Consider the following 57671-nt stretch of genomic DNA (forward strand, 5'->3'; position numbering starts at 1 on the left):
TTCATCAATGTTTTACAGTTAAGACAGAAACTTAAAGCTGAGCTGTATGCCCAGAAACCAATATCTGATTTTTTAGCTATTTTATTAGTTAAACTCATTAATGAATCTGGATCAGAATATGATTCACCCATAAATGCATGGAAGATATGTCCACCAGGAGTTAAGCTGTGATATTGCTCTTCTATTTTTATTTTGTCAATAAGGGACACTTCCGTGTTTACTGGTACATGGGAAGAGTTAGTGTAATAATTAGCACTTCCATCACCTTGTACAATAGCTTGATCTCCAAATTGTTCTTTATCAAGGGTTGCAAATCTGTATGCTGTAGACTCTGCAGGAGTTTGAAGAACAGACCATCTAAGACCAGTTTCTTCTTTTAATTTTTCTGCTCTGTCGTTTATGTACTCAATACATTTAACACCAAATTTGTTTGAATCTGCATCGTCAATACCTGCACCAAATAATGATAATAACATTTCATTAAGACCAACAAAACCAAATGATAATGTTGAATTTTGGATTCTGTAGTAACTGTCTTCTCCAACTTTTTGTTTAAGGAATGGTAAAATATGGAAATCATTTAAACATTTTAATCCTTGTTCTCTTCTAAGCATTAATGTTTCTGTAGCTAAGTCCATATATTCATCTAAATATTCAAATACTTGAGATTCGTCTTTAGATTGATATCCGATTCTTGGGAGGTTTAAAGTTACATATGCAAGATTTCCTGTTCTTAAACAATCTTGTTCCCAGTCACCAGTCCAATTATCTTGTAAACAAGTTCTACATCCCATATAGTTTGCCATTTTACCTCTGTAATCTGGTAACATGTTAATGAAGTAGGATGATCCGTATTTTGCAGATAATTCATGGACTAAGTGTAAGTCTTCATCATAGTCTCCTTTTAATGTTTCTTCACGAAGTGTGTAAATAGTATTTGGGAAAAGATGAGGTTTTCCTTCTTGGTCTCCTGCAAGTAATGTTTCGGTAAATGCTTTTTGTATTAATCTAGTTTCTTCTTCAAAGTCTCCATAAGTTCCAACTACTTGTCCTTTTGGACCATATGCAGTTACATCTTCTAAGAATTTTGGAACTCCAAATTCTAAAACCATACTTGTAAATGGAACTTGAGAACCTCTAGCTGCGTAAGCCATGTTTAAATTATAAATAAGCATTTGAACAGATTGTTTGATTTCATCGTAGGTTCTACCTCTTGCAAATGGTGCTACAAATACATTCCATAAGGACATAGCTTGTCCGCCAGACATATTTTGTTGTGATGCAAGCATAATTTCTCCAGTATGGTTCATTAAGGTTTCCATATGATTTGGAGCACCTGCAACAGAAGTATGATCTCCAGTTCCATCTACTTTAAGTCCATATCTGATAAAGGTTCTTATGTCATGTTGCATACAGTTTAAAGGTCTTCCTGCGAAAAACTCTAAATCATGGATATGAATATCTCCAGACATGTGTGCATCAGCTAGATTTGATGGTAACATTTGTAAAAGCGCATATTGTTTTAATGCTTCATCAGCTACATGTTTATGTATGCTTTCAGGGTTGTGAATCATATTTGCATTATCTCTGTTACCATTTTCGATTAATGATGTAATATTGTATACAGGAATACCTAAACGGGTATAACGGCTTCTTAAATCTTCCAAACCATATTCAACAAGTTTGGTATTTACCATTTCCCTAATCATTGGTGCGGTTAAATAATCTACATTTAATTTTTTGAGTTCTTTCCAAACTTCTGTAGCTATTTCAAATGCAGTTTCTTGGGATGCTCCTGTTTCTTCAATTAAAGTATTTGCGATTTTAGATAAATCGAAAGTTTCAATTGTGTCTCTAGAAGTACGTACTTTTAATTGGGTATTTGCTAAATATTTATTAGCTATTTCACCATCAATATCTTCTAAACATTCATAAACTATTTTTTTAATTTCTTTAGTTTTAATTCCGTCGTAAAGTGAAGAAACAACTTGAGCTACAATTTTATCAGATTCAAAAAAAGGAGTTTCAACCATTACTAAGGATTTTAATAATTTTTCGTAGCTGAATCTTTCTTTGATACCATTATTTTTTTCAACATTGATTTTGTTGGAGTGTGCTAATTCTTTCATCATGTCTGAGTTTCTTTCCATTTTTTATACTGTCCTATGAGTGAATTATTAATTATTATGTTCTTACTAGTATATAATTTGTTCGTTCAAAGACGAACAACATCATTCTAGGTTGAACTTAATTATGATTTTTTAAATATTAATATTAAATTGCAAGAGCAATTAAAAAGTATTTTTAATGTTCTTTAGAAGAAAACATCTAAAGAACTTTGTTTAGATTTATCACTTTCAAAAAGTGAATGAATTCCAAACTCTTGAATTTCTAAACGTTGTCTTAAATAGTGAGATACAGGATATCTATTTACTAAATCTTGTGATATTTCAAGGTATTTAGTTACTGAACCTTTAGAAACTGAAAGTATTAAATTTCCGCCACATTTACATTTTCCAGTAAGTGGCATTCTTCTGTATTTTGAACCACATTTGGTACATCTTACTTTTTGTTTAGAAAATGCTCTGGAGTTTCCCATAATATCTGGTAAAAAGTGAGATGATAATACTTTTTCTACCACTCCTCTTTGATCCACTGCCCTGATATTTTCAGCAAGAGATATTTGAGCTTCTACTTTTTCTCTCATTGAAGGTAATCTTTTATAAAGACATACTGTAGGTCCTGCATGGATACTTGAAGTATGGTGAGAAAACATTAATCCTTCATATTGTTGAGGAGTTCCTAAGTGCATTTCTACATTATCAATATATTCTAAAACTTCTGCAGGTTTTAACGGTTGATAAGTTTTTTCATAAAATTCAACAGGGAATCTATCAAAAATATCTAAATTGTGGGATTCATCATCTATTTCTTCAGGATCTATTCTTGAAGATAAAACTAAAGGTGCATCCATACTTCCCCCTCTTGTATTTGGCAGATATGATTTTGAGAAATTAATTAATGCATCTAAAAGTAACATTACAGCATCTTCATCACTATCACAATTTCTACGTTTAGCAGAGTGGAAGTAAGGATGTGCATAACAGCATAATGCTTTTGTGAATCCTACAATCCTACCTAATACTCCTGCAGATGTGTGGGGAGCAAGACCAGCTACTAAATGTCCAATTAAATCAGATTTTTCTTTAACATTATAGAATCTTTCCATTCCATAATATCTTTCAAGTTCGTCATCAATAAAATTAGCTGTATTGATAAGATAATCTGCACAATTATTAGAAATAACTATGTCCTGAACTCTAAGTTCTATAATTTGATCTTCATTTTCAATTGGATTTCCATAACAATCTTTTGTATAACCCATTTCATGAAGTTTTTCAACAGAAACTCCAATTTCTTTAGGTATGAAATGAGTCAAGGGTAAATCAGTTGAATCATGACGGATGGTACCATCTTTAAAAGTAAATACTTCGTTTTTAGATCTAAGTATTCCTTTTTCAAGAGGTTCAGGTAATTTAGATTCAGAAATCATACCTACAACACCTTTCATTTCATCGACTTTTCTAACTTTTACATTATCTGATGCTTTTTTAAGCATTGCTGAAAGGTTTATGTTTTTCACACTGTGAGGACTAATTTCTGTTGGAGCTCCACAATGTGGACAAATAGATTGGAATGAACTAATTTTACATTGGGTACATTTTCTTCTAGCTAAATCTACTTTAATATTTCCTCTTTTAGCTGCAGTAGCTACTAATCTTCTACTTCCACCATAGTTACCGATTGGGAATAATCCGTGAGGTGCAGGTCTCATTAATCTTTCTTTAGATTTTTCAGGTCTACCTACACGAGTGCCGATATATGCTGGGGCTTTATTTTTAATTTCAATAGGTGAAATTTTGTTTAAAGCATCTAATGTTTGTTTTTCAAGAGGAATATTATTTACTAATGTATTTATTAATGCATAGCTATGATCTTTATCTATTGTTATTTTATCATCATTTACAGTATGTGGAATTCCCATAACTTCCAATACTCTTTTTGTGTAGTCTAAATCAATAGTAAGTCCATTTTCTGGATCATAATTTGATTTATTTTTAAGTATCACATCAATTAATGAATTTAAATCATTTATAGTTACATCATTATAACAATAAGTGTATTTTGGATGTAATGGGATGTTATATTTTTTAGATAGTTCAAAAGCTTCACTGGCTGGAATATAATCATATTCTAATCTATGTAAATCTAAATCATTATTTTCACTATCAAAATTGTCACTTTTTAGAAGTAATTCAATCCACCATTCTTCACACCAACCAGAAGGCATTAATGGTTGATTGTTTCTTAAAAATTCTCCAAATGCAACAAGCATATCTCCTAAAAATAAAATTTCAACTACTTGATTTTTAAGTTCTTTTGCTTGTTTTATTTTATCTATTTTAACAACACTTCCATTCTTAAGTTTTACAATAGGTCCTTCTATAGAATCTACTGGTACAACACAGTTACCTTTTCCAGGATATTCAATTTTAAGTTGTGTTCCAACAGCTAAAAAATCAAGTAATGTCATAGTTGCTGGATGAACTCCCATTGTTGCAAGACCTGTGTTTCTAGATCTTCCATATCTTAAACGGAATCCTCCTTTTTCTGAAGGGTAACCTAAAACAGGTCTTCCACCAATAATATCTTGAATATATTTGGGTTCAGTAACTAAATCAGCACTGTCACTATCATCTGATTTTTTATCATCAGTTTTAGGTTTTGAATATTCAGAAAGCCAACCCCAGCTATCTAATTTTAATTTTTTGGATATTTTTAAAATTTTTTTAGATTTCTGGATAACTCCCTCAACCATCGCTAAAAGTGCTCCACCTCTAATATTATTTGTTTCCACACGTTCTAAATCTCTATGGGATACTTCAACTTGGTCAGTTTGTTCTCCAGTAACTTCTACAGGTATGTGGTTAGCTGCAAATCTCACTTCTTCTGGTGTTGGGGAATATTGAAGGTTAGTAACTTCTGATTCGTAAAGTTCTACTTCTTCTACATAACGTTCAATTTCATCTTCAATTGGTTTGAAATCATCAATTCCAATAGCTTCTTTGATTTTATCTCCAAGTAGAACAGCTAATGCAGCAGCTGTTCCTCCTGCACTTCTAATAGGTCCTGCAAAGTAAACAGCAATATATTTTGTAGAATCAAAGTTCTGTTTAATTTTCACTTGTGAAATACCTTCTAGAGGTGCTGCTACTACTCCTTCTGTAAGAATAGCTAATGCAGTTCTAAGACCTTGATCGCATCTTTGTTCTTCATTATAATTTGCTTTTTCTTTGGTAAGTTCAAATTTTCCAGATGCAATTTCAGCAGCTATTTCAAAAGCTACTTCTTCCCTAGTCATATCTTGCTCTAATTCTTTGATACGTTTAGCAACACCTTCAGGACCAACAAGCCCTTCTACTCTTTCAGCTAAATCCTTTGCTAAAGGAACTTCACTTTTTGTTTCAACATCTAATCCTTTAGACCTAGCTTCATTAGCTATTTTGTATAATGCTTTAGTATCTGCTTCTAATCTGTCAAAATAGTCCATGTTTATCTCCATGTTTTTTAAAAAATTCGTTATTATATTTTATGTTTTGCTACTTATTTATAATTATTAGGTTATATATACAAAATTTTTAATGTGTACTTGATAAAGATTTAAATAATTTAAGTATAATATATTTATTTTTGTATATCTGTAGTTGAACGTAATTTTAAAAAAAGATTGTTATTGCTATTATGGTGATATAGTGTCTGAAGAAAACGTAACTGATATTGAAACACAATTGAAAGAAAAAGATCAAAAGTTAGACAATCAGTCTAGTGAACTTAATTATTTAACCAATGAAATTATTCCTAATCTTAAAAAAGAAAATGCTGAATTGAAGAAAATTAAAAAAGAATTAAGTGAAGCATTAGAAAATAGTACTAGGAAATATTATGAACAATTAGATATTAATGCAGATTTAAGTGAAAAATTAACTAAAATTGGTGCTGATGATGCAATTAATAAAGTAAGGGCTGAAAAACTTGAATCTGAAATTGAAGATATTAAAAAGGATGCAGAGGCTAAAGTTTCAGAGTTTAAAGCTAAGCTTGATGAAGTTAGTGCTGATAAAATTGAAGATATTAAAGCTGAAAATCAAAAATTACATTCTCAATTAACTGAAAAAGTTTCTGAATTAGGAAAACTTAAAGAACAAGTACCTGATCTTAAATCTGAAATTGATAATTTAAGAAAACAAGTTATTGAAATGGGTAATTATAAAGAAGAAGTTGATGCTAAAGTTAAAGGGGAATTAAATAAACTCAATGAAGAAATTAAATCACTTACGGCTGAATTGAAAGGAAAACAAAGTAGTTACGATAAATTACACAATGATTCACAAAAAACAATTGATGATTTAAAAGGACAAGTGTCCAAACTTAAAAAAACTTTAGAAAAACAAGCTAACAGAGGATTTTTAGACAGACTTTCTAATAAACAAGTTTCTCTTGATGATGATTAAATTCATCATCTTTTTTTATTATGAATAATGATACTTATTTTATAAATGAAGCTTTAAAAGAAGCTAAGAAATCTTTAGCTGAAGGGGGCATCCCAATTGGGGCTGTTTTAGTTAAAGATGATGAAATTATTTCTCGTGGTCATAATAGGTTAATTCAAAATAGGTCTGTAATTTTCCATGCAGAGATAGATGCTATTGAAAATGCAGGTCGTTTAAATCACGATGACTATATTAAATGCACTTTATATTCAACTCTTTCTCCATGTTCCATGTGTTCTGGAGCTATTGTATTATATAATATTCCAAAAGTTGTAATTGGTGAGAATAATACATTGATGGGTGCTGAAAACTTTTTAAAAAAGAATGGTGTAGAAGTAGTTGTATTAAATAATACTGATTGTAAAAATTTATTTGAAAAATATGTAAAAGAAAACCCTAAATCTTGGATAAATGAATTATCCAAAGTAGGGAATTCTACTGAAGTTGATGATTAAGCTTCTTGTCTTAATCTTTTAACAACAAAATCTTTATCAAGAGATAATAAAAATGATGCTGCTCTTGGCCCTTGTTTTTGACCTAAAACCATTTTATAAATAGCTTGGAATCCTTTTTGAGGTTTTAAGCCTTGACCTTCAAGAATTTCGTACATTGCATCATGTAAATCTTCTGCTTTGTTAAATTCTGTTGATTCCATTAGATTAGCTAAATCATTTAAGAATTGTGTTTGTTCGTCGGTTAATGGCAATTTTGGAACACTTTTTTCTTGAACTTGGAATTTTACAAATTTAGGAGCATAAGTGTCTAACCAGTTAACAACATTATCCACACGTTCTTGGAATTGTTTTAATTCAATTTCATTTAAATCTTTGAATTCTTTGTTTTCAAAGCTTTTAGTTAGTTGGGAATTATTTTTAAGAATTGTAAATATTTTTTCTAAGTTATTTCCAGCTATTTGATAAGCATTAACTAAGAATCTATAAGGAGGTCTAAATGGGAGTGGACTATTTTCATTTATTTGAGCTATTTCATAGATTTTTCTGAATTTTTTACCTTCTTTTTCAGATGGTGCTTCCTCTTCATTGTAGAATACTTTTTCTACTTTATCAAATTGATCCATGAAGTCTAAGAAAGACATTTTAGGTGAAAAATCTTTAGCTTTCATAGGTTTACTTCTAAATAAGTAATAATTAAGACTTTCTGCAGGTCCGATAGCTAACCATTGTTCTGGTGTGAAAAATACTCCATGAGATTTACTCATTGCTTCTCCATCTAATGTAATCCATTCATATGGGACAGGATATGGTGCTTCATAGTCAAATATTTCTTTTGAAATGATACTACTTACATCATATGAACCTCCACTAGCCGCATGGTCTTTTCCAAATGGTTCACAAGTAACATTGAATATTTTCCATCTTGCTGCCCATTCTACTCTCCAGGTAAGTTTACCATTTCCAGATTTAATGTCCATTTCACCTTCGTGACCACAATCACATCTGTATTTTATGATATCTCCATCAAAATCGTATGCATAAGTAGTATTTACTCTACCACATTCTTCACAAATAGGATTATATGGTAACCAATCATCAGCTAATGGTTCTCTTCTGTATTGGTTGAATATTTCTTTGATTCTGTCTACATTTTCTAATGCAGTTCTTATGTAATCGTTGTAAACTCCACTGTTATACATTTCAAATCCTGATTTGTGCTCTATTTCAATACCATATGCATCCATAACTCCTAAAAATGGTTTTTCAAAGTGTTCTACAAAATTATCACAGCATCCGTCCGGACATGGTATTGTTGAGTAAGGCATTCCAATGTATTTATCATAGTTTTCAGGTAATGGGTATGGAACTTTTCTAAGTGGGTCATGGTCATCTGCAATCCATATTGTTTGAGCTTCTTTTCCTAATTCACGTAATTTTTTCCCGATTGCATTAGCTATAAATACATCACAAGAATTTCCAATATGTATAGAACCAGATATGGATGTTCCACTTGCTATTACATGTTTATCAGTATCTCTTTTGCTTAATTCCTCAGCTATATTTTCAATCCAATGTTTCATTAAATCACCGATAATTTATAATCATAAAAAATAAGTTATACAATTAATATTTCTTGTTATTAATATAAAAAGATTGTTTTAAAAAAAGAGAAAAAAGAAAAATAGATTTTAAATCTATTTTAAAATATCTGAGTCAGATTTATCTAACCATTCGTTTACAATTTTTACTGCACAGAAGTTTCCACACATGGTACATGCATCTGTGTCTTCAGGAGGTCTTTGGTCTCTTTTTGCACGTGCTGCTTCAGGAAACATTGCACATGCGTATTGTGCTTCCCAATCGAGTTTTTTACGAGCTTCAGCCATAGCTAAATCTTGTGATCCATCGATTCTACCAGTTGCTAAGTCACCTGCATAAGCTCCAATTTTTGTTGCAATTACTCCTTCTTTTACATCTTCTGGATTTGGAAGAGCAAGGTGTTCTGCAGGAGTTACATAACAAATGAAATCTGCTCCAGCTTTTGCAGAAGATGCTGCACCAATTGCAGATACAATGTGGTCATAACCTGGTGCTACATCACATACAATAGGTCCGAGCATATAGAAAGGAGCGTTAGAACACATTTTCTTTTGAATCATAACATTTGTTGGGATTTCGTTAATTGGTATGTGTCCAGGTCCTTCGATCATACATTGTACTCCAGCTTCACGGGATCTGTCGATTAATTCTCCTAAGATAATTAATTCTTGGATTTGAGCTCTGTCTGTTGAATCAGCAATTGATCCAGCTCTCATACCATTTGCAAGTGAAAGAACAACATCATGTTCTTTAGCAATTTCTAAAACATAGTCGAAGTTTGAGTATAATGGATTTTCTTTTTCGTTTTCAACAATCCATCCTGACATAAATGATCCTCCACGGGATACAAGTCCAGTTACACGACCTTGTCTTTTGAGTCTGGTTAAAGTTTCAATGTTGATACTGGAGTGAATAGCCATAAAGTCAATACCATCTTTTGCTTGTTTTTCAATGGTTTTGAATAAATCTTCTTCTTCCATGTAAACTACAGATCCATCTTTCCTAATTCTTTCAATAGCTGCTTGATAAACTGGTACTGAACCTACTGGTAATGGGGACATGTCAAGAACTCTTCTTCTGATTACATCTAAATCTCCACCAATACTTAATTCCATTAAACAGTCTGCACCAGTATCAATTGCTATTTGTGCTTTTTTAACTTCTTCATCAAAGTCTACAATATCAGTTGAAGTTCCAACGGTTGCATTAACTTTTGTTCTAAGTCCTGCACCAATACCTGAAGCTTCAATGTCTCTGTTTACATTAGATGGTATTACAATTGTTCCGTTAGCTACAGATTTTAAAATGAATTCTTCTGAAACATTTTCTTTTGCAGCTACCTGTTTCATTTCATCGGTTAAAATACCTTTTTTCGCATCCATTATTTGTGTCATAATACATCACATTATTTAGTCAAATATTTTTTAAAAATTTCAAATAAGTTTTAAAAATTCATCATTTTGAACTGATATTAATTTATTTTAATAATAATAGTATTTAAATTAATCTGACTGACTTTAACTCAAAAAAATTTGATATATGTAAAGTTTATTTTAAAAAATAGTAAGTTGGAGCGATTAATAAAATTCGCTCATTCTGTCAAATGCATCATCAAAGCTAGGCATGTTAGTTTGACATCCTTGTTCTTCAACAATAAATGATGATACTGAAGATGCAAATTTAGCAGATTGTTCAAGTGATTCTCCATTTAAAAATCTGGATAAAAATCCTGCTCTGTAAGAATCTCCTGCTCCAGTAGGATCTACAGCTTCACGCACGATGGCATCTACTTTGATTTTTTCATCATTGGAATAAATTTCGCTGCCTTGGGATCCACAGGTTTTTACAATGATTTTAGGACCAATATCTCTTAATCCAGTTAAATCTACTTCTAATGTTTCTAATATTCTTTTAATCTCGTAATGGTTTCCAAAGAGGATGGTTGTATTGGAAATAACCTCTTTTAATTTGTCTGCATCATACATTCCAAGATCTTGACCCGGGTCAAATGAAACAAGTAATTCTTGGTTTTTTGCTTCTTCACTACATTTCCAGTTGAAATGGGGGTCTCCAGTAGCTAAATGTACAGCTTTTGTGTTGGATATTGCTTTTGTAGGTACTTTGCTTGATGCAAATTCTTTAGCAGCACCCCAATAAAAATAGCTAATTTGATCATCATTTTCATCAGTTAAAACAAATGCTGTAGGACTAGTTTCTCCAGGAACTATGATTAATGAATCAGTATCTACACCTAAACTTTCCATTAATTCATAATAACTACTTTTTTTAAAGTCTCCACCTACTGCAGAAACAAGTGAAGTTTTTAAACCTAAATTAGCTCCAACAAGAGCAACATTTGCTGCTGCACCACCATTAAATGTTTTCATGTCGTTTATAGGTGCTGAGAAATTAGCTTTGGGAAATTCTGGAACTCTAATAATATAATCTAATGCAGAATGCCCAATTGATAATAAGTCTCTGTTTTTTGTCATGTTATTTTCTCCTTTTTTAATTTATTAATTATTTATTCTATAATTTTAAAAAATTTTTTGGTTAATTTAAAAAGGTTTAATCCATTGGTATAAAACCTTGATTTTTAATTGCATTTTGACCAGTATTTAATAAATAATCGATGAATTTGTTTATTTCTTCTTTTTCATCGTTTACTTTGACTAAACTAATGATATGTCGTGTATCAAATTTTAAAATATTATTTCCATTAAAATAACTTGCATTTAAAAAACTATATAAATTTTCAGAGTTTTTAACTAATTTAAATGCATCAAATTGAGAATTTACTTTTGATTTGATGGTGTAGTCAATATCGTAGTGTTTTAATGTATTCCAGGCAAGCCTTTGTGCAGAACCTTGCACACTTACAAAATTTAAATTTTCTAAATCATGAATACTTTTAATGTTTTTAGAATTAGGGCTGGCAATTAATACAAGATAATCATATGCTATTGGAATTAATTGTAAATCTCTTTCAAAAGCTATTAATGGATCGTCTAATGCTAATAAATCTACAACTCCTCTTTTAGCTAATTTAAAAGCATCTTCATCTGTACTACTATAAATATTTGTATTAAATGGGGTATTAATACTTTCTAAAAGTCCAGAACTAATATGTCCTCCACATATATTGATTTCTGATGTTTTTTCTATTTGTATTAAATATTTTCTATATTCATCAAGTAGTGCCTGGCCATTAGGAGTTAATAATGTACCATTGCCTTTTTTTTGTGTGATTTTAAATCCTAATCTGTCTTCAGCTTTAAGTAATCTTCTATTAAAAACAGTATGTGAAATATTCAATTGTTTTGCAGATTTTCTTTGAGAACCTGTTTTAGATAATGAATTTAAAGTTTGATATAATTTATAATCGTAAATTTCACCATCAATATCTAAATTAATAATGCCTTTGCTTTTAAGTTTCATAATTAATTATATATAAAATTGTAATCATAGTTAATAATATTGATTTGATTTAATATATTTTGGGAATTAGATAAGATGGAATTGATGAAAAGTTCAATTAAAGCTATTTTAGAGAATATTGTTGCTGCTGAAGAGTATTTGGATGAAGATGTTATTAATAATTTTGAAGAAATTATAATGACTTCAAAAAATGTTTTTGTAACTGGTGCAGGAAGATCAGGACTTGCAGCTAAAGCATTTGCTATGAGATTAATGCATTTAGGAATTAGTTCCTATGTTGTGGGAGAGACTATTTCTCCAGCTATTCACGATACTGATTGTATTATAGCTATTTCTGGTTCTGGAGAAACTAATACTATTGTATCTGCAGCTAGAATTGCTAAAAATAGAGGGTCCAAAGTATTGGCTGTTACTTCATATCCTGAATCAAGTCTTGGACAATTAGCTGATGGTTATTTATTAGTTAAAGGAAGAACTAAAAAAGAAGTAGATGATCAAAATTATATGAAACGTCAAATATATGGAAATTATACTTCTTTAACTCCATTAGGAACTGCTTTTGAATTAACTACTTTGGTGTTTTTAGATGCTATTGTTTCTGAATTAATGGAAAAAATGCACCAAACAGAAAGTGATTTAAAATCAAGACACACAGTTTTAGAGTAAGTTTAACTCTAAAATATTATTCTATTTTTATTATTGTATACATTAAATCGTTTTCCTCTTAAGAATCCAACAAGAGTTATATTTCCTTTTTTTGCTGTTTCACATCCTGAATATGCTGGAGCTGCATTTGATGCAAGTATGGGTATTCCAACTCTAACTATTTTTATTACCATATCTGCAGGCATTCTTCCACTATAAATCACATAACAGTTGCTCATATCATAATTGTGCAATATTCCATATCCAATTACTTTATCTACTGCAACATGTCTGCTTACATCTTCTTTTACAATAAAATTATCGTTATAAACGATTCCTGCTACATGTGTTCCACCAGTAGCTTGCCATATTTGAGCATTGTCTTTTAATTCTTCAATTCTATTAATTAACTCGTCTGAAGTAACTTGAAAATTTGAAGTTATAGGTTTTATATCTTTTATTTTGCTTCTCCATCCGCCAGCAGAATCAGAACATAAAACAGTTTCATTTGTTTTAAGTAAAGTGTCATCAATTTCTACATTTATTTGTGTTTTATTAATATCGATTTTTTTTATATCATCTAAAGATTTTACCATATTTTCATTAAATAAATAACCCACTGTGAATTCTTCAAGAGAATCTTCAATTGCAGATAGACTACGACTAATTTCATTATTTATAGTTAATGTTATAGTTGAATCTTTGACTACATTTTCCATAACTTCGGTTATTTCTCCATTTTTGTAATTCTGGGCTTTTTCATTCATTATTTGTTTCATAAAATCACTTTTTAGCAGGAATTATTATTTTTTAAATAAATTTCAAGGAGCTCTTTCAAAAACTTGTGTGATTTGAATTTTTCATAATTTTTGGGTTTATTAAATTTTTTCATCTTATTTTTTCTTATTTTTTGATTTAAAAGTAGTAAAATTAATATATTGGGTGGAGCTTAAATATTAACATGTTTGATAAGAATATGAAAGCTCCATATTGTTATATGGAGTCAAAACAATTTAAACTTTTCGATTTTGTACATAAGTTTTCTGAATTTCGTCAATTTGATGATCTTTATCGTTTGGCTGTCAAAATATTGAGAATAATCTCATTAGATTAGAAAAACAGGTAAAATTTACTTTAAAAATAAAATTGCTATATGTTCTAGTTGTAACTCTAAAAATAAGGTTAAAAATGGTACTTATGAAAGAAAACTTATTTTTTTAAGAATTGGGGAGCAAATTTGCATTATTCAAAAGTATAAATGTAAAAAATATGGTAAATTTTTTTTATATGGATTTATCTTCACTTGTTTATTTAAATTCTAATATTACATTGCCTGTTATTGATTGTATTAATAATTTATATCAAATTTATGGTGTTGGACTTCATAAAATTCGATTTAACTTAAAACAAGAACATAATATTGAAATCTCACATCAAAGTATTGAAAATATTTTATTAAAGTCAAATTATGAATTTAACTATGAAATTGGTTTTATTCAGGATATTACTTGTTTGATAGTCTTTGGGTTAAAATTAACGGTAAATGAAAGTATATTTTAGCTTTATTTGATGTTAAATTAAATACTCTTGTTTCCATCAATTTGGTTGAATTAGAAGATTCTGAGACTATTTATCAATTTTTAGATGATTCACTAAGAAATCAAAAGAAAATTTCAATTGGAACAGATTTAAAACCTGAATATAGCAAAGCAATCGATAAATTAAAAGTTAAACACCATTTTGTAAATTTTATGTCAAACAAAGAATAAACAAAAGATTTAAAGATTATTTCAATAAAAATGAAGTTGATGAAAAGAGTATGGGTGAGTTAATTAATTTAAAACACTTAATTTTCAAATTATTGGATGCAGAAACACTTGATGAATATGAAAATATATGAGACAAACTAATTAACTTTAAATGTGAAAATAACAGGTTTGTAAAGAAATTATCATGGAAATTCATCATTCCTTACTTTAAAAAGTTAACAACACATCTTAAAAATAGATATATCCCATCCACAAACAATAAAATTGAAAATATCTTTCAAAAAGTATTTTCAAAACATATCAAAAGAACAATGAAAATAGAAAAAGGAGTTCTAAAAAGATTCATGCTAAAACTAAACCATTGGAACATAAAAAATGAAAACTAAAAAAAATCACACAAGTTTTTGAAAGAGCCTTTCAAGGTTTTAGTAAATTATTTATCTCGTTAAATAAATAAATTCATATCAATATTTATTAATTAGTTAGTGATAGTTATGGAAAATAAGAGTAAAATTATTATTTTAATTTTGGCTATTTTGGTTATATGTGGAGTTGGTGCTCATATATTTTTAACTCCTTCCACTGTAGAAACAGTAGGATCTAAGAATATAACTGATATGGCTGGAAGAACTGTGCAAATACCTGCTTCTGTAGGTAATGTAGTAGCTACTAGTCCTCCAATGACAACTGTTATTTATATGATTGCTCCGGAGAAGTTAACTGGTGTGAATTTCCAGTGGAATGATAATGAGCTTAAATATGTTCCTTATCAATATGCTAATCTTCCAGTTGTAGGTGGATGGTATGGAACACAGGATGGTAGTTATGAGGAATTTATAGCTTCTGAACCTGATATGGTTATAGAATCTATTGATGAAGGTGGAGATGGAAATTTAGCTACTGTTCAAGAACGTCAAGATAAATTTGGGGAAATTCCTGTTGTTGCAGTTAATGACACAACTGATGTTGAAAAGGTAGATGGTTCAATAACTTTCATTGGAGAAGTTTTAGGAGCTAAGGATAATGCTAAAAAGTTAACAGATTTTAATGATAAGTATTTAAATGAGGTACATCAAAAATCTGCACAAATAACTGATAAAAAAACAGTTTATTATGCTGAAGGTAATGATGGTCTTCAAACTAATCCATCAAACTCAACTCATGGCCAATTGATTGATTTGGTAGGTGGTGAAAATGTAGCTAATTCACTAGCTCAAGGAAACACGACCTCAGGTATCCAAGTATCTATGGAACAAATTATTAAATGGAATCCTGATGTTATTATTACTACTAATCCTGATTTTTATGCAAAAATATATAATGATTCAAATTGGGCAAGTATCAATGCTGTTAAAAACCATGAAGTTTATTTATCACCACAATCTCCATTTAAATGGTTTGATAGGCCAGTTGGAGCAAATATGATTATTGGTGTCCCGTGGACTGCAAAATGTATTTATCCAGATCAATATAAGGATATTGACATGGTTGCTACTACTCAGGAATTTTATAGTGATTTCTATCATGTTGATTTAAGTAATGAGGAAGCTAAACAGATGTTGCTTGATTCAGGTCTTAAAGAGTCAAATTTATAAGGGATTCGTATGAATAATGAAAATAAGGAAATATTAAGTATTGTACTTTTAATTTTCCTCCCTATAATTCTTTTTTTCATATCTTTTTTAATTGGAAGATATCCAATTGATCCGGTTGATGTGATTAAAACTATCTTAAGTCCAATATTCCCAAGTTTAGAAGTATCTCAAACAATTACTACGATAGTATTTGAAATAAGATTGCCTCGTATAATAGGTGCATTAGTTGTAGGTGCTTCATTAGCTATGGCAGGTTCTGCATTTCAAGGAATATTTAAAAATCCATTAGTGTCTTCAGATTTACTTGGGGTATCTAATGGTGCCGGTTTTGGAGCAGCTTTAGCTATATTACTTTCTGGATTAAATATTGTAACTCAGATATTTGCATTTGTATTTGGATTAATTTCAGTAGCTATAACTTATTTAATCTCAAGGTCTTATAAAGATGGAGGGATATTAGTTTTAGTTCTATCTGGAGTAGCTATATCTGCGTTTTTTGGAGCTTTAGTTTCTGCAGTTAAATTCATAGCTGATCCAAATGATAAATTACCTGAAATTGTTTATTGGTTAATGGGAAGTTTAGCATCTATTACAGTTGATAAACTAATTATGATTTCAATTCCTATGATTATTGGTGTTGTTATTTTAATGTTACTTAGATGGTGTATTAACTTGTTAGCTATGGGGGATGAGGAAGCACAAGCATTAGGTTTGCATCCTTCAAGAACTAGATTAATTGTAATTGCAGCATGTACATTACTTACTTCAGCAGCAGTTTCTATTAGTGGTATTATTGGATGGTTAGGTTTAGTTATTCCCCATATGACTAGGATGATTGTAGGTCCTGATAATAAAATTCTTATTCCTGCTTCTTTAAGTTTAGGAGCTAGTTTCTTACTTTTAATTGATAATATATCAAGAGCAGTAATTTCAATTGAAATACCTATAGGAATATTAACGGCAGTTATTGGAGTTCCAATATTTTTATACTTACTTAGAAAGGGGTATTCACAATGGTCTTAGATGAAAAAATATTAGAAGTAAACAATATTTCATTTTCATATGATGATGAATTAATATTTGAAAACATTAGTTTTTCTATAAATAAAGGAGACGTGTTATGTATTCTTGGACCTAATGGGGCTGGAAAAACAACTTTAATTAAATGTTTGAATGGATTGCATGAAATTGATTCTGGTGAAATTTTAGTTAATGGTAAAAACATTAAAACATTATCCTTTTCTCAAATTTCTAAACATATTGGTTATATTCCACAGTCACATATTCCATCTTTTCCATTTACAGTATTTGATGTTGTTTTAATGGGTAGAGCACCTTATCTTAATCTAACTCAATCTCCTAAAAAAGAAGATGAAAAAATAGCTGAAAAATCATTGAAAACACTAGGGATATATGATTTAAAAGATAAAGAGTATACTAATCTTAGTGGTGGTGAAAGACAACTGGTATTTTTGGCTAGAATACTTACTCAACAGCCAGATATTTTAATATTAGATGAACCAACATCTCATTTAGATTTTGGTAATCAGATTAAACTATTAGAAATTGTGGATATGCTTGCAAACTCAGGGTTATCTATTATAATGTCTTCACATTTTCCAGATCATGCATTTTTAAGCTCTACTAAAGTAGCTATCATGAAAAATAAGAAATTAATAGATTTTGGAACTCCTGAAGATGTTGTAACTGAAAATAACTTAAAAGAAGCATATTCAATTGATGTTAAATTAATTGAATTAGATGAAAATAGAAAAATTTGTGTACCTATGAAAACAAACTTAAAATTAGAATTATGAGGTGATAAAAAATGATGACCGAAGAAGATTATGATGAACAATTAGCAAAAGCAGGAGATTTCCATGGGGAAATCTGTGGAGGAATAGCTATTGGAACTAAATTAGCTATGTATGGTTTGGATTTAATGGGAATGGAATTAAATCAAAGACATAAAAACTTAATTGTATTTTTAGAAATTGATAGGTGTATGGCTGATGCAGTTCAAGCTGTTACAAAATGTTCTATGGGTAAACGTTCATTAAAACAAATGTATTATGGTAAATTTGCAGTAACTTTCTATAATATGGATACTGGTGAAGCTTTAAGAGTGTCTGATGCTGATGCAAATAAACAAAATAAATCTAAAGAAACAAGAGAAGAAATGATTTATCGTTTCAGAGTCACTCCTCCTGAAGAATTATTCAATGTAGAAAAAGTTAAAGTTGAATTAACACCTTCTCAAATGCCAGGTAAACCTCATACTTCTGCATGGTGTTCTGTCTGTGGTGAAAAAGTAACTGATGGACGTCATTTAGTTAGAGGTGGAAAACCAATCTGTATTTCATGTGCAGAAGGTTCTTATTATGAAATAATTGATGATGAATAATTAAACCACTTTTTAGTGGTATTTTACTATTTTTTTTTAAAATAAAAAAAGTTAGATAGTAAAGAGATACTATCTATTTTGGAATTTCACTTTCAGGTACATTATAAGTGTATATTACTGATTTTGGTCTGTCTTCTTCAAATACTGAGAATCCTTCAATAATATTATTGGTGGAATCATAGTTTTCAGTTGAAAATCCAAATGTGGCTTTTCCTTGATGAACAACAACTTTTACTACTTCTTCTTTCTCTGTTTTGTAGTTTAATACGAAATATGTTGTTAAATCAGGAAGTTTATCAGCTACACTGCCATTATTGTAGAATGTTACTTCATATTTTCCTGGGGCTATACAACTTATGTTATATGGGATTAAAGTAGTATGGATTCTAGGACAAATAGTTCCAGGTCCAGTATTGTTTTCTCCCCATGTTGTGTATTTATTTGTTCCATACCAGTTAGGTCCTAATTGTAATTTTAATGTATCATTCCATTCACCAGGGCCATAAATTCCATTAGGATTAGCACTAACTTCTCCAAGAATTATTTGACTTGGTCCTTTTGCATTATTGTATATTGCATTATTCTCTACAATGAGTGTAGCTCCTGGAGCATAGGTGTAGTTCTCATTAACAGTTAAACCTTCAATTGTACTGTTTGAAATTTCATTACTTGTAATTTTGATTCCACTACAATTTTTAGCATCAATAAATACTCCCATGTAGTTATTATTAATTCTGTTATTTGTTACAGTTATATTTACTCCAGAATGTCTTATACTTATTCCATATCCATACGGGCCTTCAATCATAGTCATAGTATTGAATCCGATGTTGTATATAATGTTGTTGTCGTTGATTAAAGTGTTTGAATCATCTTTATCAAATTCAATTCCAAAGTTATTTCTAGTTATGGTATTTTTTTGAATGGAGTTATATTTAGCACTATTTAAGTAAATTCCATTGTAATAATATTGGATGTTATTATTTTCAATAGTTGTATTTTCAGAGTTTAAAATTGCAATACCATTTCCTGGAAGTAAGGTTTTACCTGTGTTGTAGTTTGCCATATTACTTTGATTTAATAAATTATTTAAGTTATTATTTTCAATCACTGTATTTTTGGCATTATTAATTATAATTCCAGACCCATTATTTCCATTAATGTTGAGGTTTTTAACTAAAACTCCATCAGCAACAATATTTAAAACACAAGTATTTAATTTTCCATTTAATGTAGTGTTCACATCACTTGTAAGAATAATACTTTTTGAAATATTTAAGGAAATATTGTTATACTCTTTTCCTGTAAATTTAATAGCTCCATTATTACTAATTGAATTTATTATACTTTGAATCTCGCTATTAGTTGCATTTTCTTTAATAAGAATTGTATTTAATACATTAACTTTAGCACTAGTAAATGCATTACCATAATTGATAGTTGCAATGTATTCTCCTGGATTTAAATTAATGTTTAATCTAGCGGTTCCATTTTCATCAGTAGTTCTATTATAGAATACTCCGTTAATATTAAAAGTTAAATTTACATTAGCTAAAGGACTGCCTTGACCATTAACTAATTTACCTTTTAAAGAATCAGAAATTCCAAAGAATTTTGTTAAATCAGAAGTAGTTAACACTGGTAAAACTGTAATATTATTTGAAACAAAACAATCATTGTATTGGGCAGTTATTATGTATTTCCCTGGATTTAAGTTGATGTTTAGGGTAGCTATTCCTTTATCATTAGTGGTTCTAGTGTAGAATACTCCATTAATATTGAATTTGACAGTTTGGTTAGCTATGGGATTTCCTTGATTATCAAGAGTTCTTATACTATATTGGCTAGCATTTTGGAAATATTTAATTAAATCTTTATTTTGATCCATATTTGCTTTTACAACAATGGTATTGGAAATAGATTCTTCAGTCACACTATTAGTACTTGTTATAATGTATTTTCCGGGATTTAAGTTGATGTTTAGGGTAGCTATTCCTTTATTATTACTCGTTCTAGTGTAGAATACTCCATTAATGTTCATAGTTACCTTGGTGTTTTTTAATATATTTCCAGTATTGTCAACGAGTTTTGGGTTGTATTGGGTGTTATTTCTAAAGATTTTTTCTACATCTTCAGCTGTAACTGTTGGAAGTACATTTATTGTACTGGTTAATTCTGTAGGGTTGTAATCATCATCTCCAGCATAACTTGCATTTATTTTGTACTCTTTATTTGAAATTAATCTGATAGTTATAGAAGCAATTCCATCTTTATCGGTTGTTCTAGTGTAAGTTTTACCGTTAATAGTTATACTTATAGTAGTATTAACAATTGCATTTCCATCATTGTCTTTTAATATGTATTTTAAAACATTACCATAGTAAATAGTGCTATTTTCAATATTTAAATCAGTATCTTTTGCATTGTTTGATGGGATATCAAAATCTGGTATTTCTAAATATGCGCATGGTCTTGTAGAAGAATTAGTGTAATCAATTGATCCATATCCTGGTCCAAGTGCAATTATTGTATTTTTACTTTCTTTAAATGTAGCATTTTTAAAGTTTGCAGTAGCAGTTCCGTTTATCATTTGTGAAATTTGGTAGATGTCTCTAGGTTTTATTGTACTACTGGTTCCTTCTTTATTTAAGAAGAAAGTTATATTTCCTACACTTAAGCAGTCAGCTACTTCTTTGTTATCTGCTCTAACTAAACTTATTTTATATACTCCTTTTGCTACTTTAATCATTTCTCCAAATACTAAATCTCTGGAACCATCTTTAAGAACTTTTGGTTCGTAGTAAGTACTTGGACAAAGTGTTTCCATGGAATATAAGTTACTTCCAACGTATATTATTCCAGTTTCTCCTTTTTCATTTTGCTGTGCAAATAAAGCTCTAGTTTTATGGTTTACTAATACATTGAAATTAATTTCTTGTGCTTGATAATTGTTAGCAAAACTTGCTTTGGTTTTATAAGTGTCAAACACTCCGTAATTTCCATTTTCAAAAATATAATTTCCATTTATTTTTAAACTAGTTACTGCACAATCAACGTATACTCCAGCACCATTGTTTGCTCTTTCTTGTAAAGTATTGTCTCTGTTATTCATTATAATATTGCTAATAATATTTACATTGTTTGCAGATTCAACAACAACTCCTTTCCATTTATTTCCAATAATATCGTTGTTTAATATGTTAATATTTTTATTACCCGTGCCAAGGTAAATTCCAGCATTATTATTTTTTTCAATTTTATTATTTGTAATAATAATAGAAGCGCTGTTTTCTAAGAGTATTCCTTTTTGAGAATATTTAATGTTATTATTTGTAATTGTAATTTGAGTTGCTTTTTTTAAGTATATTCCAGGACCATCACTTACTTCACTAATAGTATTATTGGTTATTTGGATGTTTTTTGCACCGTTTATGTAAATTGCATATGGATCAACATTACCATTTTTTCCAGCATTATTTATAAGTGTAAATCCGGAAAGAAGTGATCCTGAAGATGTTGGTCCAAAGTAAAAGATTCCTACACCATCAGATCCTGTAGTGTGTGATGGACATGCAGACATGGTTGTTCCTACATTACTTATTATTGTTAAGTTTTTATTTACTACAAAATGACAGTGTTCATAGTTTTTACCAGTTATTTCTATGGTGTCACCGTCAACTGCTTTATCGATTGCTTCTTGTATTGTTGGGTCTGTCATCTGATTTTGTGAAGAACCATCAACAACATATTTAGTTCCCAATACTTCATGTGTATCTGCCTGATTTATTACACTAGCATCGCTAGTACTATTATCTGTAGCACTAACTCCTTGTGCGAATGCAAATAACATGAAAATACATAAAATTAATATTATTTTTTTATTCATACTATTTACTCTCTTATAAATTCTAGTCATATTCAGCGATATGATTAATATTAATTATCATATCTATTGTTATATATGTCTTATCTTTTGAAATGAGAGTAATAGGGTAATTATATAAAAGTAGTTGTTTTTATTTCTTTAAAGATTAAAGTTGTTTTTTTAAAAAAAGAAAAAAGTAAGAGGTTGTAAAAACCTCTAAGCTTTATTATTAATAGTTATGTTGTTTCCAACTTGGTATCCATTCCATTCAGAAGTTATGATGTATTTTCCAGCGTTTAAGTTAATAGATAAACTTGCAACACCGTTTGCATCAGTAGTTTTGTTGTAGAATACGCCGTTTACATTGAAAGTTACATTTTGGTTAGCTATAGCTTTACCGTTACCGTCTAAAACAGTAGCATTGAATTTGCTTCCGTCTTTGAAAGTCATGTTTAAGTCAGAAGTTTGTAAAGTAGGAATTACTTTAACAGAATTACCTACTGCGTAATCTTCGTAGATTGAAGTAATAATGTAATCTCCTGGACGTAAGTTAATAGCTAAACTTGCAGTACCGTTTGCATCAGTGGTTCTAGTGTAGAATACACCATTGATGTTGAAAGTTACATTTTTACCAGCTACAGGTTTACCTTCGATATCAACTATGGTTGCGGTAAATTTGGTACCGTTTTTGTAGTATAATTCAATATCGGTAGTGATAACATTACTTTCTACAGTTACAATTTCTGCACATTCGATAGTGTCGTTACCATCTTGGTAAGTTGCGATTACAGCGTAGTTTCCAGCTCTGAGGTTGATTTTGATAGTAGCAGTACCATTTTCATTAGTGGTTCTAGTGTAAGTTACACCATTAATGTTGATTGAAATAGTAGCGTTTTCAATTGGGTTACTATCTGCATCAAGTAAAGTGTATTCAAGAGAATCTTCTCTGTAAATGATAGTTTCTGCAATATCTAAAGTAGTTTTACCGATAACAGTTACATCAATATCTTTTTTACATGCGTTGTAAGTGTATCCGTTTACAGCAACATCTGATCCTGCGTAAGCTATACTTAAAGTCCAGTTTCCAGCGCTTAATCCTTCTATACCAAATACACCGAAGTCATCAGTTGTAGTTGTGAAAGTTTCGTTAATACCAGTGTCTTCGTTAATTGCAGTAATGGTAATGTTTGCGTTAGCAATAGCAATTCCATTTGCACTGACTAATTGCATGTTTATGATTTCTCCACTATTAATGGTAGTTTCTGGAGCTTTAATTTCAGTATTTAAGTTGATAGGAGCAATAATGTAAGTTCCATTTTCTCCACCCCATGCAGCATCCATGAAAGTTACAGGAATAATTCCGTCAGCATAAGTGTTGTTTGCAACAGTTATAGTTCCAAGAGGGAGTAATGGACCACCTTGGCTGTATATGTATACTGCAGTGATGTCTTTTGCGTCACTACCTTCAGCAGCTTGGAAATCATTGTTTGTGATAGTAATAGTTTCAATAGTACTTGGAGCACCGTGTGCAGTGTTACCTTGTTCTATGTAAATTGGAGTAGAATCTTTGTTAGTAATAAAAACGTTGTTGTTTATTACAGTTTCACCAGCAGCTTTAACAAGACCTAAGTCGTATACTTTACTGTTTTTGAAAGTGTTACCTTCAACAACAACTCCTCTTACTCCTCCACCGTAGAATACACCGTACCATACGTTTTCGAAGGTGTTGTTAATGAATTGGAAGTTGTTTTGAGCACCAGATGCTATAGATACACCATCAAGGAGGTCGTCTCCAAAGTAACAATTAGAGATAATTGTGTTGGATCCACCCATGATGTTTAATGCTTTGGTACCGGTTTCTTTTTTACCTAATCCGATAGTTTTTGCATTAGTAGCTCCTACAAATGAACAATTGTCAATAAGAACTCCATTGTTTCTACCAGAGTAAACTCCAGAGTTACTGTTTTTGAAAGTACAATTCATAACACTAATGTTTTTTGCATTTTGTACTTCAATTGCACGTCCGTTCCATAAGGAAGTTACAACTTGAGCAGTAGTTTTGTTGGTTTTTTTATCAGTAACATTTTGAGTAGTGGTTACACTTACATCAAAGTTAAAGTTTTTGAAGGTAGTTCCATCAACACTACTTTCTTTGTTGTCAGTAACAAACCCATTGTCACAGAGTATGGTAGCATTGTTACCATCAAGAATTAATTGGTGGGTTATTTTAATAGCACCGACAGCAGCTGTTTGATTTTCAGGTCCATGCCAATTGTATTTTCCGTTTTCAGCAAATTTAATTATGTCTCCAGGATTGGATTCATCAATTATTTTTTGTACTTCATCGACAGTTGCACCATCTTTTACATCGCGAACCGTTGGTTGAGAAGTACCGTTATCAGCACTTATTACTCCACTCATATCAATATCTGAAGTTTGTACAGCTTCAATTTGTTCAGAATCGGATGCTACATTAATAGATTGAGTAGCAACATCTTCTGTAGCTGAAACCACAGATAATGAAATAGCAGCAATAAGAACTATTAATAATGATACTAAAATCTTATTGTTTATTTTCATTTTTAATTTCTCTCCATAAAGTTTGTAAATTAGCTAATAACATTCAACGACACAACACTCATTTACTATCGTCAAACAATTATTAGTATTGTAAATTTATATTCTTAATTACTATATAACTATTTATCTTTTGTTTTTGTGGACTTATCAATAATAATATTTATATATTTTTTAGTTTTTATGATGAATAAATGATAATAGTTTAATTTTTTTATATTTTAATTAAATAAATTTGATTAATTTATTAAGAAATAATGTAATAATTAAATTACATACTTATATATATTAGTATTCGATATAATCAGATATATAATTACAAGTTCTACTGTAATTACATTGAGTAGTTTGAAAGGAGGTGAAAAGTTTATGGTTAAAAAAATATTTTTCATTTCGATTTTAATATTGGTTCTGTCAGTAAACATAGTTGCTGCTGAAGATACAAATAATACATCTGTAGATGGTGTGTCTCATGAAAATGTATTGGAGAACATTGAAATTGATTATGTTCAGTTAAATACATCAGATATGTCAGTATTTTCTAAAGGTGAACCTTATAATGTTACCCTTAGTTATGATGATGGAACTCCTGTTTTCAATAAAACTATTAGTTTTGAAATTAATGGTGTTAAATATGATAAATTAACTAATAATCAGGGTGTAGCTAGTTTAAATATAAGATTAAATCAAGGAACTTATGTTATTTCTACTAGTTTTACTGATGATTATGGTAGGAGTTTAACTCAGCAAAATCATGTTTATGTATCTGATATTAAAGGAACAGTAATTCCAGAAAATTTATCAAATATTGAAATCCAAAAAATTATTGATTCTGCAAAAGCAGGTGAGAATATAATTTTTGCGGGTAAAAACTATAATGATATTTCATTAACAATATCTAAAAATCCAGTAAATATTTATAGTAATGTTAAATCCATTTTAAATGGAAATTCTAAAAGCCCAGTATTTACAATTAAATCATCTAAAGCTAGTGGAACTCTCATTTATAATTTGATTATTCAAAAGGGTTCTCATGGTGTTTTAATAGATAGTGCTAATAATATTACTTTACTTAAAAATGATATTGTTCAAAATGGTTATGGCGTTAGTGTAAATAGTGCTAATAAAGTAGGTATTGTAGGTAATTTAATTTTTGATTCTACTAAATGTGCTGTTTATCTTTATGATTCCACTAATACTGATATCTACTCTAATTGTATTTCTAATAATGATGAAGGTATACATTTTGATAAATTTGTTAAGTATACTAATATTTCTAATAATCAGTTAGTATATAATAAGAATTATGCAATAAATTTTGAAGGATCAGGTCCATACACAACAGTTACTTTTAATAATATTTCATTTAATGAAAATGGAATAAGTGTCAATTGTGAAGGTGATAAGAAATTATTCATTGAAAACAATGCAATCTTAGATAATGAAGTTAATGGTGTGTATATAGGTGAAGGTTATGTTAAATCTTCTTCTTCAGAATTATCTGGAATACGTAATAATGTAGTTATGCGTAATGGTGCATTTAATATTCTTGGAAGAGACAGTGATTACAAATCAATTAAACTTGGTCCAGTTCTTGCAGATGGAAATCATTCTTCTGGAACTAAAGTTTGCTCAAAAATCCAGGCACAATTATTAGGTTTCAATGTTGATCAAATAGGTAATGATACTTTAAGTGTAAGTGTAGATGGTATTGAAGCTGATTTCAATGTAAAAATGTCTTTAGATGGTGGTTCAACTTGGATTTATCCAAAATTTAGCAATGGTAAGGCTCTTATTCATGTTAGTAATAGGGAGGGTAAGGTTGTTTTTGATTATATGAACAGCGATCAAAAAGATTATTCTTATCAATTATCTGATTATAGTCCATATGTCAAACCAACTTATCCACAGTCTCCAGTTGATCCAACAAAACCTATTAATCCACCAACTCCTAGCAGTCCTACTGATGAGGATTCAAGTAGTGGAAATGGGACTTCAACTGATGGTCGACAAGGTCAAGGTTCTGCAACAAGTTCTGTTAATGGTGGATTTAGTGATGGTTCTTTAAGTGTAGCTGGAAGTAATTCTGCTTTGGTGTCTTCTTCTTCAACTTCACAAAGTTCTACTTCTGCAAGTCAGATAGGAACAACTTCAAGTCAAACTGTTGAGTCAACTGATGATCCATCTCAATCTGTCTCAAAAGTAATTGATATTGATGAAGAAGTTGTTAGGATTGCTGGAATAAGTATATTAATATTATTGATAATTGCAGTTATCGGTTTATATTATAGAGATGATATAAAATCAATGATTGAAAAGAAAAATGGTAAATAACCAATTTTTCTACTTTTTACTTTTTTAAAAACTTTGCGACATGTTTATATATTCATGTTGTAAATATTATTACTCATAATAAAGAGTTAATGAGCTGTTGAAATGTTAAGTTTATTTGAAGGATATTTATTAATATTTGTTGCATTGTTTGCAGTTAATATGGGTCTTTTTTTAGGTAATTTTAAAATTAATAATCTAAAAGCAATATCTGTTGCAATAATATCTGGGATTTTGTTAATTGTTGTTAATTATGTGTCTAGCTATTTTAAAGTGTTGTTTTCATTTTTAACAGGTGATTTTGGATTTTTATTCTTGGTTGTCTCTGTTTTATTATTTGTTTTAACTTGGATTTATTTGAAAAAAGAGAATAGCTTGAAAAAAATTACTTGTATAACTACTATTTTATTTTATATTGTTATATTGTGCATAGATTCCCATATTTTTGCATTTTCATTGTTTAACAGCTTATTATTAACTTTATTTTTAGTTATAATAATGTTTGTAGTTTATCAACTTTCTAAATTATTACTTTATGCTAAAAGAGAGTATCTCCTTATTGTTGGGGAGTATATGATTTTAGAATCAATTTTAATTTTTATTTTAGGGTTAACTTACTGGTCTGTTAAAGAATTGGATTATAGTATGTTTAGTTCTTATTTAATTTTAACTCCAACGTATCAGGTTGTGTATGTTATTATTTTAATAATTTTTATTTTGATTTTAGGATTATATTATAATGATAAACAGTTGAAAAAAAGATAAGAGGTAATTTATGATAATTCAAGGAACTGAAACATTATCCTCATTTATTCATATAATATCTGAGAGTTTATTAACCCCAGTAATGATATTACTTGTGATTTTTTTAATTGTTGTAATATTATGTATTGGTGGACTTATTAATGAACGTATTTCAAGAAAACCAATTAGTTCTGAAGATTTAGAAAGCTTAATTCGTAATATTTCATTTTCACAGTCTCCAGGTGAAATTGAACAATATGTTAATGAAAGTAATTTATTTGAATACCAGAAAAATGTTCTTATTAAAATAGCTAATAATCATGATATTGGTTGTGAAGCTAGGAAAGCATTAGCTAGTGAATTGATTTCTGCTGAGGAAACAAAATTAATCAAAAGTACTAATAAAACTGATATTCTTGTAAGGGTTGGCCCTATTTTGGGTCTTTTAGGAACTTTAATTCCTTTAGGTCCAGGTTTAGCAGCTTTAGGTTCTGGAGATATTTTTTCATTAGCTGAGGCATTAACTGTTGCATTTGATACTACTGTTACTGGTTTAACTATTGGAGCTTTAGCTTATTTAGTATCTAAATTTAAAAAACAATGGTATGAATCAGATTTAATTAATTTGGAAACTATTGCTGAAGCTGAATTGGAAGTTTTAAATAAAAAGTGAGTATTATGATTAGGAAAAGACGTAGAATTAGTGAGTCTTTAGATGATGATCCTATGAGTGGGATATCTAATTTATCTGATGCAATGTTGGTTCTTGCACTTGGATTTTTAATTTTTGCTATCATGGCATTATCTGCAAATCCAGAGATGATATCTCAAACACCTACTACTCAGGATGTTTCAAGTGCAGATACATTTGAACAGAATTATACTGATTCTGGTGGTATGGAAAATAGTGGATATAGTGAAGTAGGTAAAGTTTATGAAGATCCAACTACTGGTAAGTTAGTAATGGTATCAGGTTAATTTTATCCTTTTCTTTTTTTATATTTTAACAGAGTATTTTGTTTTATCTATTTTTTAATGCTTTTTTTATTGTTTTAGGTTATTCAAAATTAATCAGGTATAACGAAGTTTATTATTTTGAAATTATTTTAAAAATCCTATATTAAATTTTTTATAATTATAAAAAAGACAATATATTATATTATTTTTGATAAATATTTATTTTAAATTTTTATTTGATTTTTTTAGTAATTTTAATTAATATTTTTCTAAAAAAAGTAGATTTTAACGATATGAAAACTATTTATAATGATTTATCATTATATATACATTTTGTCGGTGGATATATTTAAAGATTACTTTTTAAGGGAAATAACAAATCCTTTTTATAATAAAACATATATGTATAGTCATAATACTATGAGTTAAAATTTAAGGGAGATTTCATAGATATTATAATATTTTTTTGCAAATGAAAAAATATGATGAGGTTGATATTAATGAGTTCTTTTAAAAGTCCTGTAGATACAGCAAAAACTGTATCTTCAATAGGTGGAACAAAAAATTCCGCAAAAGTTCTTAATGTAATATTATTGTCCTTTTTAGCAGGAGCATATATTGCATTTGGTGGATTGTTGGCTGAAGTGGCTAATTCAGGAATGCTTGCAGCAGGTTGTCCTCTTGGATTATCTAAATTTGTATTTGGTGCTGTGTTCCCTGTTGGTTTAATGCTTGTTGTACTTGCTGGATCAGAATTATTCACTGGAAATGTTATGTATATGGTTATGGGTGTTTTAGATGGTAAAGCATCTGTCGGGGGTCTTTGTAAAAATTGGGTCCTCAGTTGGGTATTTAACTTTGTAGGTGCTTTATTTGTCGCTTATGTATTAGCATATATGAGTGGTATTGCTACTGATCCTGTAATTGCTGCAGGTGCTACTAAAGTCGCAACTGCAAAAGTTGGATTATCTTGGGATGTAGCACTCATTAGAGGTATTGGTTGTAATTGGCTTGTTTGTTTAGCTGTATACTTAGCATTAGCATCTGATGATATTATTGGTAAAATATTTGGTATATGGTTCCCAATCATGGCATTTGTAACTATTGGATTTGAGCACAGTGTTGCAAATATGTTCTTTATTCCATTAGGTATATTCTTAGGTGCTGATGGTGTAACTTGGGCATCTGCTCTTGGAAACATTATTCCTGTAACTATTGGAAATATTATTGGAGCAGCAATATTTGTAGGTTGTATTTATTATATAACTTACCTTAAAGATGCAAGTTAGATTGTAGAAAACTTTTAAAAAATAAGAAGCATATGCTTCTTATTAATATTTAATTTAATATAAAAGAAATAAAAAAATTTTGGAGATTATAAAATGGTTGAGATTAAATATGTCCCAACAATTTGTCCATACTGTGGTACTGGATGTGGGCTTAACTTCGTTGTAAAAGATGATAAAATTGTAGGTGTTGAGCCATATAAAAGACACCCTGTAAATGAAGGTAAAGTATGTCCAAAAGGTAACTTTGGATATGAATTTATTAATAGGGAAGATAGGTTAACATCTCCGTTAATTAAAGAAAATGGAGAGTTTAGGGAAGCGTCATGGGATGAAGCATTAGATTTAGTTGCAAATAAACTTAAAGAAGTGTCTGATGAAGATCCTAATAAAGTAGGATTTTATGCATGTGCTCGTTCACCAAATGAAAACATTTATATTACTCAAAAATTAGCTAGGGTAGCTTGTGGTACTCAAAATGTTGATCATTGTGCACGTATATGTCACGGACCTACTGTAGCAGGACTTGCTACTACATTTGGTTCAGGAGCTATGACTAATGGATTTGACAGTATTAAAGAAGCAGATTATATATTCTGTATTGGTTCAAATAGTATGGAAGCACATCCATTGTTTGGGCGTAAATTAATACAAGCTCAAAAAAATGGAGCAAAATTAGTTGTTTTGGATCCTAGATACACACCTACTGCTAAAATTGCAGATGAATATGTTCAATTTGAAACAGGTACTGATGTAGCATTAATGAATGGTATGATTAAAGTTATTATTGATAATGACTTACAAGATGATGAATTCATTAAAAACAGAACAAAAGGTTTCGATGAACTTAAAGAAACAGTACAAAAATACGACCTTGAAACTGTATCTAAAATCACTCATATTTCACCAGAAACTATTGAAGAATTAGCTATTGAATATGCTAAAGCAGATAAAGCAGCTATTGTTTATTCATTAGGTATTACTGAACATTCTCATGGAGCAGATAATGTAATGTCTACTGCTAACTTAGCTATGTTAACAGGTAATATTGGAAGACAAGGTACAGGTGTAAATCCATTAAGAGGACAAAACAATGTACAAGGTGCTTGTGATATGGGTGCATTACCTTCTGACTATGTAGGATACAGAAAAGTAGCAGATCAAGAAACTACTGACTGGTTTAATGAGTATTATGGAACAAATCTTCCTGCAAAACCTGGATTAACATTAGTGGAAATGATGAATGCAGCTCACTCAGGTGATTTAAAAGTATTATATATTCATGGAGAAGACCCAGTACTTTCTGATGCAGACATTCAACATACTAAAGAAGCATTAGGAAACTTAGAAATGTTAGTTGTTCAAGATTTATTCTTAACTGATACAGCACAATGTGCTGATGTTGTTTTACCTGCAGCAGGTTGGGGTGAACAAGAAGGAACATTTACAAATGGTGAAAGAAGAGTCCAATGTTTACATAAAGCTCAAGAACCACCTGAAGGTGCTATGTTAGATTGGAAAATCATGGAAGAAATCGCTGTTAGAATGGGAGTTCCAAGAGAAAAATTCCACTATGAATCCTCTGAAGAAATCTTTGATGAAATTAGGGAATGTGCACCAATCTTTGCAGGTATGAACCGTGAAAGATTAGATACTCCTGAAGCTCTTCACTGGCCATGTCCATCTGTTGATGATCCATGTCAACCATTAATGCACAAAGATAAATTTGCACATCCTGATGGATTAGGTGTATTCCAACCATTGGAACACAGAGGTCCTGTAGAAGTTCCTGATGAAGAATATCCATTATTATTAACTACTACAAGGGTTTTATTCCATTATCATGCAGCTATGACTAGAAGATGTAAAACTTTAGATAATGAAGTTAAAACAGGATTTATAGAAATAAACACTGAAGATGCAAAAGAATTAGGAATTATCAATAATGAAATAGTTAAAGCTAGTTCCAGAAGAGGAGAAATTGAAATTCCTGCAAGAGTAACTGATGACATTAAAAAAGGTATTGTAAATATACCTATGCACTTCACTGAATGTGCTGCTAACATGTTAACTAACTCTGATTCTTTCGATCCAAAATGTAAAATGGTAGAGTTAAAAGCTTGTGCTATTAAAGTAGAAAAAATTGAGGAGTAGATTCAAATGGCTGTAAAAAATAGTGACATGTATTATGCATATTCTAACAACGAAGCTATTAAAGAAAAAGGAGAATATGGTGGAGTAGTTACAACTATTATGAAATATCTTTTAGAAAATGATATTGTTGATGGTATTGTAGCTGTAAAAGAAGGAGTTGACTTGTATGATGCAATTCCTTGTCTTATAACTGATCCTGAAGAAGTTATTAAAACTGCAGGTTCCATTCACTGCGGTACCGTAAATTTAGCTAGTTTCATATATAAATACTTAGATGGTTGTAGAGATATGAAAATAGCGGTTACTTGCAAACCTTGTGACGCAATGTCTATAAGGGAATTGATGAAAAAGGGCAAAATCATCGAAGACAATGTCATAATGGTTGGAGTAAATTGTGGTGGAACATTACCTCCGGTTCCAACCATGCAAATGATTAGAGATGTATATGAGTTAGATCCTAAAGATGTAATTAAAGAAGAAATTGCAAAAGGTAAACTCATTATGGAAACTGCAGAAGGGGAAACAGGATTTGGTATTGAAGACTTAGAAGAACAAGGAATGGGTAGAAGAGAAAACTGCCAAAGATGTGATTTAAAAATACCAAGTAATGCAGATTTAGCATTAGGTAATTGGGGAGTAATAGGTCCTTTAGCTGGAAAAGCTACTTTTGTAGAAGTATTCTCAGATAAAGGTGCAGAAGTCCTTGATAAAGTTGTTGAATCAGAATTAATCAATGTTGAAGAACCAATTGAAAAAGGAATTGCAATAAGAGATAAAATTAATAATTTCATGCTTTCAGCATCTGCAAAGAAAAAAGAAGAAGATTATGCTGGCACTACTGGAGATATTATTGATGTATTTAAACAATATGAAGATGAATTCTCTAAATGTATGAAATGTTATGGTTGTCGTGAAGCATGTCCATTATGTTTCTGTGATGATTGTTGTCTTGAAGCTGAAGGTCCTGAATGGGTACCTGGTGGATACACTCCTGCAGCTCCATTCTTCCATTTAACTCGTATGGTACATATGGTAGATTCATGTACTAACTGTGGTCAGTGTAGTGAGGTTTGTCCTTGTGAAATACCTGTAGCTAAAGTATGGAGTACAGTAAATAATAAAATCCGTGATACTTATGGTTATCTCCCTGGATTTGATACTGGAGCCCATATTCCACTTACAGAACACAAACCAAAAAATAATTGGAAAAAATAGAGTTTTAAACTCTATTTATTTTTTTTAAATAGTATAAGGTTCTCGTTTATTAATTCCTTTTATAAAGATTTCTTTTAATTTTTCATCTGATTCATTTTTACGTATATATGAAATTAATTCTACTAGATTATCATTTCTAAGCAAACAGGGTTTTATTTTCCCATCAGGAGTTATTCTTAATCTAGTACAGTTTGCACAAAAATCGCTGTTGTCAATTGGTTTTACTATTTCGATTTCTCCACCATCAATGAAGTATTTCTTACGATTTTGCATAAAGTCACGTGTTTTAACATCATCACAGATATTAAGTAATTTTTCACTAATTGAATCTAAATTATAATGGTATTCTTTACTAAATTTTTCATCATCACAATTTTCACTGTTCATTAGTTCAATAAGTTGAAGTATTATTCTATTTTTTTTACAAAATTCGAACATGTCTTTTACTTCATTTTCGTTTATTCCTTTCATTAAAACCATATTAATTTTAACTGGATAAAGTCCAACTTCAATTGCTTTTAATACTCCTCTTTTTGCAGAATTGGCTAAATTTTTAGTAGTGATTTTTTTATAGGTTTCAGGATTTAAAGTATCTAAACTAATATTTACTCTATTTAATCCTGCATCTTTTAGATCTTTAGCATATTTTTCAAGTAATGTCCCGTTTGAAGTAATGGAGATATCTTTAAAATTAAGACTAGCTATTTTATTTACAATTTCAACTATGTCTTTTCTAAGTAAAGGTTCTCCACCTGAAAGCCTTATTTTTTGAACACCAATATTTTTAGCTATTTTGCAGATTCTATAAATTTCATCAGCATTCATTTCATCTTCTGATGTAATCATGCCGTCGTGATGACAATATAAACAATTTTCATTACATCTATTAGTTACTGTAATTCTTAAAGAAAGTATAGGTCTTTCATATTTGTCTTTAATAGCAGTTATATTCATAAAATCATTTTTTAACAGTTATATCTATATTTTTGATTTCATTGATGTCAAGTTCTCCAAGTTTTAAAGATTTAATCATGCCAAATATTGTTTCTTTTAGGATACCTTTTACAAATGTGTTTATTTCAACATTTTTATTATTTACTTCAAGATTAACTTCACTTTTTTCTAAATTATCTTGATTTATTTCTGAAATGTTGATTTTTGCAAGTTTAGCAGTTTCATCAGTATTTAAAGAATTAATCATTCCAAATACTGTATTTGCAACAAAATTGTTAGTATGATGATTTAAACTAATTTGTTTATTATTTATCAAAACATTAGCTTCAACTTTCGGGTTTAAATCAATGTTATCTTCGTTGTTTATTATTAGTTCGACTTTATTAATATTTTTTACTCCATATTCTTCGATATGCAATGTTTTTATTATTCCAAGTAGTGTTTTTTTAATAAAATCACTAACAAATTCATTTAAACCAATAACTTTGTTATCAATAGACATAAATGTATCAACTTTGTCTAAGTCGTTGGTTTTTATGTTTCCTTTTATAATTTCTTTAGCTATTGAATCACCATCACTAAATCCACATTCATCTAAGAATAATGTGTCAACAATATCATGTCCTTTTTTTTCAATAAGATCTACTAAATCAGATACTCCTTCGGGAGTTATTGAAAATGAATCTATTTCTGCTATGGTGTATTCATCAACTACATCTAGAGATGTTACGATTTTAGGATAATTATAACTTTTAAAACCTTCAATTACTACAAAATCTATATTGTCCATAAATTTGATTAAAAATAGTAGTCTATTTAAATCTAGAATGTCTTTAACATTAAAAAAAGAAGTGGATCCGATTCCAACAACAACATTTGATCCTGCTAATTTATGTCTCCATGTATCAGTATGTTCTCGATCCATTTCCATTTCATGATGGGAGTGCTTTATAGAAGCTACATTATGTCCTCTTCTGGTAAGTTCTTCAATAATTTTCACAGTTAATGATGTCTTTCCTGTATTTTTTCTACCTACTACAGATACAATTTTCATAGTAAAACCTCATTATTATATTATTTGTTTGCATCTTTATTATTAATGAGTGTGTAGTTACTACACATTTTTCCAAATTTTAGCTTTTCCTTAATTTTTTGTAAATTTTATAATAATTTTTTATATTTTATTATTACTTTTTTAAGAAAATTATCCGATATTACTTTTTTTCAAATCGTATATTGTACTTTATTTTGTTATTTAATTAATTTTAGTAATTTTTATCTTAATTTAATTGTTAGAATCGATTACTTTTTTAATTTAACTTTTTATATCTTTTATTTAATTTTTTTTGTTGTAGTATTAGCACAGTAATATATATTATTTTCGACTTGAGTCTAGTAGGCAAGTATATATTAATAATAAACAAAACTTTATATCATTACACATGGTGGTTGATATGCCAAAACATATTGCATCTGGTTTGAAATATTTAGCTGCTGTAAAGCTAAAAGAACAAGGTGAAAACCAACAAGAAATCGCTAATGAGTTAGGTATTGATAGGTCTACAGTGTCCCATTATTTAAATGGCAGTAATTTATCATGGAATTCTATAGACGTAGCTAAAACTATCACGGAATTAACTCCTGGAGATTTCTTAAGAATGACTGTTGCAATATTTGATGAACCTGAACAGTGTCGTAAAATTGTGTCTATTTGTAATGAAAGAGAATTTGATGCTGTTGTTTCAGATTCATGTATAGGTTGTGGCTTGTGTGTAAGCATGTGTTTCATGAAAGCTATTAAATTAGAATCATTAAAAGCACATGTAGACTCCATACAATGTTGCGGTTGTCAGTTTTGTAAAGATGAATGCCCAACGAATTCTATAAAAATTTTGGAGATTTAATAATGATTAAAAATAAAAAAGAAGCTATAGACAATAACTTTGCTATTACAAGGGCAGCTGAAGAAGTAAGAAAGTTGTCTTTTAATGACCAAATTTGTCTTGGATGTGGAGTTTGTGAATCTACTTGTCCAGTTGAGGCAATTACATTAAATCCAATTGCTGTAGATGCTCGTCACAGACGTTCCAATGATATTTATTTCAGTGGTCATGAAAAAATAGCACAAAATTTCCATGCTGAATTTGATGTTCAAAAAATTAGCATTGATGAAAATAAATGTGTTTTATGTGGTATGTGTAGTGGATTATGTCCAATAGATGCATTAGTTTTAACTATTGATGATGTTCCAATTAGAGAAATTGAAGCATATCCTCATTACAATTCTTATTCTAAAATCAATGATGATAAGTGTATTTACTGTAAAAGATGTGAAACTGCATGTCCTCAAGATGCAATTACTGTCATGAGAAAATTACCAGAACGCCAAAACTTAGTATCTGGTGAAATTAGTGTAAGTGATGATGATTGTGTTTACTGTGGTATCTGTCAAGAATTATGTCCTGCAGAAGCAATTGTAGTAGATAACACTACTGGTGAAGAATCTATTGTAATTGATAAAGAAAAATGTGTTTACTGTCTTGTTTGTAAAAGATCTTGTCCTACTCATGCAATTAGTGCAGTATGTAGAGCATGTTCCTATGGTGAATATGATTTCAAAGCTGAAAATGAAATTACTACTGGTAGTTCAGTTATTGATGATGAACTTTGTGTATACTGTGGATGGTGTGAAGGTGTCTGTCCAACTGATGCTATTGAAACTAATAAACCATTCCAAGGTACTTTAGAAGTTGATCAAGAGGCATGTCAAGCATGTGGTGCTTGTGTAGATACTTGTCCATGTAATGCTTTAGCATTCCCTGTTTCTAGTGGTCCAGGTCAAAGATTAAATCTTATTACTAAACATGATCAATATTGTATCCGTTGTAAAGCTTGTGCTAAAGCATGTCCAAATGGAGCTATAACTGTTACAAGGACTGAAATAGACCATACTCCTATCAAATCTGTAACATGGCTCAATGCATTCGATGCAATTAAAAATTAAGGTGATTTAATGGAACTTAAAGTTAATCAAGATAATTGTTTAGGATGTGGAATTTGTGTAATTGCATGTCCTGTTAATGCAGCTATTAGTCCTGAAAATGCAGGTGGTAATGGTGCTAAAACTGATGAAGTAGTTATTATGGTCGAAAATGGATTCATTAAAATCTTCTCACCAGATAAATGTGAATTATGTGGAACTTGTCAAATGTTCTGCCCAGTAAATGCTATATGGATTGAATAGGAGGAATAATTAATGCATTATGCTAATACTTATTTATCAAAACCTGTTGTTCCTGATGTAGAAATTGTTGGTGATGGAAAGACCAAAGTACTCAAATGTATGTTAAATACAGGGTCCGATATTTATCAAGGAGCTTGTAAAAAAAGAGGTTCTACATTAAAAGAAGAATATAAAAATGCTTCTGGAACTTGTTATATGGACCCAAGGGATATGGGTAAATTAGGTGTAAAAAATTGGGATACTGTCCTTGTTAAAACTGAATGGGGAGAAGTTGTAGTAAATGCTGCAGTATCTAGAGATGCACCTCACGAAGGAACTGTTTTCATTTGTAAAGGTCCTTGGGCAAATACTGTTGTAAGTCATGATACTTACTGTTGTTCTGACCCAACTTACAAAGGTGTTCATTGTACTGTCGAAAAAACAGACAGAAAAGTATTACTCATGGCTGATTTAATGAGATGGGTATACAAAAAATATGTTGATTCCGACGATGACGATGTTGTTGAAAATATGGAATCATTAGGAGAAAGACCAGTATATAAAGGTCGTAAATGGGAGGAGTTGATTGATCATGACATATGAGCCACCTATAACTGATTATGATTACATTGTAGAAAATTGTACTTGTGCATTCTGTGGATGTAATTGTGATGATTTAGATTACTTAGTTAAAGATAACCATGTTGTTGCTGTAAGACACGCTTGTAGATTAGGTGCAAGTAAAGTTATGGAAGATATGGATCAAAGATTAGTAGTTCCTATGATTAGGGATGAAGATGGAGAACTTATGGAAGTAGATTGGGACACTGCTTTAGATAAAGCTGCTGAATATATTGCTAATTCTATTAGACCAGTATTCTACGGTTGGTCTGAAACTTCCACTGAATGTATGAAAGAAGGATTAGAATTAGGGGAATATATTGGTGCTGTTTTAGATAATCAAGCTACTATTTGTCACGGTCCAAGTTTACAAGCTGTACAAAATGCAGGTTATCCTATTCAAACCTTAGGGGAAGTTCAAAACAGGGCAGATATGGTTGTTTACTCTGGAAGTAATGCAATGAACTCTCACCCAAGACATGCAGCTCGTTATGCTATTTTCTGTAGGGGATACTTCAGACAAAGAGGAAGATTCGACAGAACTGTTGTAACTATGGATCCAAAATTCTCTGATACTGCTAAAATTTCTGATAAATGGATTGGATTCGAACAAAATGGAGATTATGGTTTTTACAATGCAATTAGAGCAGTATTAAGAGGAAAAGAAATATATCAAGATTCTATTTCTGGAATTCCTAAAGAAGATATTTATGAATTAGTAGAAGAAATGAAAAGTGCTGAATTTGGTGTTCTTTTCTTTGGTTTAGGATTAACTCACACATTATCCAAACAAAGAAACATTGATATCGCTATTAAAATGATTCAAGACTTGAACAAATATAGTAAATGGGGTCTTACTCCGATGAGGGGACACTTTAATGTAAATGGTTTCAACATATTCATGGCTTTCGAAACTGGATTTGCATTTGGTGTTGACTTCTCTAGGGGTTACACTAGATACATGTTAGGAGAAACTAACACTATTGATTTATTAACAAGGAAAGAACCTGACTGTTTCATGGTTATTGCAGCAGACCCTGGTGCTCACTTCCCTAATGGTGCTAACCAACACTTAGCTAACATTCCTGTTATTCAAGTGGATATTCACTGGGGACCATCTACTGAACTTGCTGATGTAGTATTACCAGGTTCATTCATTGCAGTAGAATGTGCTGGTACCAGTTATCGTATGGACGGAGTTCCTATTTACATGAAAAAAGCAATTGATAAACCTGAAACATGTCGTGATGATGAATGGATTATCAGAGAACTTAAAGAAAGAGTCATGAAACTCAGAGAGGAGCCAAACGTAGCTCCAAAATATGTGCCTAATCCAAACGCACTTTAAGGTGATATAATGGAATTTATACTTAAAAATGGTATTGTTTATGACCCAGCTAATGGAATAAATGGGGAGAAAAAAGATATCATGGTTAAAGATGATATCATTGTTGAAGAAGTTTCAGCTGATGCAAAAGTCATAGATGTTACTAATAAAATAGTCATGCCTGCGGGGATAGACCCTCACTCTCACGTTGCAGGTCCAAAATTAGTTGTAGGTAGATTATACAGACCTGAAGATTCAAGAAGAGGAGTTACCCAAAAAACAAAAGTTACAAGAGCTGAATCTGGTTTCTCTATCCCAAGTTGTCCATCAACTGGTTACAGATATTCCAGATTAGGTTATGGTACTGTTGTAGAAGCAGCTATGCCTCCTCTTGAAGCAAAACACACTCACGAAGAAATTGCAACTATTCCAAACTTAGATATTCCAGCATTAGAATTATTTGGTAATAATTGGTTTGTAATGGAATATGCAAGAGAAAACAATATTGAAGACTTAGCAGCATTTGTATCTGCATGGTTAAAAGTTTCAAAAGGTTACGGAATCAAAATAGTAAACCCATGTGGTAGTGAAGCATGGGGTTGGGGTATGAACGTACATGGATATGATGATAAAGCACCTTACTTTGATGTAACTTCTAGAGAAGTTGTAACCTCTTTAGCAAAAGCTAACGAAAAATTAGGTCTTCCTCATTCCATTCACATTCACCCAAATGATTTAGGACACCCAGGTAATGTACCAACTACTCTTGAAACATTAGATTCTCTTAAAAATATTAAGAAAAGTCCTAAAGCAAGTATTAGGGATCAAGTTGTACATATTTGTCACCTTCAATTCCACTCTTACTCTGGTACTAATTGGAGAGATGCAAGTTCCGGTGCAGAAGAAGTTGCTAAATACGTAAATAGTCATGATCACATGACTTGTGATATTGGTCAAGTAACTTTAGATGAAACAACCACCATGACTGCAGATGCACCAATGGAATATGATTTATTCAAATTATCTGGATTAAAATGGGCTAACAAGGATATTGAATGTGAAACTGCAGCAGGAATTATTCCATGTATCTACTCTGGTAGAAGTCCAGTAGGAGCATTACAATGGGCTATTGGTTTAGAATTGTTCTTACACATTAAAAACCCATGGCAAGTATGTTTAACTACTGATCATCCTAATGCAGGTCCATTCATAAGATACCCAAGAATCATATCCTGGTTAATGAGTAATCAAAAAAGGATGGAAATGATTGAAAGTAAAGAAATCCATAAATGGGTAGAAAAAAGAACTACTCTTCCAACTCTTGATAGGGAATATGACTTCAATGAAATTGCAACCATTACAAGAGCAGCACCAGCTAAAATCTATGGTTTTGAAGATAGAGGTGCTCTTACTCCTGGATTTAAAGCAGATATTGCAGTATATGACATAAATCCTAATGAAATTGACCCATCTAGACAATATGAAGAAATTGAAAAAGGTTTCGGTCTTGCTGATTACACAATCAAAGATGGTCAAATCTTAGTAAAAGATAAAGAAATTGTAAAAGTTAAAGAAAGTCAAAACATATGGGTTAATGTACAAGGATATGAACGTGAAGAACAAAATGTTATTAATAAAATTATGCCGTTCTTTACTCAATATTACTCTGTAAAATGGGAAAATTACCCAGTACATGATCATTATGTATCAAATCCTATAAGGATAGATGTTAAAAGATAAAGAGGGTGTTTAATTTGAAAACAATAACATTTGATCAATTAAAAACTTCTTCAATCGCTTTAGAATTTGATGAATTAATTCCTGATGAAATTTACTCTTGGACTGAAGAAGATTTTGCAAAATATGAAGTACCTATTGGAAATTCAAGATTCCCAATCACTGATTTCTTCGATATTACTGTAGAAGGAGATGCAGAAGGACCTAGTGATGTTAAAATGATTCTTAACGGGGACTTAAACAGAGTTAAATACATCGGTTGTAAAATGAGTGCTGGTGAAATTACTTGTAATGGTAATGTTGATCTTCACGTAGGTGCAGAAATGAGTGGTGGATCTATTTACGTTCATGGTAATGCAGCTGCTCATGCAGGTAGAGAAATGTCTGGTGGATACCTTGAAATTGATGGAGATACCAAAGAGTTTACTGGAGCTTCTTACATTGGTGAATGGAGAGGTATGACTGGTGGTAAAATCGTTGTTAAAGGTAATGCTGGAAAACAATGTGGTGAATGTTTAACTGGTGGAAGAATTCACGTTTTAGGTAACTGTGATATTTTAGCTGGTATTCACATGACCAAAGGTATTATTGAAATTGATGGTGATGTAAACCGTTGGCCTGGTGGTCAAATGAAAAACGGTACTATCGTTATTCATGGCTTCCTTGGAAGACTACTTGAAGGTTTTGTTCTTGAAGGTGTCGTTGAAAACCCTGAAGTTGATGGTGAAGTATTTGAAGGTAAATACATTCAATACAAAGGAGACATTGGTCTCAATGGTAAAGGTGCTTTATACTTAGATGCTGAAGCTAACAGGGAAAAATTATCTCATTATAATGAGCTCGACGATGAATATACTTCAATTAGGGAATATAGGAATTTATAATTCCTTTTTTCTTTTTTTTTTAAAAGAATTTTAATCAATAATTATTTTTATGATTTAACGATTATTGTGCAGAGTTTATTTAATGCATAATGTTTAAATATTCTTATTAAAATATTATATAATAACCTTGTAAACTAATTATAATTATTGTATGGTTTTATGCGTGGTAATATGGTAAAAGAAATTAAGATGTCTGCTGATGAAGCTATCGAATATGTAAGAAACAATGTTCAAATAAGAGATATTTTAGAGATATCATATAATCGTATTTTTGCTCCAGGTGAAGTATTAAATATAATTTCAGAAGATGAAGAAACTGGTGAAGGACTTAGGGTTAGTTTACAATTAACTGGTGAAATTTTAAATCAGGCTGTTGATGTTGATTTTAATGAGATTAAAGATGATCTTTTAGAATTACGTCATGTTAAAGATGGTAAAATAACAATCGTTGAAGTTTACGATTAGATTTTCTATCTCTTTTTTTATACTTTTTATTTCTACAGTCTATTTTTTTCAAAAATTATTTTGTTTCATATAATACAAACAAATTTTTATATCATGTGAAATATAACTAATAATTAACAATATAACATGAGGTGTTTTCCATGAAAAAAATAAATTTATCTATTGATGAAGCTGTAGAATATTTAAAAAATAATGTAAAAATTCATGATAATTTAGAAATTTCTTATAATAGAATTTTCGGAAGTGGTGAAATTTTAAATATGGATTTTTCGGAATATTTTGGAAAACCTGGTTTTAAAATATTACTTTCTTTAGATGGTGATTCTATTAATTCAACTATTGAAATTGATGTTTATGAAATTCAAAATGATTTAATTGAATTTATTCATCATCCAGTTGAAGGTGAAGAAGTGGAAGTTACTGTAGTTTAAAATAACTACAATCTATCCATTTTTTCAAATTTCATTAATTTTGCAATAGCTTTAACTTCAACATCTATGCCTTTTTCTTTAAGTGCACCAATAAGGTTAAGTCCACTACCTGCAACAACACCGAAATTATAATTATCTACTTTAGCATTATATGTTAATTCTCTTGGTTTGCCTATTTTATAAATTGAAAATCCCATATTCTTTAAGATATTTAATAAATGTACAGCATAATCTCTTGAAATATAGGGGATTTCTTTTAAACTAGCTAATATTTTATTATATCCTATGTTTCTAGTTATTGAAGTCATGTTTTTAGCTATGAATATTTTGTGTGGGTCAACAGAAGATCCATTATATGATATTAAATCAATAAATAATGGGTTTTCACTTAATTCAAGTAATCCACCATATTTTGGATTGCTCATTATTCCGTTGTTTATTAAAAGTCCATCAATACTTAGACTACAAACTGTAGCTAATCCGATCTTACTATAATCAGTTGGGTGTTCTACAAGTTGGTAGTAAGGATTAATATATTTTGGATTTGATTCATAGGTTTCTTTCATAATGTCTATTGCCTCATCCAGATTATCTTTTTTGATATATGAAACATTTACTATGATATCTCCTTTTCGGGTTTCTACATTGAAATTTACTTTCTGAATTAGGTTCCATGATTTTGAAAGTAAAAAGGGGGTTTTTGTATGAACTTTATTATCTGCAGGTTTTAATATCTTCTTAACGTCTGCTATTGGGGATAATGTGTTAAATCCTTCAATTTCTTCAGCTATTTTTATATCAATATCATATCCAAGTTCTTGAGCTGCACAAAATGGAGTTACTCCTCCACTAATAGCTATTCCAACCATTCCTTCAGGTACTGGAATTCCAAGTATGTTTTCTCCTTCTTGGGAAATTGCCATTACTCCTCCAATTCCTATTTTTTCCAGTTTATTAATTATGTTTATACATTTTTCTCTTCCTACGCTTGGAATAAGGCGAAAATTGGCAGGTATAGTTCCAGTTCCATTATTGATTACATTTAATACAGAAGTCATTCCTGGAGCTACAAATGCATCAAGAGGAGTTACTGATGTTTTTTTATAAGAAATTAGCTCTGTAAATTTTGTTGGAACGTAATTTTCAATTTTAACTAATCCTCCATATAATGGGATTGTTGGTATTCCTTCATTTAATAAGATTCCATCTATTGTTGTTCCACAAATAGTTTTTATTTGTATTTCATTATTGTTGTTACTTGCATTTAAATTAGTGTAAGGACTAACACAAAGACCACTTTTGAAAACATCTTTAATTATATTGAACGCTTCTTCATCATAAATAGTTGAGGTGTTTACTACAACATCTCCTGTTTTGTTCATGTAGTTGAAACTAGTCAAATAAATCATTTCTTCAAATTTTGAATAAATGAAATCAACTTGGTCATAAATTAATCCTTTTTCAAGCTTTTTTCTACCTAATTCTGTGATTTGCCTACCTGAATAACCCATTCTCTTAGTATATCCTTTTTCATCAAGAATTTGCATATGATAACGAACAGCACGTTCCCCTAAGTTAAATCCTTTATTTTTTAGCTCTTCAGCTATTAGTTTAGAACCAGTAGGTTTGTTTTGGTTGTTTAATATTCTTAAAATTTCGATTATTTTGTGTTCTGATTCTGACATAAAAAGCCCCTTTTTCTTTAAATATAATCATGCCTAATTTTACTTAAGAATCATTATATTTAAAAAAATAAAAAAAGTATATTTAGATTTAAATGTCTAAATATTTGTTTTGTTCATATCCGAATACTTGTACACGGTATTCGTCCCATTCTTTATATTTAAGTTCTAAGAATTTTTCACTAATGTGATCTCCTAAAGCAGATAATATTAATGGGTCTTCTTCAAGTGCATGGTAAGCTTCCCATAAACTGGATGGTAAAACTTTAATTCCCATAGCTTCTCTTTCTTCTTCAGTTAATGAGTAAATGTTAATTTCGGTAGGTTCACCAGGGTCAATTTTATTTTGGATACCATCAATACCTGCTTCTAACATTACTGCAAATGCTAAGTATGGGTTACATGCTGGGTCTGGTGCTCTGTATTCAATACGTGTTGCTTTTCCACGAGCTGCAGGTACCCTAATTAATGCAGATCTGTTTCTTAAACCATATGCTCTGTATACTGGAGCTTCATAACCGGGTACTAAACGTTTGTATGAATTTACAATTGGGTTAGTAATTGCAGTTAATGCTGGTGCGTGTGCAAGTAATCCTCCCATGAAGTGAAGTGCATCTTTAGATAATCCAGTTTCACTATTTGGGTCGGAGAATAAGTTCCTGTCTCCTTTAAATACAGATTGGTGACAATGCATACCACTACCGTTTACACCAAAGAATGGTTTTGGCATAAATGTTACTCTGTAATCCATTTGGTCAAATGTAGCCATGTTGTCTACAATAGCTTTTATAGCTTGTTTGAAAGTAATTACTGCATCTGCAGTTTTTAATGCATCTTTAAACTTAAATGCAATTTCGTTTTGACCAGGTCCTACTTCGTGGTGGGAAGCTTCTACTTCGAAATCTAATTCTTCTAAGTTTAAGGTTAATTCTCTTCTGAAATCAGGTCCTTTGTCTAAAGGTTCTACATCAAAGTAACCTGCTTCATCATAAGGCATTGGATAACCTTCATCATCAATATCTACAATAAAGAATTCTGGTTCTGGACCGATATTATATTGTAATCCCATTTTTGCAATTTTAGCTAAAGATTTTTTCAAGACACTTCTTGGATCTCCAGCAAATGGTTTTCCGTCAGGAGTCCATACATCACAAATAAATCTACATACTGCAGATTCTTCAGGTCTCCAGGATAATCTTGAGTAAGTATGTATGTCAGGTTTAAGAACGAGGTCACTTTCATTAATTCCTACGAATCCTGCAATTGAGGATCCATCAAATAACATTCCTTCAGTAAATAAATCTTCCATTTCATCTTCTTTAAATGGAATTACAATATTTTTAGCAGTTCCATTTATATCAACAAATTGTAAACGGATAAATTTAATATTATCCTCTTTCATTTGTTTAATTACGTTTTCCATCAATTCTTCGTTAACTTTTTCAGTCATTAAATCATACTCCATAATTTTATGGATATTAGTTTCAAAAGGTTAGTCGGAAAATACCTTCCTACCTTGGCAATACATTTCCTTCTTATCTTATATAAATGTTTTGAATAAATGTACTTATACTTTTTATTTGTAATTTTTAATATTTAATTACAGTGATTATTATTTTTTGATGGTTAATTTTATAGTTATTTTAAATTTTAATAGTTGTTTGTTCAATTTTTACAGGTAAAAAATAAGAAAAAAGGGTGATTTTTTAAAGTTCATTAACATTAAATGATGTTAAATCTAACAAATCAAATGTTAAAATTTTTGGAGCTACAGTAACTTTTCCAATTTTGGTTATAATTTTAAATGCTTCCATAGCTTCAAGACAACCTATTAAATTAGGTGTAGGTCCGATAACTGGTGGAACTCCAGAAGTCACATTAGATAAATCATTTAAAACAGATTCATCTAAATTTTTACCTTTAGATGGAAGATTAAACATAGTTTCATAATTAACCTCTTCATCTGGTAAAAATACTGTGATTTGACCTAATGTTCCATGAATTGCTCCATGAATAAATGGAATTCCTTTTTTATTAGCTGCTCTAGAAACAATAACTCTTGTTTTAACATTATCCAAAGCATCAATAACAATATCACTGTCATCAATTATTTTATCAATATTATCTTGAGTTACAGTTTCATTAAAATAATTAACTTTTACATAAGGATTTATTAGTCTGACTTTTTCTTTAGCTACTTGGCTTTTATCAAGACTTACCTCTGTAAGGCTAGCTAGTGTTTGTCTATTTAAGTTTGATAGGTCAAATGCATCTTCATCAACTAAATTAAGTTGACCAACACCCATTCTAGCTAACATTTCAATAGTTTCGCCACCTATGCCTCCACAACCAATAACAGCTATTTTAGCTTCTTTAAATCTTTCTTGTTGACTTCTAGTTACAATACTCATTTGACGGCTTATTATTTCCCAATATCCGTCACCTATATATCTTGTTGGCATTTTTTTCACCTTTTTAAAAATGATTGAATTCTCTACCAAAATATTCATCAACTTTTTTAAGTTCTTCTGGAATATTTAGCATTTGAGGGCAAACAAATTCACAATTTCTACAATTAGTACAGCTATCTGCTTTACTACCATCATCAATTAATGTAAAATATTGTAATGCACTGCCTTTTGGGTTATTTAAAATTTTACCAATATTGTATTCTTTGAAACAATTAACAATATCAATGCCTTCTGGGCAAGGCATACAATATCCACAGCTAGTACATTCATTTCCAGTTAATTTCCTGTAAGTTCTGGCTACTTGTCTAATTAATTCTTTATCATGTTGGCTAATTTCTTTAACATTTGATGCAATTTGGATATTCTGTTTAACTTGTTCTAAGGAGTTCATACCACTTAAAACACAGTCAACATCATCTCTATTCCATAAATATTCTAAAGCCCATTCTACAGGAGTTCTTTTAAGTTCTGCAGTATCCCATATTTTTTGAACTTCTGGAGGAATATTTTGAACTAATCTGCCTCCACGTAATGGTTCCATAATCATGCTCCCAATATTTAATTGTTTTAATTGATCAAGACCCATTATTCCAGTTTGATAATATTCATCAAGATAATTCATTTGTGTTAAAACAACTTCCCATTTTGGATATGCATCAAGAATATTTACGAAAGTGTCAATTTCACAATGTGATGAAAATCCAACATGTTTTATTTTGCCGCTGCTTAAACAATCATCAAGAAAATCTAGCACTCTAAGTTTACGAATTTTATTCCAGTCATCTTCACTAAGAGCATGTAATAAATAAATATCAATACTGTCTGTTTGAAGTTTTTTTAGTTGTTTATCAAGATAATATTCAAAATCTCCCTTTTCTTCTATTAACCAACTTGGTGATTTTGTAGAAATTAAAACATCATCACGATAGTTATTTTCTTTTAAAAATTTTCCAATGAAAGTTTCACTATTCCCATTACCGTCTATTCCAGCACTATGGTATGGATAGGCAGTATCAATAATATTGATTCCATTAGTAATTCCATAACTAAGTATTTCATTAGCCTTAATTTCATCTATATTATCATTTGAGCCTTTGGTAGGTAGTCTCATGCCTCCAAAACCAAGAATTGAAACATTTTCTTTGGTTTTCCCAAGTTCTCTATATTGCATTTTAATAAATCCTCAAATCTTAACAATTGATATATTTTATTAATGCATTATAAAACAGTTTTGATTAAATTTATTTTAGATAAAATTAGCTTGTAAAATTGAAATTTTCTTTAAAGATAGTTTTAAAAATAATATTCCTGGGATTGAAGATGCCGGGAGCGGGATTCGAACCCGCGGCCTCACGGTATCCCAGGAATTAGTCAGAGCACTGCTTAATTACCCTATGAGCCGTGCGCTCTAACCAGCTGAGCCACCCCGGCATCAGACATTTATATATTAAATTCTCATTACATTTATACTTTTTGTTTTTCATGATTTTAATCATTTTTTATTATTTGTTGATATAATTAAATAAATTCTCTTATTTATTGGGAAGTATTTGTTAATTGTATATTAATATTAGAAATATTTGGATATTATATTATTTTTGATGTTATTTTTATAATGATAATATTTAATAACTTTCAAACAATATATTATAAATATTATTTAATTATTCAAGGGGGATATTATGAGTAAAGTTAAAGACATGTCTCTTGCTAAAGAAGGTATAAGAAAAATTGAATGGGTTCAAAGGCACATGCCTGTTCTTGAACACATTAAGAAAGAATATGAAGAAACCCAACCATTTAAAGGCATAACTATTGGTTCATGTTTGCATTTAGAACCTAAAACTATTAATTTAGGTTTAACATTACAAGCAGGTGGTGCTGAAGTAGCTATGACTGGTTGTAATCCATTATCTACTCATGATGATGCAGTAGCAGGAGCGGCTGATTTAGGTTTAAATATCTATGGTTGGAGAGATCAAGATGATGAAGAGTACTATCAAACTATTAATATGGTTCTTGATCATAAACCTGATATAATCATTGATGATGGTGCAGATATGATCATGGTTCTTCATAATGAAAGAACCGATGTTTTAAAACATATTAAAGGAGCTTGTGAAGAAACTACTACTGGAGTTCATAGATTAGAAGCTATGCATAAAGATGGTGCTTTAAAATTCCCTGTTGTAGCGGTAAATGATGCTTATACAAAATACTTATTTGATAATAGATATGGTACTGGTCAATCTAGTTTTGATGCAATTATGGGAACTACTAATATGGTAATTGCAGGTAAATCTGTTGTTGTATGTGGATATGGCTGGTGTGGTCGTGGAATCGCTATGAGGGCACAAGGTCTTGGAGCTAATGTTATTGTAACTGAAGTAGATCCTATCAGAGCACTTGAAGCTAGAATGGATGGTTACAGAGTAATGAAAATTAGAGATGCTGTAAAAGAAGCTGACTTAATAATTACTGTAACTGGAAATATCAATATTATTCATGGTGATGACTTTAAATACATGAAAGATGGATGTATGTTATGTAATTCAGGTCATTTTAATGTAGAAATTAATAGACAAGATTTAGAAGCTCAATCAACAAGTGTAAAAGAAGTAAGAGAAAGTATTGAAATGTTTGCTATGAAAGATGGTAGAAAAATTTACTTGCTTGCTGATGGAAGATTAGTAAACTTATCTGCAGCTAGAGGACAAGGACATCCAGCAGAAATTATGGATATGAGTTTTGCTGTTCAAGCTTTATCTGCTAAATACATATTAAATAATGATTTGTCTGTTGGTGTAACTAAAGCTCCAGATGAAATTGATTATGAAGTAGCTAACTTAAAATTAAAAGCTATGGATATTGAGATTGATACGTTATCTGATCGTCAAAAAGAATACATGAGTAGTTGGAAAGAAGGAACTTAAATTCCTTTATTTCTTTTTTTGGATAAAATGTCTTATTTTAGATATGTTGATAATGGTGAAGGTCCGACTAAATTATTTATAGGTGGAGTTCATGGTAATGAAGGTAAAACTTCTTTAAAATTTATCAAACGATTAGATATTGAGAAATTTTCCAGTGGACAGTTCTATTTTTATAATTTTGATAAAACACCATATATCTCTACAATTGATAAAAATTATTATAAGTCAGAAATAGGTTTAAAAATTTTAGATTTAATTGAATATTTTGAACCTGATTTTTATACAGAACTTCATTGTTATGATTTAGCACATTTTGATAGATTAACTTCAATGGAACGTTATAATAAAACAGGAGTTCCTCCATTAATAGATTTGGGAAATCATGTGTTAGTAAGTTCAGTTTCTCCATTAATTAGGATGACTTATTTTTCTATAAACACTGTTTGTAAAACTTTAGAGTTTCCATGTATTGAAAAATTATCCTGTGAAAAAATTGAAAAATATGGATTTAATAAAAAATTAGCTATTGAAACTTATGAAAAACTTCTTAATTTAATCATTAGTTCACCTAATCGCCAATATTTTGAAAAAGAAATGTTAAAGAATTATCATGGACAAGTTGCATTAGCTATTGATTATGCTAAAAAAGTATTTGGTCCGGAGTTTCCTCCTTATTAAAACCAGTCTTCAAGACTTTTCTGATTTGAATTTAAATTTTTTAACTTATCACAAGCTTTAGAAACTCTGTCTTGTGAAAATCCATGTTCATCACATAAAAAATTAATGATATCATTTTTCGCTGGTTTTTTCCATTTAATTTTATAATCAGTGTTTACATTATGATTTAAAAATATTTCTTTTACTTCTGTTAAATCGTGGGTTGATTCTTCTTGAAGTTTAGCTATTTTATTTTCAAGTTCTCCTTTTTTAGCTAGTTTAAGAGCAGTTTTTGCACCTACTCCTTTTAAACCTTCACTAAAATCAGTTCCAATTAGTATACCCATTTCAATAAGTTGATTTTGAGTTATATTTAATTCATCTAAAACTCTTTTCAAGTTATAATATTCTAAATCTCCTAAGTTGGAATTAATAGCTAAGTTTCTTACAACTCTTTTAGCTCCAAATAATAAACAGTCATAATCTTGTGAAGCTACAGCCCATGCATCACCATTTTGAACAAGGTAAGCTGCTTGTGCTTCTCCTTCTCCATATGCTTCAATATAGGGTATTCCCATCATAGTCAATAGTTTTTTAGAAGATTCAATAATATATGGAGACAATTTGGAAGATCTCATTGCATATTTTCTAGCTTCTTCTGTGTTTTGATTAGCTAATGCTTCTTTCCATTTTTTTTCAGATTCTTCTCTAGTTTGTCTTCTTTGGTCAATAGTTTCTTGTTTAAGGTAAGATGGTGTTCCATCAAAGACATAAATTGGTTTTATATCTTTTTCAATCATTGAAGAATTTCTATATAAAATTCCGCTTAAATGAGATGTTATATTGCCTTCACTATCACTTAAAGGTCTTCCATCTCTTTGTCTGATTGTTGACAAAAATTGATAAAGGGTATTAAATGCATCTATGGACACAGCTCTTCCTTTTAAATCTTTAAAATTAATTGGTTCTGGTTCTATTATATCTTTTAGTTTAACACCCATTTTATCACTTTCTAAATGTTTGTAAATTTGCTAACTGGAAATACTTCTTTAATCCACATTAATATATTGTTTTTATGGATAATCATATATTCTCTAGCTAACATATCTTCAGTAGTTTCAAATAACTCTTTTAATCTGTCATTTGGTTTTTCAATATAAATTTTATTAATTTCTCTTCTAGATTCGATTTTATAATTTTTTAAAATTCTACCAATTGGTATGTCTGCTCTAACTAAGTCACAGCAGATTTCATCGGTTAATCGTTCTAGTGGGATATAAGATAATGCATAAATTAAATTTTCATCATCTTTATGCATTATAACTTCCCTATAATTAATTTGAGCACCTTTATTAACATTAATTAAATCGCTGATTTCATCATTTGCAGTATCAAAATGTTGTTCTAATGTACTTAATGTAATCTTACCATATAACACATCTAAAATAGCTGTAATTGATCCATCTGTGGTTAATAAGATTTTTTGAGTATTTGAAAAATTTTTTGTGTAATTTTCTTCTACTTTATTTATTTTTTCAATAAGGCGTTTATTAGCCTCATTTTTTTCAATAGTCATTTTTTCACTATAAATCTTTAGGATTTGTAATAACTCCTTCAATAGCTGAAGCAGCAACAACCTTTGAATTAGCTAGATATACGAAAGATTTTGGATCTCCCATTCTTCCTTTGAAATTTCTATTTGTTGTTGAAATACAGGTTTCTCCTTCAGATAATACTCCCATATGTCCACCAAGGCATGGTCCACATCCAGGGTTACAAATAATAGCCCCTGCATCTATAAAAGTATCAATGTATCCTTTATGAATTGCTTGTTTATAAATTTCAACTGATGCTGGAAGAATTAGTAATCTAGTATCCTTATTAATTTCATTATCTTTTAAGATTTCATAAGCATCTTTTAAATCAGATAATCTACCATTAGTACAGGAACCTATTAAACATTGGTCTACAGCAGTTCCTTCAACTTTGGAAATATTTTTAACATTGTCCACATCGTTAGGACATGCAATTTGAGGTTCCATATCATTTATGTCAAAGTGCATTTCTTTTTTATAGGTGCTGTCTTTATCGGATTTAACAATATTTAATTCATTTTTGTTTTTTCCAGTTCTTTGAGAAACATATCGTATAACTTCCTCATTGGGTTCCATTATACCATTTTTAGCTCCCATTTCAATAGCCATATTACAGATTGTAGCTCTGCCTTCCACACCCATTTTTTCGATAGTTTCTCCACAGAATTCTGCAGTCTGGTAAGTAGCTCCAGCTATTCCTACTTCTCCGATAATTTTTAAAATAATATCTTTTGGAGCAGTGTATGGATTTAATTCTCCAGTAACTTCCATTTTAATAGCTTCTGGAACCATAAACCAGGTTTTTCCTGTAGCATATACCATTGCTAAGTCAGTAGCACCCATTCCAGTTGAAAATGCTCCATATGCTCCATATGTGCATGTATGTGAGTCTGCACCTACAATAACTTTCCCTGGTTCAACTAGTCCTTTTTCAGGAAGTACTTGGTGGCAAATTCCATCACCATGTATGTAATTTTTAGTAATGTTCTGTTCTTTTATAAAATTTCTACATACTTTTTGGAATTCTGCAGATCCGATAGTATTTGCAGGAACGTTGTGATCAAATACAATTGCGATTTTTTCATTATCCCAAACTTTATTGGCTACTTTTTCAAAGGTTTTTATAGCTGGTGGAGATGTTCCGTCATGAGACATAGCTAAGTCAACAGGGATTTCAATAATTTCTCCAGGTGTAACTTCTTTACCTGCTTTGGCAGATAATATTTTTTCTGTAATATTCACTATTGTCACCTATTCATTTTTGTAATTGCAACTTTTTACAATTTCTTTGAATACTTCGTCGTTAATGTAGGTTCCTTCTTCTCTGCTTTTTTTAACTTTTTTAACAATTTCAATAAGTGTATCATCACTTATATCTAGGTTACATTCATTTAATTTAGCTTTTACAGCTCTACATCCTGAATGTTTACCTAAAACTAATTGTCTTTTTTGTCCTACTAATTCTGGAACATATGGTTCGTAACATAATGGTTCTTCAATAACTGCATCAACATGGATTCCGGATTCATGTCTAAATACATTATTTCCTACAACTGGTTTATTGTAGGGAATAGGTAATCCACTAGCTTTAGATACAATTTCAGATAATTCTTTAATATGTTTTGTTTTAAATCCTAAATCTTTTCCATATAATAATTTAAGACTCATGATTACTTCTTCGAGAGATGCATTTCCTGCACGTTCTCCAATACCATTTACAGTTGTTGATATTCCGTTAGCTCCAGCTAAAACACCAGCTATTGAATTTACAACAGCTAATCCAAAATCGTTATGACAATGTAGGGCAATATTTATATTAACATCTTTTTTAAGTTCAGTCACTAAATATGTAATTCCTTGGGGAGTTATAGCTCCAGTAGTATCTGCTATATGTACTCTGTCAGCACCATAACTTTCAGCTTTATTATATATTCTTTTTAAGAAGTCCAAATCAGTTCTAGTTGCATCTTCTGCAGAAAATGCAACAAATAATCCGTGGTCTTTAGCGTATTCGATTGCATTCATACAAGTGTTCAATGCTTCTTGACGTCCAATATGCATTTTATGTTCTAAATGAATATCAGAAGTCCCCATAAATGTAATGACTCCGTCAACATCACAGTCTAGGGCAGCATTAATATCTTCTTTTTTGGTTCTAGCTAAAGAGAGAATCTGTGCATCAAGACCCTCAGAAGTGATGGCTTTCACGGATTCCTGTTCTTTTTTGGATACTATTGGAAAACCTGCTTCAATTTGTTTAATTTTAATTTCATCTAGTTTTTTAGCAATTTCTAATTTTTCTTCTGGACTAAAACAAACTCCAGGAGTTTGTTCTCCATCTCTTAAAGTTGTATCATATATTGTAATGTCATCTGGAAAATTTAATTCCGGTTCTTTATTATAATGACTGATATAATATTGCAAATAATCACTTCTCTTTAATTATATTTAATAATTATTAATTGTAGTATGTTCTATTATAAATTTTCTAAAAGTTCTAAATAGGATGTTCTTTCAAAACCATCAGTTATGTCAAGTTGTTTAAACATTTCAAATATACTATTTTGAGCTTCATTATAGTCGCTTCCATCTTCAAGGCCTATTTCAATTTCCATATATGGGCTTAGTCCTTCAATATCATCTAAACTGATTTCAAAGTTTTTATAGGAGTAATATTCACGATTTTTTCGAACGGTTCTAACTTTTTTAAAACCGATGTGTTCGAAGGTTTTTGCACATTTTTCGCTGTCTTCAATCTCAAACTCTATTTCTTCACGCGTTTTACTTTTTGAATCAATTTTAGCTCCTTTATATGTGATAAATATATGTTTCTCTTTTCCTTGTTTGGTTGTTCTTATTCTTAGTGCTTCGTCTGTTTTAGCAAAATCTACAATTGGGCTGTTGAAATAAATATCTTCTTGAAACTCTTCTTTTGTTTTAATAGCTCCAATTTTATCTAATTTTTGTCTCATATCTTCAAAATTATCAATTTTAGCTTTTACTTCAACTTCTATCATTTTAATCAGACCTTATATAATTTTGATTTATGTATATTTTTGATTTTAATTTATAAATAAACATAAGTTTATATACTATTTAAATAAAATAGTTAATTAGTAAAAATTTAATGATTTTAAATCTTTACTGATACTCATTTTAATAATTAATTGGAGGTTTTAAATTGACCGATGTTGATATAAAAATTGAAAACATTGTGGCTTCTGCAAGCATAGGGAAAGATATAGTTTTAACTGAAGTTTCCGAAGCTTTAGAAGGGGTTAATTTTAATCGTGAACAGTTTCCAGGATTAGTTTTTAAACTTAAAGATCCTAAAACAGCAGCATTAATTTTCAGCTCTGGTAAGCTTGTTTGTACTGGGGCAAAGTCTATAGATGACTCAAAGTTAGCTATTAAAAAGACTGTTGATTTAATGAGGACTATCGATACTGAAATTCCTCATGAATTCGAAATTAAAATTCAAAACATTGTGGCTTCTGCTAATTTAGAATCCACATTAAATTTAGAAGCAGTAGCTTTAGAACTTGAGGACACTGAATATGAACCTGAACAATTCCCAGGTTTAGTATACAGATTATCTGATCCGAAAGTTGTTTTATTATTATTTGGTTCTGGTAAAGTTGTTTGTACTGGAGCTAAAACACGTAGTGACGCTAAATTAGGTGTCGAAAGAGCTTACGATAGATTAAGTGAGCTAGATTTAATATAATTGGTGGTATGATTGATTAAACTCGTAGTATTTGACTTAGATAACGTTATTATTGATGGAGAAGCAATTGATGAGATAGGGAAATTAGCAAATGTTGAAGATGAAATAGCTGAAATTACTGAAAAAGCTATGCAAGGAGAAATCGACTTTGAAACTTCTATTAAAGACAGGGTTAAACTTCTTGAAGGAACTTCTGTAGAAGAAATTCAAAAAGTTGCTGATGAACTTCCATTAATGGCTGGTGCTGAAGAAACCATTGCACGTTTAAAAGAAGAAGGATTAGATGTAGCTATTATTAGTGGTAGTTTTGACATTGTTGCACAAGCAGTTAAAGACAAACTTGGGCTTGATAATGTTTACACAAATAGTTTCACTGTTGAAGATGGTAAATTAACTGGTGAAGTAACTGGACCTTTAGTATCTGGTTCTAAATTAGATGTATTAAAAGAACATATTGAAGGTAATGACACTTCTTTAGAAGAAGTTGTTGCAGTTGGAGATGGAGCTAACGACATTTCCATGATTGAATCAGCTGGTGTTGGAATTGCTTTCAATGCAAAAGATTCTGTTAAAGAAACAGCTGATATTGTAGTAGATGAAAAAGACTTAACCAAAGTCTTAGACGAAATTGTTAATCAATTATCCACTGATGTTGCTGAAGATAGCGAAACTGAACAAGTAGAAGAATCTACTGAAGAAGCTGAAAAACCTAAAGACAACGGTCTTCCTGAATCTGATTTTGTTTTAGCTGACACTATGGAAGGTGTAAAAAAACAAAAAGATGAAAAAGAAGCTGAAATAGCTAAAGTTGCTGATGAAAGGGAAGAATTCAACAAAATAGCTAAAGAACAACGTAAAATCCGTGATGAATTAAATGCATCATTAAAAGAAAACTTAAACAAAGCTATTGAATTCAGAAACGAACGTAACGAAATCAATAAACAAGTTGAAGCAGCTAAAAAAGCACGTAATGAAGCTAATAATAAAATTAGAAACTTAGAATGGTCTTCTGGTAAACGTGACAAAATTAAAATAGAAAATGAGATTAAAAAGATTGATAAAATCATTGAAACTCGTGTTTTAGATATTAAAAAAGAAAATCAACTTGTTAAAAATGCAAATGATTTAAGAAAACAATTAATGGAAATTCATGAAGATGAATCTGTTAAAGATGAAGCACAAGATCTCAAAAAATTATCTGAAGATGAACACGAAAAAGTTATTGCATTTTCTGAAAAAGCTCAAGCAGCTCATGAAGAAATGCTTAAATTCTTCAGAAAAACTGATGATATTAGAACTGCAGCTGATGAAGCTCATAA

Annotated in this window: 49 protein-coding genes and 1 tRNA gene (2 of these 50 running past the window's edge); 29 read left to right on the top strand and 21 right to left on the bottom strand. The window is 30.2% G+C overall.

Annotated features, from left to right (window positions below):
- Together nrdD and polC are read right to left on the bottom strand one after the other, a co-directional pair.
- Positions 1-2150, bottom strand: the 5' portion of a protein-coding gene (gene nrdD, locus Q0984_RS05385; RefSeq protein ID WP_299524713.1) for an anaerobic ribonucleoside-triphosphate reductase. 169 nt of this gene lie to the left of the window's left edge; 2150 of the gene's 2319 nt are visible here — the first part of the coding sequence; it begins with the start codon at positions 2148-2150; its stop codon lies beyond the left edge, outside the window.
- Between the two features lie 164 nt (positions 2151-2314).
- Positions 2315-5623, bottom strand: a complete 3309-nt coding sequence (gene polC, locus Q0984_RS05390; protein ID WP_299524716.1) for a DNA polymerase II large subunit — start codon at positions 5621-5623, stop codon at positions 2315-2317.
- A 190-nt stretch (positions 5624-5813) separates the two neighbouring features.
- Here polC and Q0984_RS05395 point away from each other — a divergent pair, with 190 nt between their 5' ends.
- Positions 5814-6572 (top strand): acyltransferase, encoded by a 759-nt coding sequence (locus Q0984_RS05395; protein WP_299524719.1) that lies wholly within the window; start codon positions 5814-5816, stop codon positions 6570-6572.
- A gap of 20 nt (positions 6573-6592) precedes the next feature.
- A complete protein-coding gene (locus tag Q0984_RS05400) occupies positions 6593-7066 on the top strand; it encodes a nucleoside deaminase (protein ID WP_299524722.1) in 474 nt (157 codons plus the stop codon).
- Here the strand turns inward: Q0984_RS05400 and lysS are convergent.
- The 4 genes from lysS to Q0984_RS05420 all read right to left on the bottom strand — a co-directional run bounded on the left by lysS (position 7063) and on the right by Q0984_RS05420 (position 12103).
- A complete protein-coding gene (gene lysS, locus Q0984_RS05405; RefSeq protein ID WP_299524724.1) occupies positions 7063-8646 on the bottom strand; it encodes a lysine--tRNA ligase in 1584 nt (527 codons plus the stop codon). The genes Q0984_RS05400 and lysS overlap by 4 nt on opposite strands.
- 114 nt (positions 8647-8760) lie before the next feature.
- Complete coding sequence (gene thiC, locus Q0984_RS05410; RefSeq protein WP_299524728.1) at positions 8761-10059, bottom strand: phosphomethylpyrimidine synthase; 1299 nt, start codon at positions 10057-10059, stop codon at positions 8761-8763.
- A gap of 183 nt (positions 10060-10242) precedes the next feature.
- Positions 10243-11157 carry a carbohydrate kinase family protein gene (locus tag Q0984_RS05415; RefSeq protein WP_299524731.1) on the bottom strand — a complete coding sequence of 305 codons (915 nt, stop codon included), beginning with the start codon at positions 11155-11157 and terminating at the stop codon, positions 10243-10245.
- A gap of 76 nt (positions 11158-11233) precedes the next feature.
- The gene (locus tag Q0984_RS05420) at positions 11234-12103 is read right to left on the bottom strand and encodes a LysR family transcriptional regulator (protein ID WP_299524734.1); all 870 of its coding nucleotides are present in this window, start codon (positions 12101-12103) and stop codon (positions 11234-11236) included.
- A gap of 75 nt (positions 12104-12178) precedes the next feature.
- Between Q0984_RS05420 and hxlB the strand changes: the two genes are divergently transcribed.
- Positions 12179-12769 carry a 6-phospho-3-hexuloisomerase gene (gene hxlB / locus Q0984_RS05425; RefSeq protein ID WP_299524737.1) on the top strand — a complete coding sequence of 197 codons (591 nt, stop codon included), beginning with the start codon at positions 12179-12181 and terminating at the stop codon, positions 12767-12769.
- Between the two features lie 8 nt (positions 12770-12777).
- On the opposite strand, the gene fdhD is transcribed toward hxlB, so the two are convergent.
- Positions 12778-13527: a formate dehydrogenase accessory sulfurtransferase FdhD gene (gene fdhD / locus Q0984_RS05430; protein WP_299524740.1), complete on the bottom strand. Its 750-nt coding sequence runs from the start codon at positions 13525-13527 to the stop codon at positions 12778-12780.
- Between the two features lie 508 nt (positions 13528-14035).
- Here fdhD and Q0984_RS05435 point away from each other — a divergent pair.
- The 6 genes from Q0984_RS05435 (at position 14036) to Q0984_RS05460 (ending at position 18516) form a co-directional block, all read left to right on the top strand.
- Positions 14036-14308, top strand: a complete 273-nt coding sequence (locus Q0984_RS05435) for a hypothetical protein (RefSeq protein ID WP_299524743.1) — start codon at positions 14036-14038, stop codon at positions 14306-14308.
- 41 nt (positions 14309-14349) lie between these two features.
- Positions 14350-14517, top strand: a complete 168-nt coding sequence (locus Q0984_RS05440; RefSeq protein ID WP_299524746.1) for a hypothetical protein — start codon at positions 14350-14352, stop codon at positions 14515-14517.
- Between the two features lie 494 nt (positions 14518-15011).
- Positions 15012-16112 (top strand): ABC transporter substrate-binding protein, encoded by a 1101-nt coding sequence (locus Q0984_RS05445; RefSeq protein WP_299524749.1) that lies wholly within the window; start codon positions 15012-15014, stop codon positions 16110-16112.
- A gap of 9 nt (positions 16113-16121) precedes the next feature.
- Positions 16122-17135 carry an iron ABC transporter permease gene (locus tag Q0984_RS05450; RefSeq protein ID WP_299524753.1) on the top strand — a complete coding sequence of 338 codons (1014 nt, stop codon included), beginning with the start codon at positions 16122-16124 and terminating at the stop codon, positions 17133-17135.
- Positions 17126-17929, top strand: a complete 804-nt coding sequence (locus Q0984_RS05455; protein WP_299524756.1) for an ABC transporter ATP-binding protein — start codon at positions 17126-17128, stop codon at positions 17927-17929. The genes Q0984_RS05450 and Q0984_RS05455 overlap by 10 nt, the downstream gene beginning before the upstream one ends.
- 11 nt (positions 17930-17940) lie before the next feature.
- Entirely contained in the window at positions 17941-18516 is a 576-nt protein-coding gene (locus Q0984_RS05460; RefSeq protein ID WP_299524759.1) for an FmdE family protein, read from the top strand.
- Positions 18517-18589: 73 nt separating this feature from the next.
- On the opposite strand, the gene Q0984_RS05465 is transcribed toward Q0984_RS05460, so the two are convergent.
- Positions 18590-22402 carry a right-handed parallel beta-helix repeat-containing protein gene (locus Q0984_RS05465; RefSeq protein ID WP_299524762.1) on the bottom strand — a complete coding sequence of 1271 codons (3813 nt, stop codon included), beginning with the start codon at positions 22400-22402 and terminating at the stop codon, positions 18590-18592.
- Between the two features lie 195 nt (positions 22403-22597).
- Positions 22598-24961: a carboxypeptidase regulatory-like domain-containing protein gene (locus tag Q0984_RS05470; RefSeq protein WP_299524764.1), complete on the bottom strand. Its 2364-nt coding sequence runs from the start codon at positions 24959-24961 to the stop codon at positions 22598-22600.
- A 378-nt stretch (positions 24962-25339) separates the two neighbouring features.
- On the opposite strand from Q0984_RS05470, the gene Q0984_RS05475 reads away from it, so the two are divergent.
- From Q0984_RS05475 to Q0984_RS05505, 7 genes are all read left to right on the top strand, one after another.
- Entirely contained in the window at positions 25340-27292 is a 1953-nt protein-coding gene (locus tag Q0984_RS05475; protein WP_365907113.1) for a right-handed parallel beta-helix repeat-containing protein, read from the top strand.
- 102 nt (positions 27293-27394) lie between these two features.
- Positions 27395-28054, top strand: coding sequence for a peptide ABC transporter permease (locus Q0984_RS05480; RefSeq protein WP_299524768.1), 660 nt, complete (start codon positions 27395-27397; stop codon positions 28052-28054).
- A gap of 10 nt (positions 28055-28064) precedes the next feature.
- Positions 28065-28706, top strand: a complete 642-nt coding sequence (locus Q0984_RS05485) for a MotA/TolQ/ExbB proton channel family protein (RefSeq protein ID WP_299524771.1) — start codon at positions 28065-28067, stop codon at positions 28704-28706.
- A 5-nt stretch (positions 28707-28711) separates the two neighbouring features.
- Positions 28712-29011, top strand: a complete 300-nt coding sequence (locus Q0984_RS05490) for a DUF2149 domain-containing protein (protein ID WP_299524774.1) — start codon at positions 28712-28714, stop codon at positions 29009-29011.
- A gap of 479 nt (positions 29012-29490) precedes the next feature.
- Complete coding sequence (locus Q0984_RS05495) at positions 29491-30279, top strand: formate/nitrite transporter family protein (protein WP_365907088.1); 789 nt, start codon at positions 29491-29493, stop codon at positions 30277-30279.
- A gap of 93 nt (positions 30280-30372) precedes the next feature.
- Positions 30373-32430, top strand: a complete 2058-nt coding sequence (gene fdhF, locus Q0984_RS05500; protein ID WP_299524776.1) for a formate dehydrogenase subunit alpha — start codon at positions 30373-30375, stop codon at positions 32428-32430.
- 6 nt (positions 32431-32436) lie between these two features.
- On the top strand, positions 32437-33645 hold the full coding sequence (locus Q0984_RS05505; protein WP_299524778.1) for a Coenzyme F420 hydrogenase/dehydrogenase, beta subunit C-terminal domain: 1209 nt from the start codon (positions 32437-32439) through the stop codon (positions 33643-33645).
- A gap of 24 nt (positions 33646-33669) precedes the next feature.
- On the opposite strand, the gene moaA is transcribed toward Q0984_RS05505, so the two are convergent.
- Together moaA and mobB are read right to left on the bottom strand one after the other, a co-directional pair.
- A complete protein-coding gene (moaA, locus tag Q0984_RS05510) occupies positions 33670-34599 on the bottom strand; it encodes a GTP 3',8-cyclase MoaA (RefSeq protein WP_299524780.1) in 930 nt (309 codons plus the stop codon).
- A gap of 4 nt (positions 34600-34603) precedes the next feature.
- Complete coding sequence (gene mobB, locus Q0984_RS05515; RefSeq protein WP_299524783.1) at positions 34604-35653, bottom strand: molybdopterin-guanine dinucleotide biosynthesis protein B; 1050 nt, start codon at positions 35651-35653, stop codon at positions 34604-34606.
- 388 nt (positions 35654-36041) lie between these two features.
- Here mobB and Q0984_RS05520 point away from each other — a divergent pair, with 388 nt between their 5' ends.
- The 9 genes from Q0984_RS05520 (at position 36042) to Q0984_RS05560 (ending at position 43287) form a co-directional block, all read left to right on the top strand.
- Positions 36042-36503, top strand: a complete 462-nt coding sequence (locus Q0984_RS05520) for a 4Fe-4S binding protein (RefSeq protein ID WP_299524786.1) — start codon at positions 36042-36044, stop codon at positions 36501-36503.
- Between the two features lie 2 nt (positions 36504-36505).
- Positions 36506-37603, top strand: coding sequence for a tungsten-dependent formylmethanofuran dehydrogenase subunit FwdF (gene fwdF, locus Q0984_RS05525; RefSeq protein WP_299524789.1), 1098 nt, complete (start codon positions 36506-36508; stop codon positions 37601-37603).
- Between the two features lie 9 nt (positions 37604-37612).
- Positions 37613-37843: an ATP-binding protein gene (locus Q0984_RS05530; RefSeq protein WP_299524792.1), complete on the top strand. Its 231-nt coding sequence runs from the start codon at positions 37613-37615 to the stop codon at positions 37841-37843.
- Between the two features lie 12 nt (positions 37844-37855).
- Positions 37856-38425 carry a molybdopterin dinucleotide binding domain-containing protein gene (locus Q0984_RS05535; RefSeq protein WP_299524795.1) on the top strand — a complete coding sequence of 190 codons (570 nt, stop codon included), beginning with the start codon at positions 37856-37858 and terminating at the stop codon, positions 38423-38425.
- On the top strand, positions 38415-39791 hold the full coding sequence (locus Q0984_RS05540; RefSeq protein WP_299524798.1) for a formylmethanofuran dehydrogenase subunit B: 1377 nt from the start codon (positions 38415-38417) through the stop codon (positions 39789-39791). The genes Q0984_RS05535 and Q0984_RS05540 overlap by 11 nt, the downstream gene beginning before the upstream one ends.
- A gap of 6 nt (positions 39792-39797) precedes the next feature.
- Positions 39798-41510, top strand: a complete 1713-nt coding sequence (locus Q0984_RS05545) for a formylmethanofuran dehydrogenase subunit A (RefSeq protein ID WP_299524923.1) — start codon at positions 39798-39800, stop codon at positions 41508-41510.
- Positions 41511-41515: 5 nt separating this feature from the next.
- A complete protein-coding gene (locus Q0984_RS05550; protein ID WP_299524801.1) occupies positions 41516-42391 on the top strand; it encodes a formylmethanofuran dehydrogenase subunit C in 876 nt (291 codons plus the stop codon).
- Positions 42392-42562: 171 nt separating this feature from the next.
- The gene (locus Q0984_RS05555; protein ID WP_299524804.1) at positions 42563-42856 is read left to right on the top strand and encodes a DUF2097 domain-containing protein; all 294 of its coding nucleotides are present in this window, start codon (positions 42563-42565) and stop codon (positions 42854-42856) included.
- Positions 42857-42996: 140 nt separating this feature from the next.
- Complete coding sequence (locus Q0984_RS05560; protein ID WP_299524807.1) at positions 42997-43287, top strand: DUF2097 domain-containing protein; 291 nt, start codon at positions 42997-42999, stop codon at positions 43285-43287.
- Between the two features lie 5 nt (positions 43288-43292).
- On the opposite strand, the gene Q0984_RS05565 is transcribed toward Q0984_RS05560, so the two are convergent.
- The 5 genes from Q0984_RS05565 to Q0984_RS05585 form a co-directional block, all read right to left on the bottom strand.
- A complete protein-coding gene (locus Q0984_RS05565) occupies positions 43293-44972 on the bottom strand; it encodes a DUF128 domain-containing protein (RefSeq protein ID WP_299524810.1) in 1680 nt (559 codons plus the stop codon).
- Positions 44973-45060: 88 nt separating this feature from the next.
- Positions 45061-46419 carry a type I glutamate--ammonia ligase gene (gene glnA / locus Q0984_RS05570; RefSeq protein ID WP_299524813.1) on the bottom strand — a complete coding sequence of 453 codons (1359 nt, stop codon included), beginning with the start codon at positions 46417-46419 and terminating at the stop codon, positions 45061-45063.
- A gap of 256 nt (positions 46420-46675) precedes the next feature.
- A complete protein-coding gene (locus Q0984_RS05575) occupies positions 46676-47431 on the bottom strand; it encodes a HesA/MoeB/ThiF family protein (RefSeq protein WP_299524816.1) in 756 nt (251 codons plus the stop codon).
- Positions 47432-47444: 13 nt separating this feature from the next.
- Complete coding sequence (locus Q0984_RS05580) at positions 47445-48611, bottom strand: aldo/keto reductase (protein WP_299524819.1); 1167 nt, start codon at positions 48609-48611, stop codon at positions 47445-47447.
- 150 nt (positions 48612-48761) lie between these two features.
- Positions 48762-48871: transfer RNA gene (locus tag Q0984_RS05585), tRNA-Met, on the bottom strand.
- Between the two features lie 251 nt (positions 48872-49122).
- On the opposite strand from Q0984_RS05585, the gene Q0984_RS05590 reads away from it, so the two are divergent.
- Together Q0984_RS05590 and Q0984_RS05595 are read left to right on the top strand one after the other, a co-directional pair.
- Complete coding sequence (locus Q0984_RS05590; protein WP_299524822.1) at positions 49123-50373, top strand: adenosylhomocysteinase; 1251 nt, start codon at positions 49123-49125, stop codon at positions 50371-50373.
- A 27-nt stretch (positions 50374-50400) separates the two neighbouring features.
- Positions 50401-51051, top strand: coding sequence for a DUF2119 domain-containing protein (locus Q0984_RS05595; RefSeq protein WP_299524825.1), 651 nt, complete (start codon positions 50401-50403; stop codon positions 51049-51051).
- On the opposite strand, the gene fen is transcribed toward Q0984_RS05595, so the two are convergent.
- The 5 genes from fen to cyaB are packed head-to-tail and all read right to left on the bottom strand — an operon-like array spanning position 51048 to position 55642.
- Complete coding sequence (fen, locus tag Q0984_RS05600) at positions 51048-52031, bottom strand: flap endonuclease-1 (protein ID WP_299524829.1); 984 nt, start codon at positions 52029-52031, stop codon at positions 51048-51050. The genes Q0984_RS05595 and fen overlap by 4 nt on opposite strands.
- 11 nt (positions 52032-52042) lie before the next feature.
- Entirely contained in the window at positions 52043-52606 is a 564-nt protein-coding gene (locus Q0984_RS05605; RefSeq protein WP_299524832.1) for a chorismate lyase, read from the bottom strand.
- 7 nt (positions 52607-52613) lie between these two features.
- Positions 52614-53867 (bottom strand): homoaconitase large subunit, encoded by a 1254-nt coding sequence (hacA, locus tag Q0984_RS05610; RefSeq protein WP_299524835.1) that lies wholly within the window; start codon positions 53865-53867, stop codon positions 52614-52616.
- Between the two features lie 9 nt (positions 53868-53876).
- Complete coding sequence (locus tag Q0984_RS05615) at positions 53877-55049, bottom strand: homocitrate synthase family protein (RefSeq protein ID WP_299524838.1); 1173 nt, start codon at positions 55047-55049, stop codon at positions 53877-53879.
- A 53-nt stretch (positions 55050-55102) separates the two neighbouring features.
- Positions 55103-55642 (bottom strand): class IV adenylate cyclase, encoded by a 540-nt coding sequence (gene cyaB / locus Q0984_RS05620; RefSeq protein ID WP_299524841.1) that lies wholly within the window; start codon positions 55640-55642, stop codon positions 55103-55105.
- Positions 55643-55806: 164 nt separating this feature from the next.
- Here cyaB and Q0984_RS05625 point away from each other — a divergent pair, with 164 nt between their 5' ends.
- Positions 55807-56352 carry a TATA-box-binding protein gene (locus Q0984_RS05625; protein ID WP_004032478.1) on the top strand — a complete coding sequence of 182 codons (546 nt, stop codon included), beginning with the start codon at positions 55807-55809 and terminating at the stop codon, positions 56350-56352.
- 12 nt (positions 56353-56364) lie between these two features.
- Positions 56365-57671: the 5' portion of a phosphoserine phosphatase SerB gene (serB, locus tag Q0984_RS05630; protein ID WP_299524849.1), read on the top strand. Its footprint extends 265 nt past the window's final position; only the first 1307 of its 1572 coding nucleotides appear in the window; its start codon is at positions 56365-56367; the stop codon falls past the right edge of the window.

This window comes from uncultured Methanobrevibacter sp., from assembly GCF_934746965.1.
Lineage (GTDB): Archaea > Methanobacteriota > Methanobacteria > Methanobacteriales > Methanobacteriaceae > Methanocatella.

Coding starts and splice junctions, on each gene's coding strand:
- polC (WP_299524716.1), bottom strand. CDS start 5,623: ATGGAGATAAACATGGACTATTTTGACAGATTAGAAGCAGATACTAAA.
- Q0984_RS05400 (WP_299524722.1), top strand. CDS start 6,593: ATGAATAATGATACTTATTTTATAAATGAAGCTTTAAAAGAAGCTAAG.
- lysS (WP_299524724.1), bottom strand. CDS start 8,646: ATGAAACATTGGATTGAAAATATAGCTGAGGAATTAAGCAAAAGAGAT.
- thiC (WP_299524728.1), bottom strand. CDS start 10,059: ATGACACAAATAATGGATGCGAAAAAAGGTATTTTAACCGATGAAATG.
- Q0984_RS05415 (WP_299524731.1), bottom strand. CDS start 11,157: ATGACAAAAAACAGAGACTTATTATCAATTGGGCATTCTGCATTAGAT.
- Q0984_RS05420 (WP_299524734.1), bottom strand. CDS start 12,103: ATGAAACTTAAAAGCAAAGGCATTATTAATTTAGATATTGATGGTGAA.
- hxlB (WP_299524737.1), top strand. CDS start 12,179: ATGGAATTGATGAAAAGTTCAATTAAAGCTATTTTAGAGAATATTGTT.
- fdhD (WP_299524740.1), bottom strand. CDS start 13,527: ATGAAACAAATAATGAATGAAAAAGCCCAGAATTACAAAAATGGAGAA.
- Q0984_RS05435 (WP_299524743.1), top strand. CDS start 14,036: ATGGATTTATCTTCACTTGTTTATTTAAATTCTAATATTACATTGCCT.
- Q0984_RS05445 (WP_299524749.1), top strand. CDS start 15,012: ATGGAAAATAAGAGTAAAATTATTATTTTAATTTTGGCTATTTTGGTT.
- Q0984_RS05450 (WP_299524753.1), top strand. CDS start 16,122: ATGAATAATGAAAATAAGGAAATATTAAGTATTGTACTTTTAATTTTC.
- Q0984_RS05455 (WP_299524756.1), top strand. CDS start 17,126: ATGGTCTTAGATGAAAAAATATTAGAAGTAAACAATATTTCATTTTCA.
- Q0984_RS05460 (WP_299524759.1), top strand. CDS start 17,941: ATGATGACCGAAGAAGATTATGATGAACAATTAGCAAAAGCAGGAGAT.
- Q0984_RS05465 (WP_299524762.1), bottom strand. CDS start 22,402: ATGAATAAAAAAATAATATTAATTTTATGTATTTTCATGTTATTTGCA.
- Q0984_RS05470 (WP_299524764.1), bottom strand. CDS start 24,961: ATGAAAATAAACAATAAGATTTTAGTATCATTATTAATAGTTCTTATT.
- Q0984_RS05480 (WP_299524768.1), top strand. CDS start 27,395: ATGTTAAGTTTATTTGAAGGATATTTATTAATATTTGTTGCATTGTTT.
- Q0984_RS05485 (WP_299524771.1), top strand. CDS start 28,065: ATGATAATTCAAGGAACTGAAACATTATCCTCATTTATTCATATAATA.
- Q0984_RS05490 (WP_299524774.1), top strand. CDS start 28,712: ATGATTAGGAAAAGACGTAGAATTAGTGAGTCTTTAGATGATGATCCT.
- Q0984_RS05495 (WP_365907088.1), top strand. CDS start 29,491: ATGAGTTCTTTTAAAAGTCCTGTAGATACAGCAAAAACTGTATCTTCA.
- fdhF (WP_299524776.1), top strand. CDS start 30,373: ATGGTTGAGATTAAATATGTCCCAACAATTTGTCCATACTGTGGTACT.
- Q0984_RS05505 (WP_299524778.1), top strand. CDS start 32,437: ATGGCTGTAAAAAATAGTGACATGTATTATGCATATTCTAACAACGAA.
- moaA (WP_299524780.1), bottom strand. CDS start 34,599: ATGAATATAACTGCTATTAAAGACAAATATGAAAGACCTATACTTTCT.
- mobB (WP_299524783.1), bottom strand. CDS start 35,653: ATGAAAATTGTATCTGTAGTAGGTAGAAAAAATACAGGAAAGACATCA.
- Q0984_RS05520 (WP_299524786.1), top strand. CDS start 36,042: ATGGTGGTTGATATGCCAAAACATATTGCATCTGGTTTGAAATATTTA.
- fwdF (WP_299524789.1), top strand. CDS start 36,506: ATGATTAAAAATAAAAAAGAAGCTATAGACAATAACTTTGCTATTACA.
- Q0984_RS05530 (WP_299524792.1), top strand. CDS start 37,613: ATGGAACTTAAAGTTAATCAAGATAATTGTTTAGGATGTGGAATTTGT.
- Q0984_RS05535 (WP_299524795.1), top strand. CDS start 37,856: ATGCATTATGCTAATACTTATTTATCAAAACCTGTTGTTCCTGATGTA.
- Q0984_RS05540 (WP_299524798.1), top strand. CDS start 38,415: ATGACATATGAGCCACCTATAACTGATTATGATTACATTGTAGAAAAT.
- Q0984_RS05555 (WP_299524804.1), top strand. CDS start 42,563: ATGGTAAAAGAAATTAAGATGTCTGCTGATGAAGCTATCGAATATGTA.
- Q0984_RS05560 (WP_299524807.1), top strand. CDS start 42,997: ATGAAAAAAATAAATTTATCTATTGATGAAGCTGTAGAATATTTAAAA.
- Q0984_RS05565 (WP_299524810.1), bottom strand. CDS start 44,972: ATGTCAGAATCAGAACACAAAATAATCGAAATTTTAAGAATATTAAAC.
- glnA (WP_299524813.1), bottom strand. CDS start 46,419: ATGACTGAAAAAGTTAACGAAGAATTGATGGAAAACGTAATTAAACAA.
- Q0984_RS05575 (WP_299524816.1), bottom strand. CDS start 47,431: ATGCCAACAAGATATATAGGTGACGGATATTGGGAAATAATAAGCCGT.
- Q0984_RS05580 (WP_299524819.1), bottom strand. CDS start 48,611: ATGCAATATAGAGAACTTGGGAAAACCAAAGAAAATGTTTCAATTCTT.
- Q0984_RS05590 (WP_299524822.1), top strand. CDS start 49,123: ATGAGTAAAGTTAAAGACATGTCTCTTGCTAAAGAAGGTATAAGAAAA.
- Q0984_RS05595 (WP_299524825.1), top strand. CDS start 50,401: ATGTCTTATTTTAGATATGTTGATAATGGTGAAGGTCCGACTAAATTA.
- fen (WP_299524829.1), bottom strand. CDS start 52,031: ATGGGTGTTAAACTAAAAGATATAATAGAACCAGAACCAATTAATTTT.
- Q0984_RS05605 (WP_299524832.1), bottom strand. CDS start 52,606: ATGACTATTGAAAAAAATGAGGCTAATAAACGCCTTATTGAAAAAATA.
- cyaB (WP_299524841.1), bottom strand. CDS start 55,642: ATGATAGAAGTTGAAGTAAAAGCTAAAATTGATAATTTTGAAGATATG.